At 71.1% G+C, this 56,094-nt stretch carries 54 protein-coding genes and 1 tRNA gene (1 of these 55 only partly in view); 26 read left to right on the forward strand and 29 right to left on the reverse strand.

All coding sequences use genetic code 11. From position 1 onward, the window contains the following. Positions 1–233: 233 nt before the first annotated feature. From ACWDY5_RS15665 to ACWDY5_RS15675, 3 genes are read right to left on the reverse strand one after another with little or no spacing between them, the layout of a single operon-like run. Positions 234–1,022 (reverse strand): transporter substrate-binding domain-containing protein, encoded by a 789-nt coding sequence (locus ACWDY5_RS15665; protein ID WP_449722906.1) that lies wholly within the window; start codon positions 1,020–1,022, stop codon positions 234–236. Positions 1,023–1,061: 39 nt separating this feature from the next. Beyond that, positions 1,062–1,679: a DUF4232 domain-containing protein gene (locus ACWDY5_RS15670; RefSeq protein WP_449722907.1), complete on the reverse strand. Its 618-nt coding sequence runs from the start codon at positions 1,677–1,679 to the stop codon at positions 1,062–1,064. Positions 1,680–1,725: 46 nt separating this feature from the next. Further along, entirely contained in the window at positions 1,726–2,769 is a 1,044-nt protein-coding gene (locus ACWDY5_RS15675; RefSeq protein WP_449722908.1) for a gamma-glutamylcyclotransferase family protein, read from the reverse strand. A gap of 360 nt (positions 2,770–3,129) precedes the next feature. On the opposite strand from ACWDY5_RS15675, the gene ACWDY5_RS15680 reads away from it, so the two are divergent. From ACWDY5_RS15680 to ACWDY5_RS15690, 3 genes are all read left to right on the forward strand, one after another. Then, positions 3,130–4,749, forward strand: a complete 1,620-nt coding sequence (locus ACWDY5_RS15680) for a glycosyl hydrolase family 8 (protein ID WP_449722909.1) — start codon at positions 3,130–3,132, stop codon at positions 4,747–4,749. A 226-nt stretch (positions 4,750–4,975) separates the two neighbouring features. Continuing rightward, positions 4,976–6,160: a cytochrome P450 gene (locus tag ACWDY5_RS15685; RefSeq protein WP_449722910.1), complete on the forward strand. Its 1,185-nt coding sequence runs from the start codon at positions 4,976–4,978 to the stop codon at positions 6,158–6,160. Positions 6,161–6,176: 16 nt separating this feature from the next. Continuing rightward, positions 6,177–6,605 (forward strand): hypothetical protein, encoded by a 429-nt coding sequence (locus tag ACWDY5_RS15690; RefSeq protein ID WP_449722911.1) that lies wholly within the window; start codon positions 6,177–6,179, stop codon positions 6,603–6,605. A 14-nt stretch (positions 6,606–6,619) separates the two neighbouring features. On the opposite strand, the gene ACWDY5_RS15695 is transcribed toward ACWDY5_RS15690, so the two are convergent. Continuing rightward, positions 6,620–6,952: a hypothetical protein gene (locus tag ACWDY5_RS15695; RefSeq protein ID WP_449722912.1), complete on the reverse strand. Its 333-nt coding sequence runs from the start codon at positions 6,950–6,952 to the stop codon at positions 6,620–6,622. Between the two features lie 281 nt (positions 6,953–7,233). Between ACWDY5_RS15695 and ACWDY5_RS15700 the strand changes: the two genes are divergently transcribed. The 4 genes from ACWDY5_RS15700 (at position 7,234) to ACWDY5_RS15715 (ending at position 11,059) form a co-directional block, all read left to right on the forward strand. Continuing rightward, complete coding sequence (locus tag ACWDY5_RS15700) at positions 7,234–8,085, forward strand: helix-turn-helix domain-containing protein (RefSeq protein WP_449722913.1); 852 nt, start codon at positions 7,234–7,236, stop codon at positions 8,083–8,085. A 12-nt stretch (positions 8,086–8,097) separates the two neighbouring features. Then, positions 8,098–8,307, forward strand: coding sequence for a DUF397 domain-containing protein (locus ACWDY5_RS15705; RefSeq protein ID WP_252482430.1), 210 nt, complete (start codon positions 8,098–8,100; stop codon positions 8,305–8,307). 141 nt (positions 8,308–8,448) lie between these two features. Continuing rightward, positions 8,449–10,326 carry a glycoside hydrolase family 97 catalytic domain-containing protein gene (locus ACWDY5_RS15710; RefSeq protein ID WP_449722914.1) on the forward strand — a complete coding sequence of 626 codons (1,878 nt, stop codon included), beginning with the start codon at positions 8,449–8,451 and terminating at the stop codon, positions 10,324–10,326. Positions 10,327–10,468: 142 nt separating this feature from the next. Further along, positions 10,469–11,059 carry an HAD family acid phosphatase gene (locus ACWDY5_RS15715; protein ID WP_449722915.1) on the forward strand — a complete coding sequence of 197 codons (591 nt, stop codon included), beginning with the start codon at positions 10,469–10,471 and terminating at the stop codon, positions 11,057–11,059. Positions 11,060–11,144: 85 nt separating this feature from the next. On the opposite strand, the gene ACWDY5_RS15720 is transcribed toward ACWDY5_RS15715, so the two are convergent. Together ACWDY5_RS15720 and ACWDY5_RS15725 are read right to left on the reverse strand one after the other, a co-directional pair. Next, positions 11,145–12,251: a LacI family DNA-binding transcriptional regulator gene (locus ACWDY5_RS15720; protein WP_449722916.1), complete on the reverse strand. Its 1,107-nt coding sequence runs from the start codon at positions 12,249–12,251 to the stop codon at positions 11,145–11,147. Positions 12,252–12,569: 318 nt separating this feature from the next. Then, a complete protein-coding gene (locus ACWDY5_RS15725; RefSeq protein WP_449722917.1) occupies positions 12,570–13,964 on the reverse strand; it encodes an LVIVD repeat-containing protein in 1,395 nt (464 codons plus the stop codon). Positions 13,965–14,141: 177 nt separating this feature from the next. Between ACWDY5_RS15725 and ACWDY5_RS15730 the strand changes: the two genes are divergently transcribed. From ACWDY5_RS15730 to ACWDY5_RS15740, 3 genes are all read left to right on the forward strand, one after another. Continuing rightward, complete coding sequence (locus ACWDY5_RS15730; protein WP_449722918.1) at positions 14,142–14,783, forward strand: DUF305 domain-containing protein; 642 nt, start codon at positions 14,142–14,144, stop codon at positions 14,781–14,783. 159 nt (positions 14,784–14,942) lie between these two features. Beyond that, positions 14,943–18,191: a S8 family serine peptidase gene (locus ACWDY5_RS15735; protein ID WP_449722919.1), complete on the forward strand. Its 3,249-nt coding sequence runs from the start codon at positions 14,943–14,945 to the stop codon at positions 18,189–18,191. 98 nt (positions 18,192–18,289) lie between these two features. Further along, positions 18,290–21,484, forward strand: a complete 3,195-nt coding sequence (locus ACWDY5_RS15740; protein WP_449722920.1) for a S8 family serine peptidase — start codon at positions 18,290–18,292, stop codon at positions 21,482–21,484. A gap of 9 nt (positions 21,485–21,493) precedes the next feature. On the opposite strand, the gene ACWDY5_RS15745 is transcribed toward ACWDY5_RS15740, so the two are convergent. Next, entirely contained in the window at positions 21,494–21,799 is a 306-nt protein-coding gene (locus tag ACWDY5_RS15745; protein ID WP_252482437.1) for a hypothetical protein, read from the reverse strand. Between the two features lie 243 nt (positions 21,800–22,042). Between ACWDY5_RS15745 and ACWDY5_RS15750 the strand changes: the two genes are divergently transcribed. Further along, a complete protein-coding gene (locus ACWDY5_RS15750; protein WP_449722921.1) occupies positions 22,043–22,783 on the forward strand; it encodes a GNAT family N-acetyltransferase in 741 nt (246 codons plus the stop codon). On the opposite strand, the gene ACWDY5_RS15755 is transcribed toward ACWDY5_RS15750, so the two are convergent. Both ACWDY5_RS15755 and ACWDY5_RS15760 read right to left on the reverse strand, forming a co-directional pair. Further along, positions 22,780–24,579 carry a glycosyl hydrolase family 18 protein gene (locus tag ACWDY5_RS15755; RefSeq protein WP_449722922.1) on the reverse strand — a complete coding sequence of 600 codons (1,800 nt, stop codon included), beginning with the start codon at positions 24,577–24,579 and terminating at the stop codon, positions 22,780–22,782. The genes ACWDY5_RS15750 and ACWDY5_RS15755 overlap by 4 nt on opposite strands. Before the next feature lie 421 nt (positions 24,580–25,000). Further along, positions 25,001–25,894 carry a sigma-70 family RNA polymerase sigma factor gene (locus ACWDY5_RS15760; protein WP_449722923.1) on the reverse strand — a complete coding sequence of 298 codons (894 nt, stop codon included), beginning with the start codon at positions 25,892–25,894 and terminating at the stop codon, positions 25,001–25,003. 77 nt (positions 25,895–25,971) lie between these two features. On the opposite strand from ACWDY5_RS15760, the gene ACWDY5_RS15765 reads away from it, so the two are divergent. The 3 genes from ACWDY5_RS15765 to ACWDY5_RS15775 all read left to right on the forward strand — a co-directional run bounded on the left by ACWDY5_RS15765 (position 25,972) and on the right by ACWDY5_RS15775 (position 29,777). Next, positions 25,972–26,430 carry a carboxymuconolactone decarboxylase family protein gene (locus tag ACWDY5_RS15765; protein ID WP_449722924.1) on the forward strand — a complete coding sequence of 153 codons (459 nt, stop codon included), beginning with the start codon at positions 25,972–25,974 and terminating at the stop codon, positions 26,428–26,430. A gap of 84 nt (positions 26,431–26,514) precedes the next feature. Then, positions 26,515–28,854 (forward strand): prolyl oligopeptidase family serine peptidase, encoded by a 2,340-nt coding sequence (locus tag ACWDY5_RS15770; protein WP_449722925.1) that lies wholly within the window; start codon positions 26,515–26,517, stop codon positions 28,852–28,854. Between the two features lie 35 nt (positions 28,855–28,889). Then, positions 28,890–29,777, forward strand: a complete 888-nt coding sequence (locus ACWDY5_RS15775) for an alpha/beta fold hydrolase (RefSeq protein WP_449722926.1) — start codon at positions 28,890–28,892, stop codon at positions 29,775–29,777. Between the two features lie 15 nt (positions 29,778–29,792). On the opposite strand, the gene ACWDY5_RS15780 is transcribed toward ACWDY5_RS15775, so the two are convergent. The 5 genes from ACWDY5_RS15780 to ACWDY5_RS15800 form a co-directional block, all read right to left on the reverse strand. Beyond that, positions 29,793–31,307 carry a DEAD/DEAH box helicase gene (locus ACWDY5_RS15780; protein WP_449722927.1) on the reverse strand — a complete coding sequence of 505 codons (1,515 nt, stop codon included), beginning with the start codon at positions 31,305–31,307 and terminating at the stop codon, positions 29,793–29,795. 136 nt (positions 31,308–31,443) lie between these two features. Next, positions 31,444–32,412, reverse strand: a complete 969-nt coding sequence (locus tag ACWDY5_RS15785; RefSeq protein ID WP_449722928.1) for an NAD(P)-dependent alcohol dehydrogenase — start codon at positions 32,410–32,412, stop codon at positions 31,444–31,446. Further along, positions 32,409–32,642 (reverse strand): helix-turn-helix transcriptional regulator, encoded by a 234-nt coding sequence (locus ACWDY5_RS15790; protein ID WP_252482446.1) that lies wholly within the window; start codon positions 32,640–32,642, stop codon positions 32,409–32,411. Before ACWDY5_RS15790 ends, ACWDY5_RS15785 begins: the two co-directional genes overlap by 4 nt. Beyond that, the gene (locus ACWDY5_RS15795; protein WP_449722929.1) at positions 32,636–33,043 is read right to left on the reverse strand and encodes a hypothetical protein; all 408 of its coding nucleotides are present in this window, start codon (positions 33,041–33,043) and stop codon (positions 32,636–32,638) included. Before ACWDY5_RS15795 ends, ACWDY5_RS15790 begins: the two co-directional genes overlap by 7 nt. A gap of 485 nt (positions 33,044–33,528) precedes the next feature. Beyond that, positions 33,529–33,870 carry a hypothetical protein gene (locus ACWDY5_RS15800; RefSeq protein WP_449722930.1) on the reverse strand — a complete coding sequence of 114 codons (342 nt, stop codon included), beginning with the start codon at positions 33,868–33,870 and terminating at the stop codon, positions 33,529–33,531. Between the two features lie 160 nt (positions 33,871–34,030). On the opposite strand from ACWDY5_RS15800, the gene ACWDY5_RS15805 reads away from it, so the two are divergent. Continuing rightward, entirely contained in the window at positions 34,031–34,963 is a 933-nt protein-coding gene (locus tag ACWDY5_RS15805; RefSeq protein WP_449722931.1) for a helix-turn-helix transcriptional regulator, read from the forward strand. Positions 34,964–35,125: 162 nt separating this feature from the next. Here ACWDY5_RS15805 and ACWDY5_RS15810 read toward each other — a convergent pair. The 5 genes from ACWDY5_RS15810 to ACWDY5_RS15830 form a co-directional block, all read right to left on the reverse strand. Continuing rightward, positions 35,126–35,201: transfer RNA gene (locus ACWDY5_RS15810), tRNA-Arg, on the reverse strand. A 114-nt stretch (positions 35,202–35,315) separates the two neighbouring features. Next, a complete protein-coding gene (locus ACWDY5_RS15815) occupies positions 35,316–35,780 on the reverse strand; it encodes a thioredoxin family protein (RefSeq protein WP_449722932.1) in 465 nt (154 codons plus the stop codon). 29 nt (positions 35,781–35,809) lie between these two features. Continuing rightward, on the reverse strand, positions 35,810–37,192 hold the full coding sequence (locus ACWDY5_RS15820) for a M1 family metallopeptidase (RefSeq protein WP_449722933.1): 1,383 nt from the start codon (positions 37,190–37,192) through the stop codon (positions 35,810–35,812). Continuing rightward, positions 37,192–37,545, reverse strand: a complete 354-nt coding sequence (locus tag ACWDY5_RS15825) for a rhodanese-like domain-containing protein (RefSeq protein WP_283662862.1) — start codon at positions 37,543–37,545, stop codon at positions 37,192–37,194. Before ACWDY5_RS15825 ends, ACWDY5_RS15820 begins: the two co-directional genes overlap by 1 nt. Continuing rightward, positions 37,520–38,890, reverse strand: a complete 1,371-nt coding sequence (locus ACWDY5_RS15830; protein ID WP_449722934.1) for a purine-cytosine permease family protein — start codon at positions 38,888–38,890, stop codon at positions 37,520–37,522. Before ACWDY5_RS15830 ends, ACWDY5_RS15825 begins: the two co-directional genes overlap by 26 nt. A gap of 170 nt (positions 38,891–39,060) precedes the next feature. Here ACWDY5_RS15830 and ACWDY5_RS15835 point away from each other — a divergent pair, with 170 nt between their 5' ends. After that, positions 39,061–39,756 (forward strand): tRNA-dependent cyclodipeptide synthase, encoded by a 696-nt coding sequence (locus tag ACWDY5_RS15835; protein ID WP_449722935.1) that lies wholly within the window; start codon positions 39,061–39,063, stop codon positions 39,754–39,756. Here ACWDY5_RS15835 and ACWDY5_RS15840 read toward each other — a convergent pair. The 3 genes from ACWDY5_RS15840 to ACWDY5_RS15850 form a co-directional block, all read right to left on the reverse strand. Next, the gene (locus ACWDY5_RS15840) at positions 39,737–40,654 is read right to left on the reverse strand and encodes a hypothetical protein (RefSeq protein ID WP_449722936.1); all 918 of its coding nucleotides are present in this window, start codon (positions 40,652–40,654) and stop codon (positions 39,737–39,739) included. The two genes, ACWDY5_RS15835 and ACWDY5_RS15840, sit on opposite strands and share 20 nt — an antisense overlap. Before the next feature lie 153 nt (positions 40,655–40,807). Beyond that, on the reverse strand, positions 40,808–41,728 hold the full coding sequence (locus ACWDY5_RS15845) for a hypothetical protein (protein ID WP_449722937.1): 921 nt from the start codon (positions 41,726–41,728) through the stop codon (positions 40,808–40,810). Positions 41,729–41,773: 45 nt separating this feature from the next. Continuing rightward, positions 41,774–44,902 carry a penicillin acylase family protein gene (locus tag ACWDY5_RS15850; protein WP_449722938.1) on the reverse strand — a complete coding sequence of 1,043 codons (3,129 nt, stop codon included), beginning with the start codon at positions 44,900–44,902 and terminating at the stop codon, positions 41,774–41,776. Between the two features lie 270 nt (positions 44,903–45,172). On the opposite strand from ACWDY5_RS15850, the gene ACWDY5_RS15855 reads away from it, so the two are divergent. Continuing rightward, positions 45,173–45,820 carry a response regulator gene (locus ACWDY5_RS15855; RefSeq protein WP_086780697.1) on the forward strand — a complete coding sequence of 216 codons (648 nt, stop codon included), beginning with the start codon at positions 45,173–45,175 and terminating at the stop codon, positions 45,818–45,820. A 29-nt stretch (positions 45,821–45,849) separates the two neighbouring features. Here the strand turns inward: ACWDY5_RS15855 and ACWDY5_RS15860 are convergent, their stop codons facing one another. Both ACWDY5_RS15860 and bluB read right to left on the reverse strand, forming a co-directional pair. Continuing rightward, positions 45,850–47,343: a diguanylate cyclase gene (locus ACWDY5_RS15860; RefSeq protein WP_449722939.1), complete on the reverse strand. Its 1,494-nt coding sequence runs from the start codon at positions 47,341–47,343 to the stop codon at positions 45,850–45,852. Positions 47,344–47,409: 66 nt separating this feature from the next. After that, positions 47,410–48,042 (reverse strand): 5,6-dimethylbenzimidazole synthase, encoded by a 633-nt coding sequence (bluB, locus tag ACWDY5_RS15865; protein ID WP_449722940.1) that lies wholly within the window; start codon positions 48,040–48,042, stop codon positions 47,410–47,412. Positions 48,043–48,179: 137 nt separating this feature from the next. Here bluB and ACWDY5_RS15870 point away from each other — a divergent pair, with 137 nt between their 5' ends. Next, positions 48,180–48,611, forward strand: coding sequence for a hypothetical protein (locus tag ACWDY5_RS15870; RefSeq protein ID WP_449722941.1), 432 nt, complete (start codon positions 48,180–48,182; stop codon positions 48,609–48,611). Here ACWDY5_RS15870 and rpsR read toward each other — a convergent pair. From rpsR to rpmB, 4 genes are read right to left on the reverse strand one after another with little or no spacing between them, the layout of a single operon-like run. Beyond that, the gene (gene rpsR, locus ACWDY5_RS15875) at positions 48,550–48,798 is read right to left on the reverse strand and encodes a 30S ribosomal protein S18 (protein ID WP_252482459.1); all 249 of its coding nucleotides are present in this window, start codon (positions 48,796–48,798) and stop codon (positions 48,550–48,552) included. The two genes, ACWDY5_RS15870 and rpsR, sit on opposite strands and share 62 nt — an antisense overlap. 12 nt (positions 48,799–48,810) lie before the next feature. Continuing rightward, on the reverse strand, positions 48,811–49,116 hold the full coding sequence (gene rpsN, locus ACWDY5_RS15880; RefSeq protein ID WP_449722942.1) for a 30S ribosomal protein S14: 306 nt from the start codon (positions 49,114–49,116) through the stop codon (positions 48,811–48,813). Continuing rightward, the gene (gene rpmG / locus ACWDY5_RS15885; RefSeq protein ID WP_252482461.1) at positions 49,116–49,280 is read right to left on the reverse strand and encodes a 50S ribosomal protein L33; all 165 of its coding nucleotides are present in this window, start codon (positions 49,278–49,280) and stop codon (positions 49,116–49,118) included. Before rpmG ends, rpsN begins: the two co-directional genes overlap by 1 nt. Further along, a complete protein-coding gene (gene rpmB / locus ACWDY5_RS15890; protein ID WP_252482462.1) occupies positions 49,280–49,516 on the reverse strand; it encodes a 50S ribosomal protein L28 in 237 nt (78 codons plus the stop codon). The genes rpmG and rpmB overlap by 1 nt, the downstream gene beginning before the upstream one ends. Before the next feature lie 123 nt (positions 49,517–49,639). Here rpmB and mrf point away from each other — a divergent pair, with 123 nt between their 5' ends. Genes mrf through rpmF form a run of 3 tightly spaced genes read left to right on the forward strand, consistent with a single transcriptional unit; the run spans position 49,640 to position 51,290 of the window. Then, the gene (mrf, locus tag ACWDY5_RS15895) at positions 49,640–50,869 is read left to right on the forward strand and encodes a ribosome hibernation factor-recruiting GTPase MRF (RefSeq protein WP_449722943.1); all 1,230 of its coding nucleotides are present in this window, start codon (positions 49,640–49,642) and stop codon (positions 50,867–50,869) included. Further along, the gene (locus ACWDY5_RS15900; protein WP_449722944.1) at positions 50,866–51,132 is read left to right on the forward strand and encodes a type B 50S ribosomal protein L31; all 267 of its coding nucleotides are present in this window, start codon (positions 50,866–50,868) and stop codon (positions 51,130–51,132) included. The genes mrf and ACWDY5_RS15900 overlap by 4 nt, the downstream gene beginning before the upstream one ends. Beyond that, positions 51,132–51,290 (forward strand): 50S ribosomal protein L32, encoded by a 159-nt coding sequence (gene rpmF / locus ACWDY5_RS15905; protein WP_449722945.1) that lies wholly within the window; start codon positions 51,132–51,134, stop codon positions 51,288–51,290. Before ACWDY5_RS15900 ends, rpmF begins: the two co-directional genes overlap by 1 nt. An 18-nt stretch (positions 51,291–51,308) precedes the next feature. Here the strand turns inward: rpmF and ACWDY5_RS15910 are convergent, their stop codons facing one another. Continuing rightward, on the reverse strand, positions 51,309–51,989 hold the full coding sequence (locus ACWDY5_RS15910; protein ID WP_283662872.1) for a phosphoglycerate mutase family protein: 681 nt from the start codon (positions 51,987–51,989) through the stop codon (positions 51,309–51,311). 145 nt (positions 51,990–52,134) lie between these two features. On the opposite strand from ACWDY5_RS15910, the gene ACWDY5_RS15915 reads away from it, so the two are divergent. From ACWDY5_RS15915 to ACWDY5_RS15935, 5 genes are all read left to right on the forward strand, one after another. Continuing rightward, positions 52,135–52,998: a 3-hydroxyacyl-CoA dehydrogenase family protein gene (locus ACWDY5_RS15915; RefSeq protein ID WP_449722946.1), complete on the forward strand. Its 864-nt coding sequence runs from the start codon at positions 52,135–52,137 to the stop codon at positions 52,996–52,998. 10 nt (positions 52,999–53,008) lie between these two features. Beyond that, complete coding sequence (locus tag ACWDY5_RS15920; protein ID WP_449722947.1) at positions 53,009–54,160, forward strand: GNAT family N-acetyltransferase; 1,152 nt, start codon at positions 53,009–53,011, stop codon at positions 54,158–54,160. 25 nt (positions 54,161–54,185) lie between these two features. After that, on the forward strand, positions 54,186–54,791 hold the full coding sequence (locus tag ACWDY5_RS15925; RefSeq protein WP_449723085.1) for a trimeric intracellular cation channel family protein: 606 nt from the start codon (positions 54,186–54,188) through the stop codon (positions 54,789–54,791). Between the two features lie 65 nt (positions 54,792–54,856). Continuing rightward, on the forward strand, positions 54,857–55,552 hold the full coding sequence (locus ACWDY5_RS15930; protein WP_449722948.1) for a response regulator transcription factor: 696 nt from the start codon (positions 54,857–54,859) through the stop codon (positions 55,550–55,552). Continuing rightward, on the forward strand, positions 55,549–56,094 hold the beginning of the coding sequence (locus tag ACWDY5_RS15935; RefSeq protein WP_449722949.1) for an ATP-binding protein. Its footprint extends 933 nt past the window's final position; 546 of the gene's 1,479 nt are visible here — the first part of the coding sequence; it begins with the start codon at positions 55,549–55,551; the stop codon falls past the right edge of the window. The genes ACWDY5_RS15930 and ACWDY5_RS15935 overlap by 4 nt, the downstream gene beginning before the upstream one ends.

Genomic DNA, 56,094 nt, shown 5'->3' on the forward strand with positions numbered 1-56,094 from the left:
CCGCCGCGGGCGGCGGGGTCCGCGGCCAGGCGAAGGCCACCAGCAGGGCCGCGCCGCCGAGTGCGGGCACCGCCCGCACCAGCGAGGGGGCCGACCACCACCACAGCCGGATCCGCCCGGGTTCCAGGTCCGGCACGCCGGTCCCCTTTCGTTCCAGAGCCCGGAAAACCCGGGACAGGAACGAGTTCGCCGGTCCCCGCGCCGCCGTTACCTTGATCGGCCGTTCGGGTGGCTCAGCCCAGCCAGGGCTTGCTGATCCGGGCCCAGGTCCCGTCGTGCAAGGCCAGGTTGAGCCACTGGTCCACCCACTGCTGGAACACCACGTCGCCCAGCGGCACCAGGTAGGCCTTCTCACTGAAGGTGAACGGCGTCTCCGGGTGCACCGCGCACAGCTCCGGGCGCTGCTTGGCCTGCCACTTGGTCTCGGTGGCGTCGGTCATCATCAGGTCTGCGCGCCCGGCGATGATCTCGTCGAAGATGGTGTTGTTGTCCGGGTGCACCACGATGGTGGCCCGCTTGAGGCTGGCGCGGGCGAACTGCTCGTTGGTGCCGCCGGGGTTGACCACCGCGCGCACCCCGGGCTGGTCGATCTGCTCCAGCGTCTGGAAGCGATCCTTGTTCTCGCAGCGGGTGATCGGGGTCTTGCCGTCGCGGACGTAGGCCTTGCTGTAGAAGGCCTGCCGGGCGCGGTCCAGGGTGATCGAGATGCCGCCGACGGCCAGGTCGCAGTGCCTGCGGAAGTCGGGCAGCAGCGTTTTCCAGGTGGTCGGCACGATCTTCAGCCGGACCCCCAGCTTGGTGGCCAGGTCGCCGGCCAGGTCGATGTCGATGCCGGTCCAGGTGCCGTCGGCGGCGCGGTAGGTGAACGGGCGGTAGTCGCCGGTGCTGCACACCCGCAGCTCACCGCGCGCGGTCACCACGTCGAGACGGCTGCGGGCCCCGGCCTCCCCGGCGGGGGCGGCCGAGGACACGCCGCCCACCAGCAGCAGGGCGAGCACCAGCGGCAGGATTCTGTGCTTCATCCGGCCACCCAACCCGCCGGTGCTCACCAGGTCAACGGGTCACAGCGGGTGGTAGGCCGAGCCTTCGATCTTGCCCTGCTGGCAGACCGGGCCCAGGGACCAGGCCAGCTCGAACGGGGTGCGCTCGTCCGGCGGGATCACCCTGATCTTGGCGGGGGAGGGCTGGCACTGTCCGGTGGCCGGCTCGCCCTCACCGGGCACCGCGCCCCAGTGCAGGTCCTTGCCCGCCTTGCCGCCCGGTCGCAGCGTGACCAGCTTCGGGCCGGGGTTGGCCTTGCGCTCCAGCTTGGTGCGCAGCGCGTTGCCCGAGCCGTCCAGCAGGGCGAGGCCGCCGTAGCCGTAGAGCGTGCAGTTGGTCTTGCCGGTGTTGGTCACCACCAGGGTGGCGTAGCGCTGGCCGGCACCGGAGTCACCCGGCTTGAGCTCGCCGCGCAGGTGCTCCGCGGTGCACCGCCCGACCTGCGCCTCGGCGGTGACCTCCGGCGGCTGTTCCTTGGCCGCGGGACTGGTGTCGGGGCTGGTCGGCTCGGTGCTGGCGGTGGTGCTCAGGCCACTCGGCGGGGCGCTGCCGGGGGACTGGGCGGTGGGCTGCCCGCAGGCGGCCGTCAACAGGGCCAGCGCGGACAGGGCCAGTAGAGGTCGAAAACGCACGGTCATGTCTCCTCCCGAGTCAGCCCCCTCGGGTTTCCCGCTGTGACGATCTTCACACGTGCCCGGCCGGCCAGCCCGGCACCACGCGCAAGCCCGCGGTGGCCGCGGCGTAGACGTAGGTCCAGCACACCGTGCCATCGGCCAGCGCGATCCGGATCCTCCGGTACTCCTCGCCTTCGTACTCATCCAGCACCGGCAGCGCGGCCACCGGGTCGGCCAGCGGCAGCAGCCAGCCGGGCACCTCCTCCCCGGTACCCGGCAGCAGGCCGGGATAACCCTCGCCGGTGTCGTAAAGCGTGCCGGGCAGGGTGGCCCGCACCGGCCGGCCGCCGACCAGCGGGGCAGCCAGTGACCAGGCCGAACAGCCCGGTTGCAGGGTGCCGTAGACGAACACCCGCTCCGGCCACAACGCCGGGTCGGGCTCGCCGGTGACCTCGGTGACGGCCAGTCCGCAGGACCCCGGTTCGCCGTCCAGGTCGCGGGCCGCGTGCTGCGGCAGGTCCTGGCAGCGCACCGGCAGGCCGTCCACCAGCAGCGGCTCGCGCTCCGGGGCGCGGGCCACGTAGGAGAGCACGCCGTCCAGGTGCGCGCCGGTGCCCAGCGTCACCCGTCCGGTGTGCACCCTGGCCAGCTGGTAGCGCACGCCCCTGCCCTCCACCACGTCCAGCACCCGCAGCTGCGCCGGCGTGGCCAGCCAGACCGCGTGCGTCTCGGTGACCCCGGGGGCGGAGGCCAGGGTGGCCGGGCGGGCGCCGTCGCGGGCCCGGAAACCGAAGGCCCACACCGCGGCCAGGTCCTGGCAGCGCACCCGCAGCACCACCACCGCGCCGTCCAGCCCCAGGTTCTGCCGCAGCCAGGTGATCTTGGCCGGGTTGCGGTTGGAGCCGTAGGTCAGCACCGGCAGCCTGGCCGCCAGCGGCGGCTCACCGCGCCGGGCCAGCCACTCGTCCAGGTCAAGGCCGTCCACCTCGGCCCCGGCCCCGGTCTCGCGCAGCGGGTGGGCCAGGCCGTCGGCGTGCACGTAGGAGGTGGGCGGCACCGCGCCCGGGTACGGGTCGGCGGGGAAGTCCTCGTCGCGGTACACCAGCCCAGCCAACCATCGACTTTCGTCAGCGCCCCGCTCGACCTCCGGACATACTCCGCGCCCCCTCGCCGCGGCTAGCGTTCGAGGTGTTCAGCCCCCACTGCGCTACACCGGCGAAGTGGCCCCACCCGGACGCCGGTCCCCGGGGGCGCGGACCTGGGGCGCCCATCGTCATGGGGGAGATGGGCGCCCCGCTCCATTCCTGGACTCCACCCGGCTGGTCCGGTCGGCACAAACGATTGTGCCGACCGGACCAGTTTTCGCGGCAATGGAGAGGAAAGTTCCCTAACTACCTTGACGCTCAACGTGGCCTGGGTCACCCTCGGGTCCCCTGCTGTCGCTCTCCCGATCCCGCTAGTCGGAGGACGCGAAATGACCCGTTCACCTCGGCTGCTCGTCGGAGTCATGATCACTACCCTGGTCGCGGGCCTGTGCGCCGGCGCGGGCACCGCGTCCGCCGCGACCAACCTCGCGCTCGGCGCGGCCGTCACCACCTCCAGCACCGAGGACGCCACCCTGGCCGGCGGCAAGGCGGTGGACGGCGACGCGGCGACCAGATGGGCCAGCGCGGAGGGCGCCGATCCACAGTGGATCCAGCTGGACCTGCGCGGTGCCAAGGACATCCGGCGGATCCGGCTCAACTGGGAGGCCGCATACGGCAAGGCCTACCGGATCGAGGCCTCCGACGACGGCAGCGCCTGGCGCTCGCTGCACACCACCAGCACCGGCGACGGCGGCATCGACGACATCAGCGTCAGCACCACCGCCCGGTACCTGAAGCTGACCGGCACCCAGCGCGGCACCACCTACGGCTACTCGCTGTGGGAGTTCGAGGCCTACGGCGCGGACGGCCAGGAACCGCCGCCCGCCAACGGTTATCTGCCGGGCACCCTGCGGCCCTCGGTCTCCCAGGCCGAGCAGGACCAGGTGCTGCTGCGCTACTACCGGCAGTGGAAGACCAACTTCCTGACCGACCGCTGCGGTGGTGGCCAGTGGGCGGTGCACTCGGTGGACGCCGACCACCCGTTCGTCGGCGAGGGCCAGGGCTACGGCATGACCATCACCGCGCTGATGGCCGAGGCCGACCCGCAGGCGCGCACCTACTTCGACGGCATCCTGCGCTACGTCAAGAACCACCCCTCGGTCATCGACCGCGACCTGCACGCCGCCGAGCAGAACGAGAGCTGCGTCAGCGTCAACGGCAGCGACTCGGCCACCGACGCCGACCTGGAGATCGCCTACGCGCTGCTGATCGCCGACCGCAAGTGGGGCAGCGGCGGGACCTACGACTACAAGCGGGAGGCGCTCCGGATCATCGGCGCGATCAAGCGCAGCGAGATCCACCAGGGCACCAAGCTGCCGCTGCTGGCCGACTGGGGCTCCTCCGGGCACTGGGCGAACGGCTCGCGCACCTCGGACTGGATGCCCGGCCACTTCCGCGCCTTCGCCCGCGCCACCGGCGACACCTTCTGGCACCAGGTGCGGGCCGCCACCGAGAACGCGACGACCCGGTTGCAGCAGCAGTTCTCCCCGAACGCCGGTCTGCTGCCCGACTTCGTGGTGGACACCCAGTCCTCGCCGCGGCCGCCCCAGGGCAAGTTCCTGGAGAACGAGGTGACCGACAGCAAGTACAGCTGGAACGCCTGCCGGGACCCGTGGCGGCTGGGCGCGGACGCGATCACCGCCGGCGGCAGCGCCGCGCAGGGCCAGGCACGCAAGATGAACGCCTGGATCAAGCAGGCCACCGGCGGCGACCCGAACCGGATCGCCAAGGGTTACAACCTCAACGGCTCGGTGCACGAGAGCGGCAGCTCAGCGGCCTTCTTCGCGCCGTTCGCGGTGGCCGCGATGACCGACCCGGGCAGCCAGGCCTGGCTGGACCGGTTGTGGGCCAAGCTCGCCAGCACCTCGCTGAGCACCGGCGACTACTACGCGAGCAGCATCCAGGTGCAGGTGTTGATCATCCTGTCCGGGCGGTTCGTCGCACCGTGACCGATTTCCGACAAAAGAGACGATCGGGGGTTGTCCGGAGGCGGGCCGCAGACCACTCTTTCGGGTTGTTGAGAGCGGTCTCACGGAACTCAGGTGAACCGGCCCGGCACCGCGATCCGTACCAGGTACAGCAGGTCGCACCATGAACGTGAGGGGTTGTCCGTCTGGCGGCGGGGGCAACCCCTCACCCCTTTCGAAGTCCGGGGGCGCCGGGTTTGATGGACCGGTGCCCCCGGACTACCCGCCGAGCCGGGTGAACCCGCTCGACCCGCCACCGCGGTTCGCGCAGCTGCGCGCGAGCGAGCCGGTCTCGCTGGTGCGCACCCCGCACGGCGAGTCGGTCTACCTGATCACCCGGCACGCCGACGCCCGGTTCGTGCTGGGCGATCCGCGCTTCTCCAGTGATCCGGCCAGCCCCGGCTTCCCGCAGCTCCGGCCCGCGCCGGAGGGGCCGCCCGCACCGGGCATATTCCTGTCGATGGACCCGCCGGAACACGGCCGGTACCGGCGGATGCTCACCGGCGAGTTCACCGTGCGCCGGATGGCCGCGCTGCGCCCGGCGATCCAGGCCCGGGCGCGGGAGTGCCTGGCCGGGCTGCTGGCCGGGGGACCACCCGCCGACCTGGTGGCCGGGTTCGCCAAACCGCTGCCGGTGCTGGTGATCTGCGACCTGCTCGGCGTGCCACTGGCCGACCGGGAGTTCTTCAGCAGCCGCAGCGAGGTCCAGCTGGACCGCTCCCGGCCGGGGGCCGAGGTCACCGCGGCCATGGCTGAGCTGTGGGACTACCTGGACGGCCTGGTCGCGGCCAAGATCGCCCAGCCGGGCGAGGACCTGCTCGGCAGGCTGGTGCGGCGGCGGGTGCGCACCGGCGAGCTGAGCCGGGCCGAGCTGGTCGGCATGAGCAGGCTGTTGCTGGTCGCCGGGCACGAGACCACCGCCAACATGATCGGCATCGGCATGTTGCTGCTGCTCCGGCAGCCCGGGCTGTGGGCGGCGCTGCTGGCCGACCCCGGCCTGGTGCCCGCCGCGGTGGAGGAGCTGCTGCGGCACGCCAGCGTGGTGCAGCAGGGCGTGGTGCGGGCGGTGGTGGGCGCGGCCGAGGTCGGCGGCGTCCGGCTGGCGCCCGGTGACGGGGTCATCGTCTCGCTGTCCTCGGCCAACCGGGACGAGGCGGTCTACGCCGAGCCGGACCGGCTCGACCCGAACCGCCGCGGTGCGCCGCACCTGGCCTTCGGGCACGGGGTGCACCAGTGCCTCGGCCAGCTGCTGGCCAGGACCGAACTGACCGAGGCCGTGCGCGCTCTGTTGCCGGTTACCGGTCTGCGCCTGGCTATTGCCCCCGAACAGGTGACATTCCGGCACGAGATGGCGGTTTACGGCGTGCGGACCCTGCCGGTTGAGTGGGACTGATTTCCGGGAGGACGAGATGACGACGCCTCAACGCGCCCACCGGCGCTTGGTGCAGCGCACCTACGGCACCCTCGCCGATCCCGCGGACGCCGCGCGGACCTGGGCCGACCTGGCCGGACTGGTGCGCGGGGCCGGGTCCTTCGACCCGGGCTGCACCACCTTCGTGGCCGCCTTCGACGCCGAGGTCCCGGCCGGGGGCGAGGCCGCCTACCGGCACCTGCTGCTGATGGCCGCGGAGGACGAGCGCAGGAACGCCTCCGAGGACCCGGCGCCGCCGCGGCGCACCGGGGTGGACTTCGTGATCACCGTGGCCGGGCAGCGGTTCTTCGTCAGCCTGCTGCTGCTGGCCGCGCCCGCGCTCTCGTTCACGCCGTGCGCGCAGTTCACCAGGGGCACGGCGATACCGGCGCCGCGCTGCTCGGAAGTCCCGGTGCTCTGGGACTAGACAGTGCTCTGGGACTAGTCCGGCTCGGCCGCTCGCGGCTCGGGCAGCGGGCCGGGTCCGCGCTCCAGGTCCGCGCTGTGCGCGGCCACCGCGGCCCACAGCAGCGCCTCCCGGCGGCGGGTGATGCCGACCAGCACGATCACCAGCATGAGCAGCGCGCCGACCGCGCAGCCGCTGGCCAGGAAGCGCGGCACGTGAAAACTGTGCAGCGTCACCGAGACGGCGACCAGCGTGAATCCCACCAGCGCGGTGTAGACCAGCAGCGAGGAGCGGCGGTCGAAGGCGCGGAATTCGACGCTGCGTTCGCGCAATGAGGCCAGCAGCAGTCGTTGGTCACGTAGCGACATGTGCATGTATTCGGCAATGCGTTCCTCAATCGGATCCAGCCCGTCGGCTCGAAGCCGGGGGGTGCTGGCCGAATGCGAGGTGGGCGACGGAAAGGTCGCCGGCGTGGCCATGGGTGCGTCCTTTCCGCGGTGGATCGCCGGGGGGTCACTCGAATGAGTGAGACGGGGTGGCCTGTACCGTGTGGCCATCCAGACTTGTCGCACAGTAAAACAGAATGTTCCATTTTCCACATCCCTCGATGGTGTAACTGTGCGTGCCGGAGGTTGACTAGGAGGGCCGCGTGGCCGAGAGCCCCACGGTGCGCCGGCGGCACGTCGGCGCGGAGCTGCGCAGGCTGCGCGAGTCGGCGGGACAGGACAGGGAGAGCGCGGCCGAGCTGCTGGACTGCTCGCTGTCCAAGATCACCAAGATCGAGCTGGGCAACGTCGCGGTGAAGAGGGCCGAGCTGGAGAAGCTGCTCGACTTCTACGCCGCGCCCGCCGACCTCTCGGCGTCCTTGCTGGTCATCGCGGCCGAGGCGAAGAAACGCGGCTGGTGGTCCAAGTACGGCAAGGCGGTGCCGGACTGGTTCCGCACCTTCGTCGGGCTGGAGTCGGCCGCCTGCGAGATGCGGGTCTACGAGGCCGAGCTGATCACCGGCGTGCTGCAGACCGAGGCCTACACCAGGGCGGTGATCGCCGCGGTCAGTCCGGAGCTGGACGCCGACCGGGTGGCCCGGCTGGTCCGGGTGCGCGCCGAGCGGCAGGCGCGGCTGCTCGGTGGTGACCCTCAGCGACTGAACCTGATCATGAGCGAGGCCGCGGTCCGGCGAATGGTGGGTGGTCCGGCGGTGATGCGAGAACAACTCACATTTCTGGCCGAGGTGCAGCGGCGGCCCAACGTGACCATCCAGGTGTTGCCTTTGCGGTCCGGGGCGCATGCCGCCATCGGATTCACCTTCACCATGCTCCGTTTTCCGGATGAACCCGCGCCGACGTTGGTTTATCTGGAAGACCTGACCTCGGCCGCCTATCTCGATGAAGCCACGGATTTGGACGTGTATAAACTCGCCTTCGACCGCTTGCAAGCGCTGGCACTCGGCCCGGCCGAGTCCGTCGCGCTCATGGAGCGGGCAGTGAGTGAATTCGAGTAAATAGGGGTCAATATGTTGTCCTCCGGCCTTTCCTACGCCACCTGGCGCACGTCCAGCCGCAGCAGCGGCAATGGCGGCCAGTGCGTGGAGGTCGCCATCGTCCCGGACGTCGTCGGCGTCCGGGACTCCAAGAACGCCAGTGGTCCCGCCCTGGTGTTCACCCCGGACGCGTGGGGCACGTTCCAGTCCACGCTGCGGGCGGGGTCCTTCGACCTGGTCTAGCTCAGGGGTAGCGCGACGGGCGGTCGGCACGGTCGGCCGCCCTTTTTTCATGCGAAGTCTGCAAACGTATACAGGAGTACCTGATCCGACCCGGTTGACTCGGACCTGCCGCCCGCCAGGTAACCCCGGGAGGAACGCACGATGAGACGACGAATGCCGCGGCCGCGCGGCGGCCGGATCGCGCTGGTCTGTGTGCTGGCCACGAGCGCGGTCGCGCTCAGCCTGCCAGCGGTCGGCAGCGCGAGCACTCCGACGAACTGGCAGCTCACCGCCCCTGGCCCGCGCGCCGTGCCGGGTGCGGCCGCCAGCCCGTCGGCCGAGGTGGACCTGGGTCCGGACGGGCGGCTGAAGCTGACCGTGCGCCGGGGCGGGACCACCCTGCTGGAGCCGTCCGCGCTGGGCGTGCAGACCGCGTACGCCGAGTTCACCAGCGGCCTGCGGTTCAGCGGGATCAGCCAGCGCGCGATCCAGGAGAAGTACACCACCAGCGTGGGCAAGCGCCGCGAGCACAGCACCGAGGCGGCCGAGACCACCCTGCGCTTCACCAAGGACGGCCACCGGATCGACCTGGTGGTCCGGGTCGCCGCGGACGGCGTGGCCTACCGCTACCTGCTCTCCGGGCCGAAGTGGGTGACCGTGGTCGGCGAGGCGTCGGAGTTCGCCGTCCCGGGCACCGCGCACTCGGTGCTGCTGCCCTTCGACAACGGGCGCGGGGACTACGAGTCGGCACACAAGCACGGCACGGTGGCCCAGGCCGAGGCCGCCGAGTACGGCTATCCCGCGCTGTTCCGGGTCGAGGACAGCTGGCTGCTGCTGGCTGAGTCCGATGTGGACGGTCGCTACGGCGGCTCGCGGGTGCGGCTGGACCCGGCTGACAAGAAGTTCAAGCTGGTGCTGCCGGATCCGGCGGAGGTGAGCACCGGTCCGCTGGCCACGCCCTGGCGCACCATGGTCATCGGCGACCTGGCCACGGTGACCGAGAGCGACCTGATCACCGATCTGGCGCCGCCGTCCAAGATCGCCGACACCTCGTGGATCAAGCCGGGGGTCGCCGCCTGGTCCTGGTGGGCGCTGGGCACCGGGGATCTGGCCCTGCAGAAGCGCTACGTGGACTACGCGAGCAAGCAGGGCTGGGAGTACAACCTGGTCGACTCGGGCTGGGCGGACTCCTGGATCCCCGAACTGGTCGCCTACTCCAAGGCGCGCAACGTGGACACCTGGCTGTGGTTGCGCTGGCAGACCATCGACACCCCCAGCGAGCTGGAGCGGCTGTTCAAGCGGTACCAGGACTGGGGCGTGGTCGGCCTGAAGATCGACTTCGTGGAGTCCGACGGCCAGGACCGGATGCGCTGGTACGACCTGGTGTTCGCGGCCGCGGCCAAGTACAAGCTGATGCTCAACTTCCACGGCGCGCCGATCCCGCGCGGCACCGAGCGCACCTGGCCGCACGTGATGACGGTGGAGGCGGTCAAGGGCGCGGAGGGCACCAGGCCGAGGCCGGGCCGGGAGCCGTTCCCGATCGAGCACTACCTGACCCTGCCGTTCACCAGGAACCTGACCGGCTCGATGGACTTCACCCCGGTGACCTTCAGTGGGGTGCGGCCCAACTCCGACAGCGGTGAGCTGGCGCTGTCGGTGCTCTACGAGTCCGGGGTGCAGCACTTCGCGGACAGCCCGGAGAGCTATGCCAAGCAGCCGCTGGCCGAGGAGCTGCTGCGCGCGGTGCCCCCGGTCTGGGACGAGACCAAGCTGCTCGCCGGCGACCCCGGCAAGCACGCGGTGATCGCCCGGCGCGGCGGCGGCGAGTGGTACGTGGGCGCGGCACTGGCCGGGGAGGGACGGAACCTGGACGCCGCGCTGTCCTTCCTGCCCGCCGGTGAGTGGACCGCCGACATCTACGCCGACGGTCCCGAGGGCAAGATCGTTCGCACCAGCCAGCGGGTGAACCGGGACAGCACGCTCTCCGTGCCGGTGGCCAAGAACGGCGGCTACACCGTGCGCCTTCGGCCGAATGGCTGATCGAAAAATTTTACGAAGATTGTTCGCGTTTCCGCCGTTCGGTGCTACCGGCCGGTAAACCTCGCGGTCACGCTGTCGTCACGCGCCTTCGGTGCACTTCACGGGCGCGTGACGACAGCGCGCGGACTGCCGAGGAGGCGACATGCGGTTGCGGAGTGCCCTGGTCGGAGCGATCACGGTGGCGGCACTGGGATTGGGCGCGCCCGCGGCGCTGGCCGCGCCCGCCGCCCCCGCGAAGGTGGCGGCGGCCAAGCCCCCGTACGAGACCTGGATCCGCGATGTGACCGTGGTGACCGGCCAGCTCACCGGCTACCTGGACGGCAGGCTGCCCGGCGGCGGCAAGAAGGCCGTGGTCTTCGACATCGACAACACCACGCTGGAGACCGCCTACAACTTCGGCGTGCCCACCCCGGCGATCCCGCCGGTGCTCAAGGCGGCCAAGCGGGCCAAGGAACAGGGCGCGGCGATCTTCTTCGTGACCAACCGCCCGTACGTGCTCGGCCTGCCCACCGAGGACAACCTCAAGCGGGTCGGCTATCCGGTGGACGGCCTCTACCTGCGCCCCTGGTTCAACGTCGACCCGACCGAGAAGGTCAAGACCGAGGCCAGGATCGCCATCGAGAAGCTCGGCTACACCATCGTGGCCAACGTCGGCAACAACACCTGGGACCTGGTCGGCGGCCACGCCGAGCGCACCTTCAAGCTGCCGGACTACGACGGCGCCCTGGACTGACGGGCTGACGACACAAACGTGGGCGCCACCCTGACCCGGTGGCGCCCACGAATGTTCGCGCTTGCTTGGTCCTGCTTGGCCTTGCTTACGCCGAGGGCGCCGGTGCGGTCGAGGCCCGCACCACCAGCTCCGGCGGTGTCGGGAGCACCAGCTTGCTCGGCCGGTGTCCCTGGAGCACCTGCAGCAGCATGTGGGCCGAGGCTCGGCCCAGCTCGCGCTGCGGTGTCTTCACCGCGGTCAGCGGAGGATCGGTGTGCGCGGCGACGATGTGCTCGTCGATGGCGATCACGCTGAGGTCGTGCGGGACCGAAAGACCCAGCTCGCGGGCCGCGCTGAGAGTGCCCAGCGCGCTCAGCAGGTTCGCCACCACCAACGCGGTCGGCCGTTGCGCGGCCGGCGCGTCCAGGATGTGCAGGGCCGCCTGGTGACCGCCCCGCCAGTGGAAGTTGCCGTCGCAGATCCATTCCGGGCGCACGGTGAGCCCGTGCGACCGCATGGCCGCGGCGAAACCCTGGCGCCGCCGCAGACCCGTGTCGGTGCGCAACGGTCCGCTCACGTGACCGATCCGCCGGTGCCCCAGTTCCACCAGGTGATCGACCATGATCGAGACGTTGTGCACCTCGTCCATCACCACCGCGGCCGGATAGCCGGGGGTGCCGCGCTGCACGAGCACCATGGGCAGGTGCTCGCGGGAGGCCCACTCCTGGATGTTCGGGTCGTCGACGCTGGCGAAGGCCACCAGCACGCCGTCCACCTTGCCTTCGAGCCCGAGCTTGTCGTAGCAGTTGCCCGCACCCTCGCCACTGCCCGCCTCGACGACCATCAGGGTGTAGTCCTGCTCGGTCGCCACCTCCTGGACGCCACGCATTATCTGCGTGAAACCGAAGTTGTCCAGGTCCGGCACGAGCAGCCCGATGGCCTGTTGTCGTTGCAGGCGCAGGGCGCGCGCCTGCGCGTTCGGCCGGTAGCCGAGCGCTTCGGCGGCGTCGAGCACCCGCTGCCGTGTCTCCGCCCGATAGGCGGTGTCCTGACCCCGCAACAGCCGGGAGGCTGTCGACACATCCACCCCGGCCGCCGCCGCCACCTCGCGCAAGGTCGGCCGATCACGCCGCCGACTTCGAGTGAGGGACAAGGACGCGCCGGGCGAAACTGCCACTGGCCGCCAGCCAGCGGCCTCTGGCCGAGTTACCACTCCAACCCCCTTGAACCCCCTCCGGTACAGCCGTCACTCTAGGGGGTTTGACGGCAGCTGAGCGTGGGCTGTCCAGGTGTCTCGGTGATCCCCACCCGAACGGCCGCAGCACACGACCGGAAGCCCGGCGCGGCTGGAACTCCTGGATGCCGGACGCTACGCCGAACAGGCTCCTGGGACGACATTCGGCAACAGTGATGGTTTAGAGAAGCTGTGGCAGGCAATCGGTTTCTGTTCCTGGACGTGAAAACGGGGGTGCCGCCTGCTCGCCGACTGGCAAGAAAGCGACACCCCCGCCGGGTGTGTCGAGTTAGGACATCAGCCGAAGTAACGACCCTGGGTCTGCACGTTCAGCTCGTCGAAGTGCTGGAGCTTGGCCCAGTCGGTGCGCCGGTCGTCGAGCCGGAGCACGTCGAAGCCCTTCTGGATGTCCGAGGAGTAGATGTAACCGTTGTACCAGTAGGCCGACCAGGAGCCGCCGGTCTTCAGCTCGGTGTCCGAGAGCGGGCCGCGCTCCCAGAAACCGATCTCCTTGGGCTTGCTGGAGTCGGTGAAGTCGAACACCGACACGCCGCCCTGGTACCAGGCCTGGACCATGATGTCCTTGCCGGGGACCGGGATCAGCGAGCCGTTGTGCGCGACGCAGTTCTCGGTGTCCTTCTGCGGACGCGGGATCTTGAAGTAGCTGCGGAAGACCAGCTTGCGCTTGTCGCCCTTGCCCACGATGTCGTAGATGCCGTTCGCACCGCGCTTGTCGCCGATCTTGGCGTTGCAGGTCGCGCCGCCGCCACCGCCGAGCTCGTCGGTGAAGATGACCTTGTCACCGCGGTTGTTGAAGGTCGCGGAGTGCCAGAACGCGAAGTTCACGTCATCGCGCACCCGCTCGATCACCCTCGGCTTCTCCCGGTTGGAGATGTCGAAGAGGATGCCGTCACCCATGCACGCGCCCGCCGCCAGGTCGAGCTTGGGGTAGACGGTGATGTCGTGGCAGCCCGAGGTCGCGGACAGGTCCGGGTTGGTCGGGTTCTGCCCGGGGTTGCCGCCGTCCGGGAACAGCACCGGCGCGGAGATGACCTTGGCCGAGGCCGGGTCGCGCAGCGGCACCTTCACGATGGAGATCTTGTCGTGCGGCGGCTGGCAGTCCGGGAAGGACGCCGACGGGGCGTACGAGGAGCTGTACAGGTACACGTTCTTGTTGCCCTTTTCGGGCACCAGGGTGTGCGTGTGCGACCCGCAGTCGTTCTCCACCGAGGCGACGTACTTCGGGTTGCGCACGTCACTGATGTCGAAGATCTTCACGCCCTCCCAGGACTCCTTGACCGTGGCCGGCTGGCTCACGTTCTCGCAGGAGTCGTTGCTGCGGGAGGAGTCGGTGGACAGGAACAGCAGGTTCCCGTGCACCGAGACGTCGTTCTGCCCACCGGGGCAGAGCACCTGGGCGACGCGCTTCGGCTTCGCCGGATGGCGGATGTCGAAGATGTCGAAGCCGTTGTAGTTGCCCACGAAGGCGTAGTCGCCCTGGAAGGCCATGTCCGTGCCGAGCGCGCTCTCCGGCGCGAACGGGCCGGACTTGGGCAGGTTCGCGACCTGCCGCAGGTTCTTGCTGCTGACGATCTGGTCGACGCCGGGAATGCCGTCGGTCGGCTCGGCGGCCACGGCAGGCGCGGCGGCGAACGTGGAGGCGGCGACAAGCGCGGCCCCGGACAGCACCATCAAAACTCGGCGCGTTGTGCGTTGGGTAGACGCCACCCTCAAAGCTCCCATCGCGTGACGGCTGGATCTGTGCAGTATCTCTGTCAGGTTTGGGTAAGGAAACAGCCTTTTGCCGTCGGCTGCACACAGTTTTTCCAGGTTCCTACCAGGCGGACATCCCAGGTAGCGTCGCCGCTCGTGAGCCGTCTGCCGCTGAAATCCGGGGTCCTCGCCGTCTTCGCCGCCCTGGCGCTCACTGCCTGTACCGGCAACGGCACGCAGGGTGCGCCGCCGGAGGCCACCGAGCAGGTGCCGGTGATCGCGCCGGGCAAGCCGGGCGAGTCCGCGAAGACCCTCTCCAGCATGCCGCCGATCGCCGAGCGGCCGCCCGGTGATGCTGATTTCACCTACGTGTCCATGATGATTCCGCATCACCGGCAGGCGCTGGAGATGACCGCGCTGGTCGCCGACCGCGCCAAGCATCAGGACGTGCGCGGGCTGGCCGGCCGGATCGAGGGCGCGCAGGCCCCGGAGATCCAGGCCATGGAGGGTTACCTGAAGCGGCACAACAAGCCGGTGCCCAGCGCGCACGGCGGGCACGCCAGCAGCACCATGCCGGGTATGGCCTCCTTCGCGGACATGGTGCGGCTCAAGGACGCCAGGGGCGAGGAGTTCGACCGGATGTTCGTGCGGCTGATGATCGCCCACCACGAGGGCGCGGTGAAGATGGCCAACGACGTGCTGGCCACCGGGCACGACATCTTCGTGGAGGAGATGGCCCAGGACGTCATCGCCACCCAGACCGACGAGATCAAGCGGATGCGCGAAATCAAGTTCTGAACCGTTTCCGGCGGAAGTCTTGACGCACAACCGTTATCCGGCGCCGGTAACGTCCACAGTGGATTGTATTGAACAGTATTGACTGAGCCATTTGCGGCATTGAACTTCGCTGGTCGGCAGGTTCTGCTCTTGGGCATCGTTCCCAGGAAGGGACCAGCCGTGACCAACCCGAACACCCGCCGCTGGCGTGCGCCTGCCGCGGCCGTACTGGCCGCAGCGCTGGGCACCGCCGCGTTCGGCCTGGCCGCACCGGCCGCCGCGGCGCCGCAGCAGCCGCCCCAGGCGGACAAGCAACTGGACAAGCGTGACCGTGAGCTGCTGGCCGAGGCCGCGCGCGAAGGCAAGCAGCGCGTGACCCTGCTGGTGGCCGCGGCCAAGGGCCGCACCGACAAGGCCGTCGAGGAGCTCCGCTCGCTCGGCGGCGAGGTGGAGTCGACCGAGAAGTCGGTGGACTACGTCAAGGTGTCGGTGCCGAGGGAGAAAGCCGAGCAGGCCGCGAAGCTGAAGTCGGTGGACGCCATCGACATCGACGCGGTCATCCCGGTCGACGACCCGCGCCCGCAGCCCAACGGCGCCGTGCAGCCGTTGCCGCAGAAGGCCCCCGACGCCAAGACCCCTCGCGTCAACCCCTACCTGCCGACCGGTGACATCGGCGCCGCGCAGTTCGGGCAGACGCTGCCGTTCTGGGACGGCCGCGGCACCACCGTGGCGATCCTGGACTCCGGCGTGGACCTGGACCACCCGGCGCTGGCCACCACCAGCACCGGCGAGCGCAAGATCGTGGACTGGTACACCGCGAACTCGCCCACCTCCGGCGATGGCACCTGGGTCTCGATGACCAAGACCGGCCGCACCGGCAAGTTCACCGAGGGCGGCCGCGAGTGGACCGCGCCTGCCACCGGTGGCCCGTACTCCTTCGGCCTGTTCAAGGAGACCGCGCAGGACCTGGGCGCGGCGGGCAGCGAGATCGGCGGCGACGTCAACCGGGACGGCGACCGCGCCGACTCCTGGGGCGTGCTGCAGGACATCGCCACCAAGGAGGTCCGGGTCGACCTCAACGGCGACGGTGACTTCACCAACGACAAGTCGATGATCGACTACAAGGTCAAGCAGGACGTCCAGCACTTCGGCGCGGACAAGCCGGCGACCAAGGACGTGGTCGAGCGGATGGCCTTCGTGGTGCAGACCGACCGCTCCATCTACGACAACGGCGGCACCCCGTACGTCAACCTGGGCATGGCCTCGGGCTCGCACGGTTCGCACGTGGCCGGTATCGCGGCCGGCCACAAGCTCTTCGGCGGCAACATCGCCGGTGGCGCGCCGGGCGCGAAGCTGATCTCGATCAAGGCCTGCCTGTCCAGCCCCGGCTGCACCTCCAGCGGGCTGATCGACGGCGTGCTCTACGCCGCGCGCAACGGCGCGGACGTCATCAACATCTCCATCGGCGGGCTGCCCGGTCTCAACGACGGCAACAACGCGCGGGCCGCGCTCTACAACCGCACCATCGCCGAGTACAAGATGCAGATCTTCATCTCGGCCGGCAACAGCGGCGCAGGCGCGAACACCGTCGGCGACCCCTCGGTGGCCACCGACGCGGTGAGCGTGGGCTCCTCGATCACCGCCGAGACCTGGCTGAGCAACTACGGCTCGGAGGCCGCGGCCAAGGAGGGCCTGCACCCGTTCTCCTCGCGCGGACCGGCCGAGGACGGCGGCTTCAAGCCGAACATCATCGCCCCCGGTTCGGCGATCTCCACCACGCTGCTCTGGCAGCCGCCCGGCCCGACCGCGGGCACCTTCACCCTGCCCGCCGGGTACTCGATGTTCAACGGCACCTCGATGGCCGCCCCGCAGGCGACCGGTGCGGCCGCGCTGCTGCTCAGCGCGTACAAGGCCACCCACGGCGGCCAGCGCCCCACCCCGGCGCAACTGCGCACCGCGATCTACTCCAGCGCCAAGTTCCTGCCGAACCTGGGCGCCTACGAGCAGGGCGCGGGCAAGTTCGACGTGTGGGGCGCGTTCTTCGCCCTGCAGCGCGGACCGGCCACCGACACCGTGCGCACCGAGGTCGAGGTGGACACCTCGCTGGAGGGCCAGCTGGCCAAGCCCGGGTTCGGCGTCGGCATCCACGACCGCGAGGGCGTGACCGTCGGCAAGGCCTACACCAGGACCTACACCCTGACCCGGACCTCCGGTGCGGCGGGCGACCGCCGGTACTCGGTGGACTGGGTGGGCAACGACGGCACCTTCTCCTCGGCCCGCTCGGTGCAGCTGCCGCTGAACACGCCGGTGAAGTTCGAGGTCAAGGTCAACCCGAAGACCGCGGGCGCGCACTCGGCGCTGCTGCGGCTGGACAACCCGGCCACGCCGGGCATCGACCACCAGGGCCTGGCCGCGGTCTTCGCCGCGCAGGAGTTCACCGCGGCCGCCGGTTACAAGGTGACCGCCTCCGGTGAGATCGGCCGCAACCAGGCCAAGTCGGTGTTCGTGCGGGTGCCGCAGGGCGCCAGCGCGCTCAAGATCGACCTGAACGCGGGCGGCCCGGCTGGCAAGGGCCAGGTGCGCTTCCTGCGCTTCGACCCGACCGGGGTGCCGAAGGACGTCACCTCGACCACCAACTGCTACAACCCGGACGCGGGCGCGGGCTGCTCCGGCGGCACGCCGGCCAGCCGCACCATCACCAACCCGCTGCCGGGCGTGTGGGAGATCATCATCGAGGCCCGCCGGACCTCGGATGTGAAGGTCGCCCCGTTCTCGGTCAGCGCCGAGGTGCTGGGCACCAAGATCACCCCGAACCCGGACGTGATCCCGGCCGCGGCGGTGGGCACCCCGGTGCAGCGCCAGTACACGGTGGCCAACTCGCTGGCCGGGTTCACCGGCAAGCTGGTCGGCGGCACCCTGTCCAGCGCCAAGACCGACCGGCCGAGCATCGCCAACGGGGCCATGCAGCAGTACGACGTCACCGTGCCCGCCGGCGCGAGCAGCTTCACCGCGACCATCGGCAGCACCGCGGACGCCGCGGCCGACCTGGACCTGGTGGTGCAGAACTGCACCAGCGGCAGCTGCGTGGACGCCGGTTCCAGCGCGGACGGTGACTCCGAGGAGTCGGTGACCATCGCCAACCCGGCCGCCGGCAAGTGGCGCGTGGTGGTCGACGGCTACTCGGTGCCCGCAGGCACCACCGCCTACGACTACCTGGACTCCTTCGTCTCGGCGGCGCTGGGCGGCATCGCGGTGACCGACACCGACGCCACCCGCGCCGCGGGGGCCACCTGGACCGCTCCGGCGACCATCACCGTCGCCGGGCAGCCGGGGGAGGGCAGGCATCTGCGGGGCGACCTGCTGGTGCAGACCGCGGACAAGGTGACCGTCGGCCGTGGCGCCGTGCGGATCCAGGCCGTGACCGGCTGACCAACTGAATGATCGGACGACCCCGCCTGGGCTGCACTCCCGGGCGGGGTCGTTCGTCTCGAAGCGCCGGAGGTGTCCATTGTGGATACCGTGCCGGCGTGACCACACCGCCTCGCCTGGTGCTCCTGCTCGTCAGCGCGGTCCTGGCCGCGACCGGACTCGCCGCGCTGCCCGCGGCCGCCGAGCCGCCGGGCCCGGTCAAACAGCTGGACAAGGCCGACCGGGGCCGGATCGCCGAGGCGCGTGGCGCGGGGCAGTCCACGGTGACCCTGGTGGTCGCCGCCGAGCAGGACCGAGCCGCGGCCGCCGAGACCGAGCTGCGCGAGCTCGGCGGGGTGGTGCGCGCGGCCGAGCCCGCGGTGGGCTACCTCAAGGTCGAGCTGCCTGCCGAGCAGGCGGAGCGGGCCGCGGCACTGGCCTCGGTGAAGGCTGTGGACGTGGAGCACCTGGTGCACCGGGAGGACCCGAGGCCGGCGGGCGCGGAGCAGCCGCTGCCGCAGCCGCCGCCCGGCCCGCTGACCCCGCGCGCCAACCCGTACCTGCCCACCAGGGACATCGGCGCGGCGGACTTCCCTGCCGACGGCCGGGGCGTGCTGGTCGCGATCCTGGACTCCGGCGTGGACCTGGACCACCCGGCGCTGGCCACCACCAGCACCGGCGAGCGCAAGATCGTGGACTGGCACAACGCGAACGCCCCCGGATCGGGTGATGGCGGCTGGGTCGAGATGACCACGAAGTTCCACAATGGACGGTTCCGCGAACAGGACCGGGACTGGGTGGCGCCCGCCGGGGGCGGCCCGTTCTCCTTCGGCCTGCTCACCGAGGTCGCGGGTGACCTCGGCGCCAAGAACAGCGAGGTCGGCGGCGACCTCAACCGGGACGGCGACCGCGTCGACTCCTGGGGCGTGCTGCAGGACACCGCGAGCAAACAGGTTCGGGTGGACCTCAACGGCGACCGCGACTTCACCAACGACCGGCCGATGACCGACTACAAGGCCGGCTACGACGTCGGCCACTTCGGCGTGGACCGCCCGGACACCCCGGTGCTGGACCGGATCGCCTTCGTGGTGCAGACCGACCGCTCCACCTACGACGGCAAGGCGACGCCGCATGTGAACATCGGGGTGGCAGGCGGTCTGCACGGTTCGCACGTGGCGGGCATCGCGGCCGGGCACAAGCTCTTCGGCGGGGCGATGGCCGGTGCCGCGCCGGGTGCGCAGCTGATGTCGGTCAAGGCCTGCCTGGCCAGTCCCGGCTGCACCAACAGCGGCCTGCTGGACGGAGTGCTCTACGCCGCGCGCAACGGCGCGGACATCGTCAACATCTCCATCGGCGGGCTGCCCGCGCTCAACGACGGTGACGACGCCGCGGCCGCGCTCTACAACCGCACCATCGCCGAGTACAAGATGCAGCTCGTCATCGCGGCGGGCAACGACGGCGCGGGCGCGAACACCGTCGGCGAGCCAGGGGCGACCGTGGACGCGGTGACCGTCGGCTCCTCGATCACCGCCGAGACCTGGCTGAGCAACTACGGTTCGGTGACGCCGGTCCGGCAGGGCCTGCACTCCTACTCCTCGCGCGGTCCGGCCGAGGACGGCGGCTTCAAGCCGAACATCATCGCCCCCGGCGCGGCGATATCCACGGTGCCGCAATGGCAAGAGGCCTCGTCGATCCCCGGCACCTATCCGCTGCCCGCCGGGTACGCGATGCTCAACGGCACCTCGATGGCCGCCCCGCAGGCCACCGGTGGCGCGGCCCTGCTGATCGGCGCGCACAAGGCGCGGCACGGCTCCCGGCCCGATCCGGCGGCGCTGCGCAACGCGATCTACTCCACCGCGAAGTTCCTGCCGAACCTGGGCGCGTACGAACAGGGTGCCGGTCTGCTCAACGTGCCGGCCGCTTTCCTTGCCCTGCAACGAGGCCCGGCCCCGGAGACGATCAAGGCCGAGGTGCCGGTGCGGACCGTCCTCTCCGGCGAGCTGGCCAAACCCCATGTGGGCGCCGGCATCCACGACCGCGAGGGCGTCTCCGTCGGCACGGCCTACACCCGCACCTACACGCTGACCCGCACCACCGGCACGGCCAACCGCGCTTGGCACCGGGTGGAATGGGTCGGTGACGACGGCACCTTCAGCTCGGCCAGTGGCGTCCGGTTGCCGCTGAACGAGCCGGTGAAGCTGGACGTGACGATCAATCCGCGCACCGCGGGCGCGCATTCGGCCTTGCTGCGCATCGACAACCCGGCCACCCCCGGCGTCGACCTGGTCACCCTCAACACGGTGTTCGCGCCGCTGGAACTGAGCGCTGCCAACGGTTTCACCGCGAGCGGCAGCGGCGAGGTCGGCCGCAACGGCTCCCGCTCCACATTCGTCAGGGTGCCCGAGGGCGCCACCGGGCTGAAGATCGACCTGGCCGGTGGCGGCGCGCCCGGCCAGGGACAGTTGCGCTTCCAGCCGTTCACCCCCTCCGGCCTGCCGTACGAGAAGACCGGTTCCGTGCTCTGCTACCAGCCCGACGCCGGTGGCGGCTGCCCCACCGGCGCACCGGCCAGCCGCACCGTGCTCTCGCCGATGCCAGGGGTCTGGGAGATCGTGGTGGACGCCCGGCGCACCTCCGACGCGCTGACCGCGCCGTTCACCGTGACCGCGGCCGCGTTGTCGATCAAGGTCCAGCCGGATCCGGACGTGCTGACCTCGGTGACCCGCGGCGAACCGCAGGCCAGAGAGTACCGGCTGCACAGCACGATGGCGCCGTTCACCGGTCGGCTGACCGGCGGGCCGATGGGCAGCGCCCGCCCGCTGCGCCCCACCATCGCCACCGGAGCCCAGCAGAGCCACGAGCTCACCGTGCCCGAGGGCGCCACCTCGCTGACCGTGCGCACCGGCAATCCGGCGGATCCCGGCGCGGACCTGGACCTGGTGGTCTTCGACTGCTCCAGCGGCGACTGCGTGCAGGCCGGGGCCAGCGCCGGATCCAGCGCGGCGGAGGAGGTGACCATCGACAACCCCAGGGCCGGGCGCTGGCGGGCCGTGGTGGACGGCTACGCGATTCCCAGCGGCAGCACGGAGTACGACTACCTGGACCGGTACGCCGCGCCCTCGCTGGGTGTGGTCGAGGTGACCGACGAGGACCGGCTGCGGGAGACCGGCAGCCAGTGGACGGTGTCGGGACAGGTGATCGCGCGCAGCGGCCTCACCGAGGGGCGCGAGCTGCGCGGGGAGCTGCGGGTGCGCACCACCGCCGAGGGCGTGGCCGCGGTCGGCGGCGTGGAGGTGCGCGCCGTCAGCGGGTGAACCGGCTGATCACGACGGCCCCACACCGGGCTGCACTCCCGGTGTGGGGTCGTCTCGCGGGATCAGCCGATCCAGTTCCACTGAGGTGACGGAGGGCAGCGCGGCGGCTCGTTCCACGGCGTCGAGGGGCACATCGACCCGCAGATATCCGACCGCACCGTCACTGACCTCCACAGTCGCTCCGAGTTCGCGTAGCCCCTTGGTGACCTTGTCGGTCGCCCCGGGTTCGGTGAACACCATGAGCAGCATGGTCTTCCGGCCCTCCTGACGGGCCTTGGCCACCTGCTGGCGTTGCGCCTCATCGAGCTTGCGCACTGGCGACTCGCTACTGACCTGCGTACTGGGTGAACCACTTGGCGTGGCCGAGGGCGGGGAGCCGGCCTGGGGCCGCGCGCCGCATGAGCCGAGAACCAGGGCGGCCGTGACCGCGAACACCCCGGCGCCGACTCGGCAGAGCGAACCCATCCGAACTCCTCTTCTCCTCGTCCCAACCGCAAGGACGGAAGGCCGGGGAAAGTCGGTTGCATCCGAGTTGTCAATGAATAAAGATACGTCACTATGCATACTCAGTCGATCTCATTCGGGCAGCTCGCTTCGGCAGCCTGGCCGGGCCTGCACGTCCGTGAGGTGGACGGCTGGCTGCTGCGCAGCGCGGGCGGGGTGACCAACCGGGCCAACTCGGTGCTGGCCGAGAGCGAACCGGCCGATGTCGAGGCCGCGCTGACCGAGGTCGAACGGCACTACGCCCGGCTCGGCCAGCCCAGCGTGTTCCAGGTCGGCCCGGACAGCAGGCCCACCAACCTGGACGAGCTGCTCGCCGCCCGCGGCTACCGGGTGGTCACGCCGGTCTACGGCCAGACCGCGGCCATCCCCGAGGCGCTGGCCGCCCTCGGCGAGCAGGCCCGCCGCCCGGTGGTCACCGAGCAGCCCACCGAGACCTGGCTGGACCTGTACTGGGCGCAGGACGGCCGGAGGGACCCGGCGAGCCGGTTCATCACCCAGCAGATCCTGGCCGCGGTGCCGGGCGGGTACGCCGAGCTGGACGGCCAGGCCCTGGTCAGGGGCGCGCTGGTGCGGGACTGGGTGGGCATCTTCGGCATGTGGGTCGATCCGGCCGCCCGCGGCAAGGGCCTGGCCCGCGCGGTGCTCGCCGGCCTGCTGCACTGGGCAGCGGACCGGGGAGCGACCCACGCGTTCCTCCAGGTGATGGTGGACAACACCATCGCCCAGCGGCTCTACGCCGGCGCCGGGTTCAGCACGGTCAGCAGCTACCACTACCGCGTGCTGGACCGGCCCTAGCCGAGAAAAGGACCGGCCATCGCGTTGAGCAGGCTGTGCTGGGCGTCGTCGTCGGAGAGCTCCCACATGAACGTGCCGCGCAGCCCGGTCTGCTTGGCGTAGGCCGCCTTCACCGCGATGGAGGCCGGGTCCTCGTAGCTGATGAAGGTGTTGGTGGCGGTGTTGTACAGGTAGGGCACCTGCGCGGTGGCGTGCCGGAGCTGTTGCCAGGCCGGGTTGTTCAGGTACTCGGCCTTGATCGTCTTCCACTGCGGCGCGTTGATGGTGCCGGTGTAGGGCACGAACAGCCCCTTCTTGGCATCGGCCTGCGGGTCGCTGCTGGTGAAGCCGCGCGAGTAGAACGGCGTGCCCAGCACCATCTTGTCCTTGGGCACCCCGTGCCGCAGGTAGTGCTCGATGCCGCCGACGACGTTGTTGCCGCCCTTCATCGGCTGCGCGGTCGGGTCCTCGGTGGCGGCCCGCATCGGCGCGTTGAACATCGAGATCGGCGAGTAGCCGGTGCCCATGTCGTAGGTCATCACGTTGTAGAAGTCGAGTGCGGAGGCCACCTCGGCCAGCTCGAAGCTCTCCGCGACGTCGTAGGGCCCGTCGTCCTGGAACCGCCCGACCGGCGTGGCCGCGATCAGCTGGAGCCTGCGGCCCTGCGCGGTCCCGGTGGCGTCGATCTGCCCGCGGAACTCCTGGAACAGCAGGGTGGCGTTGCGCTTGTCCGCCGGCCGCTTGGTGATGATGCCGCCGGAGACCGGGAACTCCCAGTCGATGTCGATGCCGTCGAAGACGTCCTTGTGCTGCTTGAGGTAGAGCTCGACGCAGGAGCTGACGAACGCGACGCGGGAGGCCGCGGTCAGCGCCCCGTCGGAGAACCCGTCCGCGCCCCAGCCACCCAGCGAGATGATCACGTTGAGGTGCGGGTGCCGCTGCCGCAACGCGCGCAGTTCGGCGAAGTGGTTCAGCGCCGCCGCGCTGGGCGCCTGGCACCGCCCGCCCTGCACCGAACCGAAGGCGTAGTAGAGGTGGGTCAGCTTCTGCGCCGGGATCCGCGCCACCGGGAACCCGGTCCAGCCCGCGTAGTAGGCGCCGATGATGCCGCCCTTGGGCGCACTGCCGGCGGCCTGCGTGCTGCCGGTGACCGCCTGGCTGCGCGCGGACTCATTGCCTGCGGCGTCCACCGCGGTCACCGCGTAGGTGTGCGTGCTTTCCGGTGCCAGCCCCGAAATCACGGCCTCCGCGCTGCTGCTGGTCGCGACCACGACCGAGCCCTCGTACACCCGGTACCCGGTCACCCCCACGTTGTCCGTGGCTGCCGCCCAGGCCAGCGTCAGACTGCTCGCACTGCTAGACGCCACCCGCACCCCACCCGGCACACTCGGCGCCTGGGTGTCCACCGCCCCACCGGCGCAGGGCGCGCCGTTGATGGTGCAGCCGACCGGCCCGCCGAACGCGCCGGTAAAGCTGCCATTGAAGCCCACGGTCACACTCTGGCCCGCCCCGATGGCGCCGTTCCAGGACAGCGCCCGCACGGTGTTCCGGTTGCCGGACACCGAATGCTGCCCGTTCCACAGACTGGTCACCCGGACGTTGGCGGGCAGGTCGAACACCAGCTCCCAGCCACTGGCGGCGGCGTCACCGGTGTTGCGGATGGTGTACTGCGCGCCGAACCCGGAGTCCCAGGTCCCGGTGGTGGCGAAGCTCGCGGACAGCTGCGCCGCCGCGCTCGCCGAGGGAGGTATCAGGAGGCCGGAGAGCATGAGCAGTCCGGACGACATGGCCAGCAGACGGGTACGCGGATGGGACACCGGAAAGTCCTCCAGCAGCTCGTGCGGTGGCGGCGGCGAGCGCCCCGAGCTTGTGGTCTAGACCTATTCGCTGTCAAGCACGGGCAGCCATCCGGACCCCCGCGGACCCGGCCGCCCAGCCTTGCCGGTCAGCGGTGAGCGGGGGTCGTTGCCGCAGGTAGCGAGCCCGGATCGGCGTTAGTGGCGGTATTGGCGCGCGAACTAGCGTTGACTCCGCTGCCCCGGGCGCCCGGAACCCCTCACCAGGGAGTCGCCCGGACCGCGCGCGACCGGCCCCCGATTTCCCTCGGCCCCGAGACCCGGGGGCCGGTCAGCTCCGCCCAGCGCACCCCCAGCCGCCCGGCCCGCCCCGCGCACCCCAGCCAGGACCTCCCCGTCCCAGGGACGAACAGGTCCCCCTTGGCGGCCTCCCGCACCCCCATCACCCGAGTAGCGTCACTTCCAGCCGCCCGAGTCGCTCCGGGTCGGCCACGACGTCGATGCCGACGATCCGTTCGTCGACAACGGTGAACGCGAACGCCACCAGGGCCTGATCGCCCCTGGGCAGCACCGCGCCCACCACGCCGTCGAGCAGTGCCGGCCGGACCACGGTGGCCCGTCCGGCGAAGGTCCGCGCGATCACCTCGGCGCCCCGCAGCTCGGCTGCCAGTGGCGGTGCGCCGATGCCCGCGTTGGCCGCGGCCCCGGCGACGGCCAGCTGGTCGGCGCGGAGCTCGACGTCGGGATCGAGCACCGCGAGCAGTGCCGCCAGGTCGCCGCCACGGGAGGCGGCCAGGAACGCCTCCACCACGGCGCGCTGCCGGTGCTGGTCCGGTTCCGGCTCGGCCGGCGCGCCCCGCACCCGGCGGCGGGCGCGGCTGGCCAGCTGCCGGGTGGCCGCGACCGAGCGACCGACGATGGGCGCGATCTCGTCGAAGGCGACACCGAAGAGGTCGTGCAACACGAAGGCGAGCCGCTCGGCAGGTGCGAGCGTCTCCAACACGACAAGGAGGGCAACACCGACAGAGTCCGCGAGCACCGCTTCCTGCTCCGGCCCATCGGTCCCGTCGGGCTGCTCGGGCGCGTACGACCCGTGCAGCTCCTCGCGCCGGGACCGCTTGGACCGCAGCATGTCCAGGCACACTCGGCCCACCACGGTGGTCAGCCAGCCGGTGAGGTTGTCCACCTGCCCGGCATCGGCCCGGTTGAGCCGGAACCAGGTCTCCTGCACCGCGTCCTCGGCTTCGGCGCCCGAGCCGAGCACGCGGAAGGCCACCGCGAGCAGGTGGCCCCGGTTCTCCTCGAACCGGGCCGCGAGCAGATCGTGTTCGTCCATCGGTCACATTCCTTCGCCGGGGTCCGTCATACCGCTGACGGAGCAGCACCCCTGGATGTGACAACAAGGAGAACACCATGTCCGCTCGCATGGCCCACCCGGTCTACCTGCTGCCCGAGGTGATGAAGGGCCTGCAGGCCCTGGGCAAGGCGACCGAGCACGACGGAGTGCCCAGCAAGACCCACCAGCTGGTGCAGCTGCGCGCCAGCCAGATCAACGGCTGCGGGGTGTGCGTGGACATGCACTCCCGCATGATGAAGAAGGAAGGAGAGACCGACGAACGCCTCTTCGCGGTAGCCGCCTGGCGCGACACCCCGTACTTCACCGACGCCGAACGCGCCGCCCTGGACCTGGCCGAGTGCATGACCCGCTTCAGCGACCGCGCCGACCAGGTCCCGGACGAGGTCTGGCACGAGGCCGCCAAGCACTACGACGAACCCGCCCTGGCCGCGCTGATCACCTCGATCGCCCTGATCAACGTCTGGAACCGCCTCAACGGCACCATCCGCCAGCCCGCGGGCCAGACCTGGAACTGACACCAGCCCCGCTAGCCGTGGTTGAACCCGGTCTCGGCGTATGCGTATAGTCATACGTACAACGCCACGACTGGGGGATCGCACATGGCTGACCGGCTTCCTGTCACCGTGTACGCGGCGGCGGAGAACCTGTTGTGGCACACCAGATCCGCGCTGATGGGCGAGGCCAGGATCCGGCCGCGCTGGCTCGATGGCGGGGCCCGGTTCTGGTACCGGGTCGACGGGCGGTTCGTGCTCGTCGACCCGGTGGCCGGCACCAGCGAACCGGCCTTCGACCACGCCCGGCTGGCGGCGGCGCTCGCCGAGGCGGCCGGGCGGCGGGTTGACGCCGGGGAGCTGCCGTTCCGGGCGATCGAGCCGGGCGCGGGCACGGTGGCGTTCGCGGCCTTCGGCCAGCGCTGGCGCTGCGACCTGGGGGACTACACCTGCCTGCCCGAACCCGCCCCGGCGCTCGGGGCGGCGGCCGAACCCGCGACCGCCGCCGACACCGGGGCCGCTACCGACACCGAGGCCGCCGCCGAGCCCGGAGCCGCCGCCGAGCCCGCGGTGCCGTCGCCGGACGGCAAGCTCGCCGTGTTCCGGCGTGGGCACGACCTGTGGGCCCGGTCAGTGGCCGACGGCCGGGAGTGGCCGCTGACCACCGACGGGATGGCCGACTACGACTACGGCAGCGCCGGGTTCGGGCCCGGCACGCTGCTGGCCAGGTTCGGGGTGACCCCGCCGCCCACGGTGGCCTGGTCGCCGGACTCGGCCAGGGTGCTGACCAACCGGGTCGACGTGCGCGAGGTCCGGCAGACCCACCTGGTCCAGGCGATGCCTGCCGACGGCGGCGCGCCGCGGCTGTTCAGCCAGCGTTCCGCCTACCCGGGGGACGAGCACATCCCGATGGCCGAGCTGGTGGTGCTGGAGGTGGCCACCGGCGAGGTGATGCGGGGGCGGGGCGAGCCGCTGCCGATGCCGTTGATCTCGCCGGTGGCCTCCGGGGCGGCCTGGTGGGCGGCGGACGGGGCGGTCTACTACCTCAGCCAGCCGAGGGACCTGCGGGCCTTGGCACTGCACCGGCTCGACCCGGCGACCGGGGCGGTGCAGACCGTGGTCAGCGAGACGGGGGAGACCCGGGTGCAGGTCGCGCCGCTGCCCTTCGACCCGCCGCTGGTCCGGCTGGTCCGGGACGGAGCGGAGCTGCTCTGGTACTCCGAGCGGGATGGCAGGGGACACCTGTACCGCTACGACCGGGCCGGCCGGTTGCTGGGCCGGGTGACCTCGGGGGACTGGGAGGTGCGGCGGATCCTGCACGTCGACGAGGACGCCGCGGTGGTGTACTTCTTCGCCGCGGGGCTCATCGAGGCCGATCCGTACCGGCGGTCGGTGTGCCGGGCCGGGCTGGACGGGACCGGGTTCGCCCTGGTCACCGAGGACGAGCTGGACCACGTGGTCACCGTGCCCGAGCACGGCGGCTACTTCCTCGACTCGGCCTCCACGGTGGAGCTGCCGCCGGTGGCCACCGTGCGGGACTGGTCCGGGCGGGTGCTCGTCGAGCTGGAGCGGGGCGACACCGCCTCGTCCTGGGCGGCCGGGTGGACGCCGCCGGAGCGGTTCCGGACCACGGCCGCGGACGGGCACACCCCGATCTACGGCGTGCTGTACCGGCCGCGTGACTTCGATCCGGCCAAGCGGTACCCGGTGATCGACAGCGTGTACCCGGGGCCGCAGGTCACCAGGGTCGAGCCGTCCTTCGGGCCGATGGGCCTGGACATGCACGTGGCCTCGCTGACCGCGCTCGGCTTTGTGGTGGTCGCGGTGGACGGGCGGGGCACCCCGGGCCGGGGCCGGGCTTTCCACGACCACTCCTACGGCAGGCTCGGCGACGCGGGCGGGCTGGCCGACCACCTGGCCGCGATCCGCGAGCTGGCGGCGACCCGGCCGTGGCTGGACCTGGACCGGGTCGGGGTCTGCGGCATCTCCGGCGGCGGGTACGCCACGGTCCGGGCGATGTGCGCGCACCCCGAGTTCTACCGGGCCGGGGTGGCGATCAACGGCATGCAGGACAACCGCTACTACACGCAGGTCTGGGGCGAGACCTTCGACGGGCCCTACGACGAGCAGACCTACGCCCGCAGCTCAAACGTGGAGCTCGCCGGCCGGCTGACCGGCGAGCTGCTGCTGATCCACGGCGGTTCCGACGACAACGTGCACCCGCACCACACCCTGCGCCTGGTCGACCGGCTGATCGCCGAGGACAAGGACTTCGAGCTGGTGATCGTGCCGGGCGCCGAGCACATGTTCCTCGGCTACGAGCACTACCTGGCCCGGCGGCTGTGGGACCACTTCGTCCGGCACCTGCTCGGCCGCCGGCCACCGGCCGGTTACCGCCTGAAGCCGGCGCCGCTGGACCTGGAGACGCTGGCCGAGCAGTTCAGCTGACCAAGCGCATCAAGCACACGGGAGAGGGGATCGAGATGACCCAGGCAGTCGCGCCGCCGCTGGGCGAGCACGTGCGGGTGGGCGAGCGGACGCTGTACACGCACCGGTCCGGCCAAGGCGGTCCGCCGGTGGTGTTCCTGCCCGGCGCGAGCATGGTCGGCCTGCACTACCTCAACATCCACGACCGGATCGCCGAGCACACCACCAGCGTGCTCTACGACCGGGCGGGCACCGGCTACAGCGAGCGGATCCCGTTGCCGCGCAGCGCGGCCGAGGTCGCCGACGAGCTGCGCGGGCTGTTGTGGGCCACCGACGTGCGCGGGCCGTACGTGCTGGTCGCGCACTCCCTCGGCGGGGTCTACGCCCGCCGGTTCGCCCAGCGCTACCCGGACCAGGTGGCCGCGCTGGTGTCGCTGGAGGGCGCGCACGAGGACTGGGACGACTACATGCCGCCCGAGCTGCGTATCCAGCACGGGGCCGCGGACGCGCCCATGCCCGAGTTGCCCGCGGGGACCGTTCAGCGGTTCCGCGAGCTGATCACCGCGAAGCTGGCCGGCTGGCCCGAGGCGGTCCGCGAGCCGATGATCGAAGCGCAGCTGAGCCTGGACTGGATGCGGATCGGCGCGGCCGAGCGGTCCAACCTGGCAGCGGTGTTCGCCGAGCTGCGCCGCGGCGGGCCCATCCCGGACGTGCCGTACCTGCTGTTCACCGCCAACGGCATCGACCCCGGTCAGCGGCTGTTCCTGTCCGAGGAGCTGCTGCGGGTGCAGGGCGAGCGCAAACTGGCGATGTACCAGGCGCTGGCCGCCGCCGCACCGCGCGGCGAGCACCGCGTCCTGGCCAAGGCCGGCCACAGCTGGCTGACCATGGACCAGCCGGAGGAGGTCGTCCAGGGCATCCTGGACGTCCTCAACCGGATCTAGCTGTCCACAAAGGACTCAGCGGCCACCGCGGCGGCTGCCTGCCCTGCTGCGCGAGGAGAACGTCGCCGCGCTCCCAGTAGGTGCGGGCGGCCGCGCGGCGGTGTCGGCTTCCTTGCCGGCTCGCGTGCGCGGTTTGGCCGCCGCACCGGAGCGCTGGCCGGAACCACCGCGCCGGGAACCGCCACGCTCGGCACCGGTGCGCTCACCGGAAACCCCGCGCTCACCGGAACCGGCGCGCGAACCCGAGCCACCGCGGCCGGCGCCGGCACGCTGGCCGGAACCGTTGCGGCGCCCGGGGTTCCGCGCCGTGTCGGCGACCGCGGACGGCACCGGTGGCGTGACGTAGCTGCGCTCGCCGACGGCCAGCTCAGCCAGCAGCGAATGCTCCGGCGTCACGTGGGTCAGCCGCGGCTTGATGCCGGCCTTGCGGGTCAGGTCGCGCACGTCGGCGGCCTGGTCGGCGGTCATCAGCGTGACCACCGTGCCCGCGGCGCCCGCGCGGGCGGTGCGGCCCGAGCGGTGCAGGTATGCCTTGTGCTCCATGGGCGGATCGGCGTGCACGACCAGCGTGACGTCGTCCACGTGGATGCCGCGGGCGGCGATGTCGGTGGCCACCAGCGTGCGCACCCGGCCCTCGGCGAAAGCGCCCAGGTTGCGGGTGCGGGCGGACTGACCCAGGTTGCCGTGCAGCTCGACCGCGGGCACGCCCGAGGCGATGAGCTGCTTGGTCAGCTTGGTCGCCCCGCGCTTGGTGCGGGTGAACACCACGGTGCGGCCGGGAGCCGCGGTCAGGTCGGCCAGCACCGGCAGCCGGTGCTCGGCGCGGACCTGCAGCACGTGGTGGGTCATCGCGTCCACCGGCGACTGCGCCGAGTCGACGCTGTGCGTGACCGGGTTGCTGAGGTAGCGGCGGACCAGGGTGTCCACCCCGCTGTCCAGCGTGGCCGAGAACAGCAGCCGCTGGCCGCCCTTGGGCGTGGTGTCCAGCAGCTTGCGCACCACCGGCAGGAAGCCGAGGTCGGCCATGTGGTCGGCCTCGTCCAGCACGGTGACCTCCACCGCGTCCAGGTTGGCGTGGCCCTCGCCCATGTGGTCGGCGAGCCTGCCGGGGCAGGCCACCAGGATGTCCACGCCGGTGCGCAGCGCGTTGATCTGCGGGCGCGCGGCCACCCCGCCGAAGACGGTCAGCGTGCGCAGCCGCAACGCCTTGGCCAGCGGGGCGAGGGACTCGGTGATCTGACCCGCGAGCTCGCGGGTCGGCGCGAGGATGAGCGCGCGCGGCCTGCCCGGCCGCCGGGGCGTGCCGCTGGCGGCCAGCCTGGACAGCACCGGCAGCAGGAAGGCGTAGGTCTTGCCGGAGCCGGTGCGGCCACGGCCGAGCACGTCCCGCCCGGCCAGCGAGTCCGGCAGGGTCGCCGTCTGGATGGGGAACGGGGTGCTGATGCCCTGGTCCGCGAGCACCGCGGTGAGGGCCTGGGGAACGCCGAGCTCGGCGAAGGAAAGCGTGGTGTTGGGGCGGCGGGCCGCCATGCAGTCTCCGAACGTCTGAGGGGTCGTCCTGCCCGGCGCGGATGATCCGCAGCGCAAAGGTGGATCGACCTAGAGGGCAGCCCGAGGCAGAACTGAGCGGGCCGCGTCTCCAGTGTAGCTGAGTCCACTGATCTGGTCAGATGGAAATGACCACCTTTCCGAGCGGATGGCCCTCGTGCACGTGCCGGATCGCCTTCGCCGCCTCGGCCAGCGGAAACACCCGGTCGAGCACTGGTGTGAGCTTCCCCTCCCCGGCCAGTCCGCCCAGGAACGCGAAGTCCGCCCCGCGCTCGCTGCTGAACAGCCCGCGCAGGCGCTGGCCGATCAGCGGCGACAGCAGCGCCGCCCGCAGCACCCGGTCAGTGCCCCCGAACCAGCGCCCGGCCCCCTCCCCGCCGACGATCACCAGCGTGCCGCCCGGCGTCAGCGCCCGCCGCAGCTGGGCCAGCGGCCGACGGCCCGCGGTGTCCAGGACCAGGTCGTACCGGGTGCCGTCCACGAAATCGGCCTTGCTCCGGTCCACCACCCGATCCGCGCCGAGCGAGCGCACCAGCTCCGTCCGGCTCGGCCCGCACACCCCGGTCACCCGCGCGCCGAACTCCTTGGCCAGCTGCACCGCGAAGCTGCCCACACCCCCGCCGGCCCCGGTGACCAACACCTGCTGCCCCGCCCGCACCTGCCCGAGGTCCCGCAACCCCTGCAACGCGGTCCCACCGGAGATGGGCATCGCCGCCGCCTGCTCGAAGCTGAGGTTCGCCGGTTTGACCGCCAGCTGATCTGCCCTGGCACACGTGTACTCGGCGAAGGACCCGGCGCCGGTCCCGAACACCGCGTCCCCGGCCCGGAACCCGGTCACCCCGGCCCCGACCGACTCCACCACCCCCGCCACATCCCGCCCGCGCACCGCCACCTTCGGCCTGCGCAGGCCGAACCCGGCCAGCCGCACCAGGTACGGCAACCCGGTCATCAGGTGCCACACATCCGGCCCCACCCCGGCCGCGCGCACCCGCAGCAACACCTCGCCCGCACCCGGCTCCGGAGTGGGAATGTCCTTGAGCGCCAACACATCCGTCGAGCCGTACCGGTCCTGAGTGATCGCCTTCACGGCCGCTCCTCCGCATCTCCCGGGTACTGGAAAACCTGCTCGAGCGGCACGTTGAACACCCGTGCGATCTGGAACGCCATCTCCAACGATGGCGAGTACCGCCCAGCCTCGATGGCGATGACCGTCTGCCGCGTCACCCCGATCCGCTCGGCCAGCTCCGCCTGCGTCAGCTGCCCGTGCTCGAACCGCAGCGCCCGGATCGAGTTGGTCACCCTGGTCGGCTTCACCACGGCTGGAACCCCCGCCGGTACGCGACCACCTTGGCCGTCGAGCCGAGCACCGCGGAGAGCACGAACGCCAGGTAGATCGCGTTGGCGATCCAGAAGTGCGCCGCCCCCGCCAGCGCCAGCCCCAGCGCGCCCACCCCGCCGAGAACCACGAACGACTGCCCGACGTGCTCCCCGAACCGCCCGATCTCCCGGTCCCGCTGGTCCACCCGGCCGTCCGCCCCCGGCGTCAGGACCGAGGCCACGATGTGCAGCACCATCCCCGCCACGATCCCGCCGCCGATCGTCCACAACATCGTGGGCACGTAGGGCGCCGCCCTGCCGAACACGAGCACGAGATAGGTGCCGTAGCCGCAGATCGCGACCACCAGCAAGATCCACGCCCGCTTCTCTTCAATCGCCATGCCAGCCCCCATGTAAAGAAAACTTGACATGGGCCAATGTAAAGAAGACTCGACACGATGTCAAACATTCTTGACCTAGGCTGGTTGACCGGAACCGGTGCCGGGCGGCTCGACGGCCGAGTACGGTGCACCGATGGCCGAGGACCAGGCGACCGGCCAGTGCCCGTGCTCCGGCTGGCCGGCGAACTGGCCGCGCCACCAAGGACATAACCGCCCTCGACGACGTCCCGGTCACCGAGCTGGTGGCCAGGCTGACGTCGTTCGCGGACTTCCGGCAGCTGTGCGCCGCCACCAACCTGGGGACCTCGCCCGAGCTGAGCCACCCGGTGCACATCGCCAGGGCCGAAGCCGAGCACGCGGAGCTGACCGCGCTGCCGCCCAGCCCTTCAACGCGCCTATCTCGTCATCGGAGAGTGACGGTGCGGACAGCTTGGGGTCCGGCATACCGAACCCCAAGCCACCGCGCGAACCAACGGCTCAGGGCACTAGCCCACGTAGTGCAGGCAGAACGGCACCGGCCGCGGCCACATGATGTTGACCCGGGTGAGGATCGCGTTGTTGACGACGGTCACGTTCTCCACCATCATCCGCGCCTCGCCGAGTCCTTCGGCGTTGAGGTAGCCCTCACTGATGGACACCGCGACCGGCTGGCTGGCCGACACCGGTGCGCCGTGCCAGGTGATCGGGCGCACGCCGTTCGCCGCGTCGTAGCAGATGGTCCGGGTGAACCGCTCCGCCTGCGGCCCGGCAGTGGCCACCGCCGTCAGGGCCGCGCTGCCGAGGCCGACCACCAGCAACGCGGTGACGGCTCGTTTCGAGATGCTCACGGGAATCCCCTTTCATTCGGGTCCGGCTGACCCGGATCCACGGTGTCCTGCCGCCGGCGAGGCTGGTATCCCGGAACTTGGGTGCGTAACACCGGGACTCGAGGGCGGACGAACGGGCAGCCCGGTGCCACGGCGGTCGATGTCGGCGACACTCGAGGTCATGACACCGTGGGGGGAGCGGCTGCGGGCGGAGCTTGTGGCTGTGGCCGGGCAATGCCTGGACGTGCGCGAGCTGGGCGCGCTCGTCTCGGCCGCCCTCGCGCCCTGGTTGCCGCACAACGGGGTGCGGCTGGTCGCCGGGGCCCCGGCGTGCGGGCCGACGCTGGGCTCGTTCAGCTTCTGGCACGGCTATCCGCCGCCGTTCATGCAGGCGCTGTGGGCGCAGGCGCTGTGGCACCACGCGGACGAGAGGTTGCTGGCCCGGCACGGGATGGCCGAGGCGCGGGTACGGCTGCGGGACGCCCGCGGGGTGTGGGGTGTGCTGGGGTTGTTGCGCGGCTGGCCGTTCACGACGGCGGAGCTGCGGTGGCTGGCCGGTCTGGGCGAGGAGCTGCCGGAGGTGCTGCGCGCCTACGTGCGCGCGGGCCCCCTGGTGGCAGAGGTGCCCGCACCCGCGGCGGGCGTGCTGGTGCTGGGCGAGAACCACCGGGTACGCGCGGCGACCGGGCAGGCGCTGCTCTGGCGGGAACAGCTGCGCGCCAGCTGGCCGACCACCTCACCGGTCGCGGAGTCCTTCCTCGCGGACATGTCCCGCCTTGCACACCGCAGCGCGTCGACGGTGGTGGCCCACGCGCCCTCGGCCAGCCACGGGCGGTGGGTGGTGTTCGAGGGGCAGCGGCTGGGGCCAGGTGAGGTGGCGGTGACGGTGCGGGCCGCGTCGGGCACCCAGCTACTACCGGTGTTCTGCGACTGGTACGGGATCACGGCCCGGGAACGCGAAGTGCTGGCCGACCTCTACGACGGGGCCATGCCCAAGCACATCGCCCGGTGGCGCGGGCTGTCCGTGCACACGGTGTACGACCACGTGAAAGCGTTGTGCCGCAAGACCGGGGCCGACGGGCGCGCCGAGCTGGTCAAGGCGATCGCGGGCTAGCCTGAGTTTCCGCGGACCACCTCCGCAGCTGGCGCGAACCTGGTCACACTCGTCCAAGCCGCGGCCGGCGCCGAAGGCCACGATACGAGCGGCTCGTGTCACAGGCCGTGTCACGCAGACCGGACTGTGATCTTGCTGGCCAGCGTTTCCGCTGGTGAGAGATGGTGGCCCCGGCAGGATTCGAACCTGCGACACCCGCTTTAGGAGAGCGGTGCTCTATCCCCTGAGCTACGAGGCCGGGACAAGCACCGTCAGCCTAGCGGGTGCGCGGCTGCTTGTCCTCGGCGGCACGGGCCTTGCCCGGAGGGGGTGGTGGAGATCGCACCCACGTTCCCCTCCGGGCGGCCTGGGCTCAGCCCTTGGCGAGCTGGGCGTTGATCCAGTTCTTCAGGTCGCGCTCGGCGTTGGCGCCGCCGTAGCCGATCCTGCGGGAGTCGGGCAGGTCCGCGGCGTTGCGGATGCCCTGGAGGGTGGGCAGGTACTTGACGTTGTGCTTGGTCAGGATCGCCTTGGACTCATCCGCGTCGACCTCGGCCAGCAGCCACTTGCCACCGCTCTCCCTGGCCATCTTCTCGATGACCGGCTTCATCTTCTGGCACGGCGGACACCAGGTGGCGCCGAAGTCCATGATGACCAGCTTCTGCTTGGAGGTCTCCATGACCTGGTTGTAGTTGGCGTCGGTGACGTGGACGATGTTCTCCTCCGCGCGGACGCTGGAGGATTCCAGGCTGCTGGGCGCGGCGGAGGCGGTGCCGGCGAGGGCGGCCGTGGCCAGGGCGGCCGCGGCCAGCGCGGCGGCGAAACGGGTCTTGCGCATGGTGTTTCCTTTCGATCAATGGTGGGACATCAGGCGGGGAAGAGGTGCTTGTCCGCGGGGATGGTGGTGCTGTGGCTCCAGGCGTCCAGGAACTCCTTGAGGTCCATCTGCGCCTCGGCCTCCAGGTACAGCTCCAGGTCGTGCCAGCCCTGGTTCCAGCCCTGGTTTATGGTCGGGAAGTTCGACAGGACGGTGTTGAACGCGCGTTCGCCGATCTTGCGGCGCAGGGCGTGCGTGAACAGCGCGCCCTTGTCGTAGATCGCGCTGAACTCCTTGCCCTTGCCCGGATCGGCCAGCTTGCGGGCCCAGAAGGCGGCGTTGCCGCGCACCGCGTCCACGGCCTTGCGGTACTCGGCGTCGAGGTCCTTGCCCTCCTTGGCCTCGGCCCACATCCAGCCCAGGTAGTTGGCGAAGCACTCGTGTGTGCAGGTGTCCGACCAGTTCTCCACCGACATCGACGCGCCCCACCACTGCGCGGCCAAAGTGCGCACCAGCGCCTTCAGGTCGGCGTTGCGGCCCAGCACCGGTCGGGTCTGCGCGCCGACCTGGTAGGGCTGGCTGTCGGCCAGGTGAATGGTGCCGACGGTGCCGAAGTGGTAGTCGCCGAGCTTGGAGTTCAGGAACCTCAGCACCTCGGGCAGCTTGTCCGCCAACGGTTTCCCGTTGCTGCCGGGGGCGAACGCGGAGAGCACCGACGTGCTGTCCACAGTGGACTCCTGGAAGGTGTACCTGTCGATGCCCAGCGCGATCAGGTGCGGGGCCACCGGGTCGGCGGTCCAGGTGGTGGTGGTCCGGCCGTTGTGGGTGACCGGCTTGGACCTGGTGCCATTGGCCACGCTCTGCCAGCCCTCGGGCACCGAGGTGGTGATGCTGAGCTCGGCCTTGTCCATCGGGGTGTCGTTGACCGGGAACCAGGTGCTCGCCGAGTGCGGGGCGCCCGCGGCGATCACGCCGCCGGAAGGGGTGCCGCGCCAGCCGCCGAGGCCGGTGACCGGGTGCCGGACCGGCCCTGGGCGGCCGCAGTAGCTGACCTCTACGGTGATCTCGGCGTCCTTGGCCAGCGGCGCGGCCGGGGTGATCACCAGCTCGTGCTCGCCGGTGCGGGTGAACTTGGCCGCCTGGCCGTTGACCTTCACCGAGCGGACGGTCAGGCCGCGCAGGTCCAGGTTGAACTGGCTGAGCTCCTGGGTGGTCTTCGCGGTGATCTTCGCGGTGGCGTCCAGCAGCTTGCTGCCCGGGTTGTAGGACAGGTTCAGGTCGTACTTGCTGACGTCGTAGCCGCCGTTGCCGTCGGTGGGGTAGTACGGGTCGCCGACGCCGTCCTTGCCGGGTTCCGGCGCGGCCAGCGCGGTGCCCGCGCCCAGGGCCAGGGTGGTGGCCACCGCGCCGAGCGCGAGTCCGATCTTGCGCATCAGGCCACCGCCTTCTCAGTCGCCAGGCCGGCTCCGGCCCAGTCCTCGATGCCCTCGCGGTACTTGCGCACGTTGGTGTAGCCGAGCTGGCGCAGGCGCTGGCCGACGAACTCGCTGTTGCGGCAGGGCACGTTCGCGCAGTAGACGACCACCGCGACGTCCTTGTCCGGCAACACCTTCGGCGCGTACTCGTCGGTGAAGTCGGCGGCCTGCTCGTACGGGAAGCCGGGGATGTTCACCGCGCCGGGCAGGTGCTCCCGCTCGTAGTAGGCGACCGGCATGGTGTCGACCACGACGACCTTGCCCTGCGCCAACTCCGCTTCCAGCTCAGTGCGGGTGATGAGAGGCAACACGGTGCTCTTCCTCCTTTGTGGACGGTGCGGTGGGTGCGGCGGTCGGCGTGCTGCCGATCCCGCGGGTGAGACCGAAGCGGCCCAGCAGCAGGTAGCCGAGGAAAGCCGCCAGCACCGAGGTCAGAGTGGGAATGCCGAAGGGCAGGAAGGCGCCCGCCACCGCGCCGAACACCCAGCAGGCCACTGCGGCCGGCACCCAGGTGGGCGCGGTGGCGGGCAGTTCACCCCTGGCGCGGGACTCCTCCAGGACCGGACGCCAGGAGCGGACCAGGAAGTACTCGGCGATGATGATTCCGGCGATCGGCGGGCTGATCACCCCGATCCAGGTCAGGAACCCCTGGAACTGCCCGAGAATCCCCAGTGCGGAGAGCACCGAGCCGAGCAGGCCGAGACCCAGGGTGGCCGCGATCCGGTTGGTGCGCTTGCCCAGCAGCACGTCGATGGTGTTCACCAGGCCGAGCGAGGCGCAGTACAGGTTCCAGTCGTTGACCTTGAGGATGGCCGCGACCAGGATCAGCGTGCCGAGGAAGCCGGAGGACGAGGTGATGATGTTGACCACGTCCGAGGTCTTGGCCGCGTGCGCCAGCAGCACCCCGATCAGCCCGATCACGAACTCGCCCAGGGTCACGCTGAGCACGGTCTGCTTGACCACGTCACCGGTGCTGCGGTTGAACCTGGTCAGGTCCGGGGTCATGATCGCGCCCATGATGAACGCGCCGGAGACCAGCGTGGTCCCCGCGGCCAGCGACAGCGCCGGTCCGGGCGGCGCCGAGCTCATCAGCTCGCTCAGCGAGTGCATCCGCAGCCCGTCCCAGATCGCGTAGCCGCTGAGCAGCAGGAACGCCGGCACGGTCAGGTAGGCGGTCCAGGCCATGCCGTGGATGCCGAAGACCACGATGCCGGTCACCAGCATGCCGCCGATCAGCGACCAGGCCCACAGCGGCGGCCCGCCGAGCAGGTTGCTCAGGCCCTGCGCGAACGCGCCGTTCTGCACGCCGAACCAGCCAGCCAGGCTGATCGTCATCAGCAGCCCGACCAGTGCCGAGCCGCGGTGACCGAAGCCGGACCAGCGGGTCAGCACCGAGGTGGACAGGCCCTCCCGCATGCCGGCCACGCCGAGCAGGACGGTGATCACCTCCATGATCGCCGCACCCAGGGTGATCGCCAGCACCGCGTTCCAGAACGTCATGCCGAAACCGAGCACGGCACCCAGTAGGAACTGGTGGAAAGAGGCAATCTGGCCAAATCGCTGCACCGCGATGGAAAACCACGGGCGGCGGGCTGACTCCGGGACCCGGGAGAGGGAGAAGTCATCGCGGCCCACCGCGTTCGCTGTTCCGCTCATAACCGAAGTCTGTGCACTGGCCCATTCGATTGCACCCCCTCTTCTGGGGGGTGGTTTTCGAGGTGACTTGAACTGAATTTCAGCCGTTCACAACGCGTTGACGTGCGGGTTTGCCTAGACGTACGAAGAGGTTGAGCACGTCGGTGAAACTCAAACGAGCGGAGTCTGTGATGTACGCTGTGCGCCCACTGGTGGAAAGCTGTCCGGCTTCGGTGATCGAGGCCGAGCACGCCTGTATCGGTATCAGTCCGTTTAACGGATATTTCACTCCGGAACGTATCAGCGAACTTGCCGCATGGGCAGTGCGCACTTTCCCCAGTTGTCACTTTTTCGTGCCCGACGGGCCATCGGTGTACACCCTGGAAGCCCTCGGCTACTCCCCGAGCAAGGCGCGCTCCAAGGCGCGGCGGCAGGGCTGCTACGTCTACAACAAGATCCACCGGGCGCTGGCCGAGCTCGGCGTGCCGGACCCCGGCGCGCTGATCCTGGACTCGGCCGCCCTCGACCACAACCCGGACTACCAGCAGCTCTTAGCCCACGGCGAGCAGCTCTACCGGACCGACGAGGGCTTCCGCGCGGACTGCCTCTCGGCCAGCCACTGGGTGCTCGACCGCAAGTTGCCGGACGGCGTGCGGCCGAACCCCGAGCAGCTGGCCAAGGCGGTGCGCTACTTCCTCGCCGAGCTACCGCTGTTCGCCTCGACCACCAGCATCGTCGGCCGCCGCGGCTCGGTGTTCGTCTACCACCAGCGGGTGGCCTTCCTGGAACGCTTCTACCGGCGTGAGCTGAGCTGGAAACCCGCTGCGGGACAAGGGTTCCTGGTGGTCACCCCGGCCGACGAGCTGGTCAGCGCCACATCCAGCTGATGCCGTGACCACCGGGACCCAGATCGAAGCCGACCAGCTGCGCCTCGTTGCGAGCGCTCAGGCGCAGCTCGGTCGCCTCCCGCTGCCCGTCCCGCCCCGCCGGGTGCGCGGCGGCGCGGTGCACCCGCCACACCTTGGCCGGGGTGGCCCGCGGGTCGAAGGCCACGGTCAGCCGGTACTCCCGGCAGCCCAGCAGGAACCGCCGCTCGCAGCTGGTCACCAGCGCCTCCTCCGGCCGGTAGCCCAGCTCGTAGTCGGCCAGCACGGTCTCGGTCTGCCGCAGCGGGCGGTCGAAGCGCAGCTCGGCGAGCACCCCGCCGCCGTCCGGATCGGTGTGCATCCGGCCCAGCCGGCAGGACTCGCTCTGCCATCGATTGGGCAGCGCGCCCGCCGGTGCGGCCAGCCGGACCAGGTGCCGGTCCACCCCGTCCACCATGGCCTGCAGCACCGCGCGCACCCGCATCGCGCGCACCGCCCGGTCCGGCCCGATGGTCCAGTGCTCGTGCACGCTCAGCGGCACGATCGCGTCGGCGGGGTGCGGCAGCCGCCGGGGGGCGATCGGCGCGCCGCGACGGCCGCGCAGCACCAGCGGGTGCGCGGGCGCGGGCGGTTCTTCCGCCGGGCGGTCGAGCAGGGCCAGCAGCGACCGGGGTGGCAGCTCCAGCACCTCCTCCAGCTCGCGCACCACGCGCAGCGAGGCGTGCCGGTGCGGGCGGCTCTGCCCGCGCTGCCAGTAGCTCAGGCTGGCCAGGCTCACCCGGTGGCCCCGGTCGGCCAGCCGGACCTGGATCCGTTGCAGGGTCAGGCCGCTGGCCTGGATGCCCAGGTACAGCGCGTGGTGGAACGGGCCGGAGCGCAGTGCCGCACCCAGCTCGTCGGGCACTGTCGCCGCTGTCATGCCTACCCCCGTTCGCTGCCTGCACGATGTGGGCCATTGTTGAAAACTGGTGTCGAGACCAGCACCCCACCATGGGTGTGTCGATTTCACAATATTTTCAGTTTCAGTCTCTATTCAGTTGGCCCTGTTGGGCTTTTGTGCTCGCACTGGCGGTCACTTCCAGCACCAGCGCATCCCGTAATAGCCAGGTGGCAGGTCGAAGTCGATGAAATGGGCAACAAAGTTGCCGTCAACCTGAATGTCGCCGACGTCGATGGTCGGCGAACTGTTGTCCGGCCGGAACACCCGCCACACCCTGGCCGGCGGGTCGCCTGCGGGGAAGCGCACGGTCAGGCAGTAGGTCTGGCACCCGGCCCGGAACCCGCCGCCCCAGGCCAGGCAGGTCTGGCCGCTGCCGGTGAACTCGAACACCGTGTCCACCAGCAGGTTCTCCCCGCGCCGCAGCGGGTGCGGGAAGCGCGCCTCCACCGCCATCACGCCGGAGTCGTGGTCGGTGGCCACCCGGCCCAGCCTGGTGCCCTCGCTGCGCCAGCGCACCGGCAGCTCGCCCGGCTCGCAGGCCGCGATCACCGTGTCCCGGTCCACCCCGTCGATGCGGGCCTGCCGCAGGATCTGCAAGTCCAGCCGCTCGATGCCCCGTCGCGGGGCCAGCACCAGGTGCTCGTGCACGCTCTGCGCGGTCAGTTGGCCGTCGAACGGGTTGTTCAGCTCCACCAACAGCTTCTGCACCGCCTCGGCGTTCGCGCACACCTGCCGGGGCGTCACCGAGTACCAGGCCCGCTCCGGCGCCGGTTCCCGCCTGGCCGGGCTGAGCAGGTCGCGCAGCGCGCCGCGGGGCAGCTCCAGCACCTCTTCCAGCGCCAGCACCAGCTCGGCTGACCTGGGGCGGCTGCGGCCGCGCTGCCAGTAGCTCAGCGTGGCCAGGCCCACCGCCACCCCGCGCTCGGCCATCCTGGCCCTGATCCGGGCCAGGGTCAGGCCGCTGGCCTGGATGGCCAGGCGCAGCGCGTGCTCGAACGGACCGGTGCGCAGTGCCTCATGCAGACCGCCGGCCACCATCTCGGATTTCCGCACACCACCGATAGTGGCAGACGCCGGCTTTCCGGAACATTTCTGTTTTCAGTGTGCGTAAACTTCAATTTCGAATAAAGAGTAGCCGTAGCGGGTGGCCCGGCTGATCCCGGTGAGCCGGACGAAACGGGCCTGGGTGGCGGCGAACGGGATGTTGTCCTCGCCGCCGTCCCCGTCGGCCACCGCGGCCGCCTGCCGCCACCGCTGCCCGTCGGTGGAGACCTCGATCCGGTAGGCCTTGCCGTAGGCGGACTCCCAGCGCAGCACGGTCCGGCCGACCTGGCGCACCGAGCCGAGGTCCACAGTGAGCGACTGCTCGTCGGACCAGTCACTGGCCCAGCGGGTGCGCCGGTCGCCGTCCACCGCCTTGCCGGGCGGCGAGGGGTACGCGCCGGTCTCCTGGCTGGACGCGCTGGCCGCCTTGGCCAGCGCCAGGTTGGTCACGTCCTCGCCCCTGCGCGCCGGGAACTCGACCACCTGCTGGTAGGTCGGCCGGTTCTGCCACTGCGTCTTGTCCTGGGTGATGCCGCCGGTGGGCCGGTGGATGATCTGGTCCCGGCAGAACTGGTCGCCCGGCTTGCAGTCGGCGTCGCCGGGGTAGGTGGTGGTGGCCGGGGTGTTCACCGCGGCGCGCAGCGAGTCCAGCAGCGCGGTGCGGCAGTCCGCGGCGTTGCCGTTGCCGCAGAAGGCGGTCGGCACCCAGGCCTGCACCGGATCGCCGAGCACCTTGCGCAGGTCCTTGTGCACGTAGCCGTACCAGCCGTACTGGAAGGCCGACCCGGTGTGGCCGGGCTGCTCGTCCACCCGCAGCGCGGCCAGAAAAGCCTTGTGCAGCGCGGGTTGCAGCCCCGGCTCGAACATGGCCTTGGCCAGCAGCGGGAACCAGGCGTCCAGCACCCTGATCGCCTCGCTGTGCAGGTAGACGAACTTGCCGCTGGCGCTGGGATCGCCGTCGGTGGTGCGATGCCCGCCCGCGCGCTGCCAGGCGCGCAGCTGCTCGATCGCGGTGGCCAGCGCGGGCTCGGTGACCGGGGCCCGGTCCAGCACCCGCAACAGCAGCGGCAGCACCTTGTCCGCGCGCAGGTCCACTGTGGACGCGTCGGCCATCGCCTTGGTCAGCTTGGCCCTGGTGAACTTCTCGCCGCGCTGCAACAGCGGCTTGATCCGGTCGTCCAGCGGCTGGGAGCGGTGCACCGGGCCGAAGCTGAAGTTGCCGTCCGCGGCCGAGTAGCCGGGAGCCTGCTTGTTGTTCCAGCTGGTCAGGTAGTCCTGGTTGACCACCTGCGGGTGCTGCTCGAACGGGGTGTAGCGGGCCAGGTTGTCGCCGGGCCGCCAGTCCTGCCACTCGTAGGCGGCGTCACCGCGCACCGGCAGGTTCGGGTCGTGGCCGGACTTGCGCACCGGGTTGAAGCCAGAGTTGAAGTAGGCGATGTCCTTGCTGTCGGCGTAGAACCAGTTGAAGCCGTAGCCGATCTGGTTGGCCGCGCGCTGGAAGTCCGCCGCCGAGCGGATCGCCTCCGGGTCGTTGAACAGCTGGAAGCCCAGGGTGGACTCCACCTCGCGCAGGTAGGTCGAGCGCAGCTTGGTGAAGGCCACCGGCTTGCCTGCCACCGTGCCGCGGTGGGAGATCAGGCCGAGCTTGGTGCGCTGGGCGACCAGGGTGTACGAGCCCGCCGGCGTGGCGTCGGCCAGGCTGGGCTTCCAGGCGTTCTTCTTGGTCAGCTCCTCGATCGGCAGGCACTCGCCGCGGAATCGGTAGTGCGCCGACTTCAGCGTGGGCGCGCCGCCGCCGGGCTCGCACAGCTCCACCGCGTAGGAGTCGGTGATGTCCTGGGCCGCGGTGGTCGCGCTCCACGCGTAGTCCTGGCCGCGGCCGAGCAGCACGTACAGGCCGAGCCCGGCGAAGGAGGCGCCCCTGGAGCTGATGCCCGGCGCCTGGATCTCCTGCACGGTCAGCAGCTGCGGGGCGAAGTAGCCGGTCTGCGGGCCGAACACGGCGACCGGGTGCCCGCTCTCGGTGTGCGCGCCGGAGACCAGCAGCGCGTTGGACATCCCGCGCTGGGCCGGGGGCACCGGGGCAAGCGCGTCCTTGCTGGCCGGTCCGACGGCATCGCGCACGATCGGCTGCGGCACCACCGAGCCGCGGTCCGGCAGGGTCACCCCGGCGGCGTCCGGATTGTCTGTGCCGTAAGGGAAAGAGGTGCCGTTGTGCACGGTCACCGGGGCTTCCGGGTCGTTCTGCGCGCGGAAGGCCCGCCACAACGCGTCGCCCTGTGCCTTGCCGTAACGCGCCCTCGCCTCCACCAGCGCGACCGCGGAGACCACTTCCTGGCCGCCACCCGCGCCGAAGATGCCGCCGACCAGCGAGGCGATCGCGCCGATGTCGGTGGGCTTCCAGGGTTCCGGCCCGCCCTCGTTGGTGATCGCGTCCGCCTTGCCGATGGCCACGTACTCGCCGGGGAAGTACCGGCCCGCCTTGCTCTGCGCGATGTAGAGGTTGATCCCGGCCACGTAGTCGAGCACGTCCTGCTTCATCTGCTTGCCGCGCGGCCCGAGCTGCTCCAGCCGGTCGAACTGGGCCTGCAGGTCGGCCTCGGTGTAGGGCGCGATGGACCACTGCTGCTGCTCGAACTCGCGGTTGCCGATCGCGCCACCGGCGAAGGAGGAGACCTCGCCGCGGCCGACGTGCCGGAGCACGTCCATCAGGAACAGCCGGTCCTGCGCGGAGGCGAAGCCGGAGCCGAACATCGCGCCGGCCCTGGTGCTGCCGGTGATGTGCGGGGTGCCGGTGGCCTTGTCCCGCACGATGGTCACGTCGGGGCGCGGTGAGCTGGTGCTGGCCACCTGGTCGGCGGGCACGCCGAAGGAGGCGTCGTTGAAGTAGGTGTTGAGCTGCTCGTCGGTCAGCCCGCTGTAGCCCCAGACCAGCTTCTCGTAGCGCGACTTCTGGTCGCTGGAATGCGGCGGCCGGATGCCGAGGGACTTGAACAGCAGCAGTTCGGCGAAGGTGGCGTTGCCGTTCTGGCCGGGTGGCAGGATGTCGTCGCACTGACTGATGCAATAGTCAGGAATTGGCGCGACAGCCCTGGTTTCCGTGGGCTGGGCAACGGCAGGGGGACTGCCTAGGAGTGCGGCGGTAGTCGCGGCAGTGAGCAGCAGAGTCAGCGGTCGTCGCATCGCCATCACTCCTCATGGGTTGTGATGGACGTTACGGGCGAGTAGCTTCTTGCGAAAGTGTTTCACGTTCGTGCGTTCGGATGATCCGGAATCGCGTGCGAGAGCGCTCTACTCACCGGTTCGGTGACTCTGCGTAGACGTCCGGTTCCCTAACTGGATGCTGCGCAAACGTCCCGAACGTGATGGGATAACCACAAAGTGACATGGATAGGCAATACTGCACGCCCACGCTTACTCGTGACCACGTCACGCCCAATCGGGGAGGCGTCCGTGATCAAGGTGCTTCTGGTCGATGACGAAGACCTGGTGCGCTCCGGACTTCGCATGATTCTGTCCCGGGCCGGCGACATTGAAGTCGTCGGTGAATGTGACGACGGCTCGCTCGTCGTCGACCGGGTTCGCCAACTGCGGCCGCACGTCGTGCTGCTCGACATCCGCATGCGCACGACCGACGGCCTGTCCGCGCTGCGCAGGCTCCGCTCGCTGCCCGAGCCGCCCAAGGTGGCCATGCTGACCACGTTCGACATGGACGAGTACGTCAGCGAGGCGCTCCGGCTGGGCGCCAGCGGGTTCTTACTGAAGGACACCGAGCCGACCCAGCTGGTCAAGGCGGTGCGCGATGTGGCCCGCGGCGGCGCGGTGCTGGACCCCGGCGTCGCCGCCAGGGTGCTGGCCGCGGTCGCGCACGGTGAGCGGGCCGCCGAACCGGCCCGCAGCCTGCTCGGCAACCTGTCCGAACGCGAGCGCGAGGTGCTCGCGCTGATCGGCCAGGGCATGTCGAACGCGGAGATCGGCAGCGCGCTGCACCTGTCCGAGGCCACCGTGAAGGGCTATGTGTCCTCGGTGCTCGGCAAGATCGGCGCGGTGAACCGGGTGCAGGCGGCGCTGGTCGCCTACCGCGGTGGCCTGATCGCCTGAGGTGAGGAGGGTGGCGGGTCTCGCCACCCTCACTTCGACGGCAGCAGCGGCGGGTGGACCTCCACCCGGTTCCGCCCGTGCCGCTTGGCCCGGTACAGGGCCTCGTCCGCGGCGTCGAACAACTCGTCCAGGTTGGCCGGTCCGGCCGCCACGCCGATGCTCACGGTCGGCCGCTTGGTGCTGCCCAACACCATCGACCAGTCGTGCCCGTCCACCGCGGAGCGGATCCGCTCGGCCACCGCGGGACCGGCGTCCTGCCACTCGTCGGTGGCGTCCACCAGCAGCACCACGAACTCATCACCCGCCCAGCGGGCGACCACGTCGTCGGCCCGGCACTCCGCGCGCAGCAGCTGGGCGATCTCGCGCAGCGCGACATCGCCCGCGGCGTGCCCGGCGTCGTCGTTGAGGCCCTTGAACCAGTCCACGTCCACCAGCACCAGCCAGGGCACCCTGCCCTTGGCCGCGGTGCTCTCCAGCAGCAGCGGCGCGGCGCGCTCCAGGCCGAGCCGGTTGGACAGGCCGGTCAGCGGGTCGCGGGCGGCGGCCTCCTGCGCGGCCATCGCCAGCCGCTGGGCCTCCACCGCCAGCCGCCGCTGCTGCAACGCCTGGCCGAGGCCCTCCTGCAGGGTCTCCACCGCCTTGCGGCCGGAGGCCACGCTGCGGCGCAGCGCCTCGGACTCGCCCACGTAGTCGCCCAGCTCGGCGCAGATGTTGGCCAGGTCGAGGGAGAACCGCAGCAGCAGCGTGGTGTCGTTGATCTTCTCCGCCTCGGCCACCGCGCGGCTGGCCATGGTGCGGGCGTCGGTGAGCCGGTTCTGCGCGCGGCGCACGGTGGCCAGCACCCAGTTGCACATGGCCAGGCCCCAGCGGTCCTCGTGCGCGGCGGCCAGCCGCTCGGCCGCGCGGGCGGTGCGCTCCGCCGCGGCGATCTCGTTGATCCCGGCCAGCGCGCGGGCGTAGGAACCCAGCAGCGCCCGGTGCACGTACCCGGAGCCGGCCAGCTGCAAGCCCTCCCGCAGCAGCTCGCTGGCCTCGGCGAAGATCCGGCCGGATGCCTCCGGCGGGGCGTCCACCGCGCGGAAGTTCAGCGCCGCGCCCAGCCGTTGCAGGCAGTGCGCCAGGGTGTGCGGCTCGTCGGCCTCCCTGGCCACCTGGACGGACAGCCGCATCATGTCCAGGCTTGCCCTGCGGTGGCCGATGCCTTCGAGCAGGTAGGCCAGCATGCCGATGGTCTGCGCGGCGGCCGGGCCCTTGGGCGTCTCGGCGTCCAGCTCGGTCCAGCCGTCCGCGGCCAGCTCCAGCGCCAGCGGCAACCGGCCCAGCCGCCAGGCCACCACGGCCCGGTAGACCAGCACGGTCGCCCGGCGCCAGCGGTCACCGTCCTCAGCGGGCGGGGTGCGCACCACCACGTCGTCGAAGAGGGTGTTGGCTTCCACGACCCGGCCTGAGTCCAGCAGTATCCGCACCTCGCGGTCCTGCCGCGGGATGTCGCTTTCCTGCCGCGGGAGATCGACCCCCGTCACCGGATCGTCCTGCCTCACCGTGCCCTCGGCCTCCACCAGCTGGCCCGACTTCTCGACAGGCTACCGTCATCGTCGCTGCCCGTACCGCTCATGGTGCACAACGTCATCAAGCGGAAGCCTCTTGCGCCAGCCGTGCCGCTCCAGGTCCGGCGTCTCGGCGAGTCCTTGCACGGGACCCAGGCACAGCCAGGCCACCGGCCGCACCCGGCTGGGAATGCTGAGCAGCCTGCGCAGGAAGTCCTCCCGGTAGAAGCTGACCCAGCCCACGCCCCAGCCCTCGGCGGTGGCCGCCAGCCAGAGGTTCTGGATGGCCAGACATACCGAGTACAAGCCGGCGTCGGCGATCGCGTGCCGTCCGAGCACCGCCGGTGAGCCGCGGTCGGGGTCGTAGGCGACCACCACGCCGAGGCTGGACTCCAGCACGCCCTCCACCTTGATCCGGGCGAAGGTCTCCGCGCGCTCGCCCGAAAGGTCGGCCGCGAAGACCTGGCGTTCGGCCTGCACGTGCTCCTGGAAGGACCGGCGCAGCGCCCGATCGCGCACCACCACGAAGTCCCATGGCTGGCTCAGGCCGACGCTGGGCGCGGCGTGCGCGGCGGCGAGGATCCGGCGCAGGGTCGGTTCGTCGACCAGCTCGCCGGTGAACTCCGCGCGCACATCGCGGCGCCGGTGCAGGACCTCGTAAAAGGGGGTGTCCATCCGGCCGATCCTGCCTGACCGCCCTGCTGGGACCCCGGGCGGTCTCGGTGTTAATGGTGCGTAAATGAGCGGCTACTCACCGTCAAGATCGTGTTGGCGGTGGTCGTGGCGGGGCCGGGGACGCGGTGAGCTGGGGCGTGCTGTTCGTTCCGGCTTCCCAGCGCGCCGCGCGGCTGCCCCGGCTGGCCTGTGGTCAGGGCTCGGGGCTGGGGTTCGGCGCGGGTGTTGTGCTCACCGGGGTCGTGGTGCTCACCGCGGCCGATCCGGTGCTGTCCCTGGTCTTGGCGGTGCTGGTGGTCGCGGCGGTCTCCGCGGTGACCACGGTGCCGGGCGCGCTGCTGGTCGCGGCGCAGGGCTGGGGGCTGCACATCGGTTTCGTGACCGGTCATTTCGGCGAGCTCGCCTTCGACGAGCACGCCCAGTGGGCAGGCGCGCTGCTGCTCGCGGTGGCGGTGCTGGCCAGCGCGGCCGGGGCGGTGCTGCGGATGGCGCGCACCGCCCCTGGACTCAGCGCGCGGGCTTCGCCGGCCCCGGGTAGGGCAGCAGGGCCATCTCCCGCGCGTTCTTGATCGCGGTGGCCACCTCGCGCTGCTGGCTCGGGGTCAGGCCGGTCACCCGGCGGGAACGGATCTTGCCGCGGTCGGAGAGGAACTTGCGCAGCAGCGCGACGTCCTTCCAGTCCACGTGGAACACACCCTCGCGCAGCAGCAGGTTCGGCTTGCGCTTCAGGCCGGGGCGGCGCTCGAATCGGGCCATCGCTCTAGCTCCTCACCAGCTGGACTTGCGGACGCCGGGCAGTTCGCCGCGGTGTGCCATCTCGCGCAGCCGCAGCCGGGAGATGCCGAAGGCGCGGAAGAAGCCGCGCGGGCGGCCGTCGGCCACATCCCGGTTGCGCAGCCGGGTGGGGCTGGCGTTGCGCGGCAGCCGCTGCAACGCCGAGAGCGCGGCGGCCTGCTGTGCCGGCGTGGACTTCGGCGAGCGGATGGTCTCCTTGAGTTCGGCCCGCTGCTCGGCGTACCTGGCGACGATCTCGCGCCGCTGCAGGTCGCGGGCGATCTTGGACTTCTTGGCCATCAGCGCTCTTCCTTGAACTCGACGTGCCTGCGGATGACCGGGTCGAACTTGCGGATCACCAGGCGGTCCGGGTTGTTGCGGCGGTTCTTGCGGGTCACGTAGGTGTAGCCGGTGCCGGCGGTGGACCGGAGCTTGATGATCGGGCGGAGCTCGTTGCGGGCCATCAGACCTTCTCCCCTCGGCGGCGGATCTCGGCCACCACGGACTCGATGCCGCGCTTGTCGATCGTCTTGATCCCCTTCGCGGAGACCCGGAGGCTGACCCACCGGCCCTCGCTGGCCAGCCAGTAACGGCGGCGCTGGATGTTGGGCAGCCACCGGCGCGAGCTGCGCGCGTGCGAGTGCGAGACCTGTTTGCCGAAGCCCGGCTCTCGGCCGGTCACCTGGCAGCGGGCGGACATGCGCGACTCCTTCACGAAGCTGGGGGACGACGCAGTTGCTAACGACATCCATTTTCGTTTAACCGGATGCGAGAGTAGCCTGACGGAGACGACGATGGAAATCATTCCCAACTGGAGGCTGACGTGACGCCACCCCGCACCTCGTTGGTGCTGGTCGCGGGCCTGGCGGCCGAGCACGCCACGGCCGTGGCCGACCGATTCGCGGCCGAGCCAGGCACCGTGGTGCTGCACCACGACCTGCGTGAGGTGAGCCACGGCGTGGTGGTCCGGCGGCTGCGGCACGGCGCCCTGGACGCCACCGAGACCCTGGAGCTGGCCCACGGCTGCGTGTCCTGCACGCTGCGCGAGGACCTGCTGCCGCTGGTGCTCCGCCTCACGCAGGCCCCGGACGTGCGCCGGATCGTGCTGCACTGCGACCGCGCGCTGGAGCCGGAGGCGGTCTGCTGGGCGCTCCAGCACGTGGTCATCGACGGCCGCACCGTGGACGAGGTGGTCTACCTCGACGCCGTGCTCACCGTGGTGGACGCGGAGACCTGGTTCGCCGACGCCACCGGCGACCTGGAGCTGAGCGAGCGCGGCCTCGGCGCCAGCGCCGACGACGAGCGCACCATCGCCCAGGTCGCGGTGAGCCAGGTCGAGTTCGCCGACCTGCTGGTGCTCGCGGGCAGCGCCCCGGACGCCTGGACCGCGGCCCGCACCGACGCGGTGCTGGACCGGCTGGCCCCGCTGGCGCCCCGGATCCGGCTCGGCGACCTGGACCCGGTCCGCTGCCTGAACCTGGTGCCGGCCAACGCCCGGCGTGGCGAGATCGACGACGCGCACGCCCCGCTGCTGCGCGGCCAGCCGCCGCTGTCGGCCGAGTCGGGCGTGCAGGTCACCGTGTTCAGCCAGCGCAGGCCGTTCCACCCGGAGCGCCTGCACGAGGCGCTGGACTTCCTGCTCGACGGCGTGGTCAGGGCCCGCGGCCGGGTCTGGGTGGCCAGCCAGCCCGATGTCGCGCTGTGGCTGGAGACCGCGGGCGGCGGCCTGCGGATCGGCCACGCCGGTCCGTGGCTGGCCGCGATCGAGGACTGGTCCGGCATCGACCCGGACCGCCGCGCCATGGCCGACCTGAGCTGGGACCCCTACTACGGCGACCGCAGCCAGGACCTGTTCGTGCTCTCGCACACCGCGGTCCCCGGCGAGATCGTCGAGGCCCTGGAGTCCGCGCTGCTCACCGACGAGGAGCTGGCCGAGGGCCAGGAGGCCTGGCTGGCCTATGAGGACCCGTTCGGCTCCTGGCACGAGGACCCGTGCGACGACGACCGCGCGCCCACCGATGTGATCATCAGCAACCAGAAGGACGAAGCGTGAAAAAGGGCATCCACCCCGACTACCACCCGGTGGTCTTCCAGGACTCCTCGACCGGGATGACCTTCCTGACCCGGTCCACGGCCACCTCGACCAAGACCATCGAGTGGACCGACGGCAACACCTACCCGCTGTTGCTCGTCGACGTCACCTCCGACTCGCACCCGTTCTGGACCGGCGCCAGCCGGGTGATGGACACCCAGGGCCGGGTGGAGAAGTTCCGCCGCCGCTACGGCGACCGCGCGGACCGGAAGGCGGGCAACTGATGGCAGTCCCGAAGCGGCGGATGTCCCGCAGCAACACCCGCAGCCGCCGGGCGCAGTGGAAGGCCGAGGCGCCCGATCTGGTGCCGGTGGTGGTGAAGGGCAAGAAGATCCTGGTGCCGCGGCGGCTGGTCCGCTGGGCGCACCAGCAGAACGACTGAGCGGCTCGCCCGCCTCGCTCACGCGGGGCGGGCGACCTCGCCGTTGCCGTCCACCTGGACCGCGCCGTCGGGGGAGTCCCGCCACTGCTCGAACGGCTGGTCCAGGGTCCACCGGCCGTCCGGGCCCTTGTGCATGGTGCGGTGCTCGCAGTGCCGGGGGTTGGACAGCGACTCGAACAGCTCGATGCTCCACATGCACAGCCGCCGCACCAGCAGCCGCAGGGTCAGCCCGTGCGAGACGATCAGCACCGTGCGCGGGTGCGAGGGCTCGGTCTCCATCCGGCGTTCCAGGTCGGACATGAACCCGGCCACCCGGTCGTCCACGTCCGCGCCGGACTCGCCGTGCGCCAGCCGGAAGAAGAAATGCCCGAAGGCGTGCCGCGCCTGTTTCTGGCGCTCCTGCTCGATCGGGTCCTGCAGGTTGCCCCAGTCCTGCTCGCGCAGCCGCGGCTCGTGCACCACCCGCTCGAACAGCTCGTCCAGGTCCAGGTTGCGCAGCGTCTGCTGGGTACGCAGGTACGGGCTGACGTACACCGCGACCGGGCCGGGGCCCAGCGCGGCGCGCACGGCGGCCCGCGCGGCCCGCGCCTGCTCCTGGCCGCGCTTGGTCAGCGGGAGGGCATGGTCGGGCACCCGGCAGTACGCCATCTCGTCGACGTTGCCGAGGCTCTCGCCGTGCCGCAACAGAATGATCCGCACAACACCATCGTGCCCGGTCCGCACTACTCCAACCGGTCGAATATCAGGAATCTTGGCTGTTGATCCGGCTAAGCACCCGATCGGCCCGCACCCCAACGGATGCCCGCTGTTACAGTCCGATCGATATCTCGGACGGGAGTGTCACATGAGTTTCAGCGCGCCCGCTCGCGCGGCGGTGGTCGGCGGCGGCACCATGGGCGCGGGCATCGCGCACGTGCTGCTGGCCGCGGGCGCCAAGGTCACCGTGGTCGAGGCCGACGCCGACCGGTGCGCCGCCGCCCGCAACACCGTGACCACCTCGCTGCTCAAGGCCGAGGAACGCGGCAAGCTGCCGGCCGGCGTGGACGCCGAGGCCTGTGCCCGGCTGCTGGACACCGCCGACGACCTCAGCCTGCTCTCCCCGGAGACCGAGCTGATCGTGGAGGCCGTGCCCGAGCGGGTGGACCTCAAGCGCCAGGTCTTCGCCGCCGCCGCGGCCGCCTGCCCGCGCGCCGTGCTGGCCTCCAACACCTCCTCGCTGTCCATCGCCGCGATCGCCGCCGGACCGGCCGCCGACCGCACCCTGGGCATGCACTTCTTCAACCCGGTGCCTGCCCAGCAGCTGGTCGAGCTGGTCACCCACGACGGGCTGGCCGAGCGGCACCTGGCGCAGGCCAAGGACTGGGCCGAGGCGCTGGGCAAGACGGTGATCGTGGTCAGGGACTCGCCCGGCTTCGCCACCTCCCGGCTCGGCGTCGCGGTCGGCCTGGAGGCCATCCGGATGCTCGAGGAGGGCGTGGCCAGCGCCGAGGACATCGACACCGGCATGACCCTGGGCTACCGCTGGCCGATGGGCCCGCTCAAGCTCACCGACCTGGTCGGCCTGGACGTCCGGCTGGCCATCGCCGAGCACCTGGCCGCCGAGCTCGGCCCCCGGTTCGAGCCGCCGCGGCTGCTGCGGGCCAAGGTGGCCAGGGGCGAGCTGGGCCGCAAGACCGGCCAGGGCTTTTTCACTTGGCCGCCCGCTTAGGCTCTGCCGTGTGGGAGACGTGACGGTTCGGGACTACCGGTCCAGCGACGCGGACGCAGCCTGGCGGCTGCGCGGGGTGCCCTTCGGCGGGCCCAAGGAGACACCCGAGCTGTGGCGCGGGGAGACCACCTGGCGCGGGTTCATCGCCGAGACCGGCGGCGAGCGCACCGGGTTCGCCATGGTCCGGCCCTACCGGCAGTTCTTCGGCGGGCGCGCGGTGCCGATGGGCGGCATCGCCAGCGTGGCGGTGGCCCCGCAGGCCCGCGGCCGGGGCGTGGGCAGCGCGCTGCTGGAGCGGATGCTGACCGAGATGCGCGCCGACGGGCAGCCGATCAGCGCGCTCTACCCGACCGTGCCCGCGCTCTACCGCGGCCGCGGCTGGGAACGCGGCGGCGTGCTGGAGTCCATCGACCTGCCCGTGCACGCCTTCCAGGGCCGCCGCTCGAAGATCGAGCTGCGCGCGGCCACCGAGGCGGACATCCCGGCCATGCGGGACTGCTACCACCGGATGGCGCAGACCGTGGACGGCATGCTGGACCGGCGCACCAAGTCCTACCGGACCGCGGAGCTGCTGGAGTGCGACGCCTCGCTGGTCACCGACGGCGGCTACCTGCTGGCCCAGCCGGACCGCAAGAACCGGGTGCTGGAGGTGCCCGAGCTTCTCGCGGACACCCCGGAGGTCGCGCTCGGCCTGCTCGACTCGATCGGCTCCTGGACCGGCCTGCTGGACCGGGTGAAGCTGCACATCCTGGACGAGACCCTGCTCGGCGTCCTGGAGTGGTCCGGTTTGGACGGTCGCAAGCGGACCCAGCCCTGGCTGCTCCGGATCGTGGACCTGGCCGCCGCGGTGGCCGCCCGCGGCTGGCCCGGCGCGAGCCACATCGCCGACGCGGTGACCGACCTGGAGATCGAGGACCGGCACGCGCCCTGGCAGGCCGGGCGGCACCGGCTGGTGGTCAAGGACGGCGAGGTCGTGCTGGAGCCCGGCGGCACCGGCGCGGTCCGGATCACCGCCCGCGGCCTCGGCGCCTGGTTCTCCGGCTCGAACACCACCGCCGGACTGCGCAGGGCCGGGCTGCTCACGGGCGATCCCGAACACACCCGGCTGCTGGACCTGCTGGTAGGCGCACCGGGAACGGCCCGGATGGCCGACTATTTCTGACCGACCTGCCTAAGATCCGCGGGTGTTGATGCTGACCGTCCTGGAACTCGTCGGCATCGCGGTGTTCGCGGCCTCCGGCGCGCTGGCCGCGGTGCGGGCCCGGCTGGACGTCTTCGGCGTGGTCGTGCTCGGCATGACCACCGCGCTGGGCGGCGGCATCATCCGCGACGTGCTGCTCGGCCTGCACCCGCCGACCTCCCTGCGCACCTGGCCCTACCTGCTGGTTTCCGCGCTCACCGGCCTGCTGGTGTTCTTCTTCCACCCGCAGGTGGCCAAGCTGCGCCGGGCCGTGCTGCTGGCCGACGCGGTCGGCCTCGGCCTGTTCACCACCGGCGGCACCACCACCGCGCTGGCCCTCGGCGCCCCGGTCTACACCGCCTGCCTGATCGGCATGACCACCGGCATCGGCGGCGGCGCCCTGCGCGACCTGCTGCTGCGCGAGATCCCCACCGTGCTGCGCCAGGAGATCTACGCGGTGGCCGCGCTGGCCGGCGCGGTCGTGGTGGCCATCGGCTACCGGCTGAACCTGCCCACCGGGCCGACCGCGATCATCGCCGCGGCCATGATCTGCGGGCTCCGGGTGATCGCGCTCTGGCGGCGCTGGGACGCCCCAAGGCCACGCGAACGATAGTTATTGCTGGTCGGGGTTCAGCGTGCTCTCAGGCGGCTCTTAGGGAAACCGGTCACACTACCGATATGCGCATCCTCGTTGTGGACGACGACCGAGCCGTTCGGGAGTCGTTGCGGCGGTCCCTGCAGTTCAACGGCTACCAGGTCGAGCTGGCCAACGACGGCCAGCAGGCGCTGGAGGTGCTGGGGCACAACCGGCCGGACGCGATGGTGCTGGACGTGATGATGCCCAGGGTGGACGGCCTCGAGGTGTGCAGACGGCTGCGCGGCACCGGCGACGACCTGCCGATCCTGGTGCTCACCGCGCGGGACGCGGTCTCCGACCGGGTGGCCGGGCTGGACGCCGGCGCCGATGACTACCTGCCCAAGCCGTTCGCGCTGGAGGAGCTGCTGGCCAGGCTGCGCGCGCTGCTGCGCAGGGTCGGCCCCGACCAGGACACCGCACCGGCCGCGATGGCCGCGCTGCGCTTCGCCGACCTCGAGCTCGACCCCGGCACCAGGGACGTGACCAGGGGCGGGCGGCCGATCAGCCTGACCCGCACCGAGTTCTCCCTGCTCGAGCTGCTCCTGCACCACCCGAGGCAGGTCCTGACCAGGGGCCGCATCCTCGAGGAGGTGTGGGGCTATGACTTCCCCACCTCGGGCAACGCGCTCGAGGTCTACGTCGGCTACCTGCGCCGCAAGACCGAGGCTAACGGCGAACCGCGCCTGCTGCACACGGTCCGCGGCGTGGGCTACGTGCTCAGGGAGACCCCTCCGTGACCGAGGTGCCCACCGTGCGGGTCGGCCGGGACCGCGACTCGCACCACCCCCGCATGCAGCGGGTCACCCTGCGGAACCGGCTCACCCTCTTCGCCGCGGTCGGCGTGGGCACCGCCGTCGCGCTGGTCTCCCTGGCCGCCTACTTCACCGTGCGCACCAGCCTGTACAACGAGCTGGACGAGCAGCTGCTCAACCGGGCCAAGGTGGCCGCGGAGAGCTCGCTGTCCCAGGTGATCGAGCTGCAACGGCAGTCCCCGGCCGTGTTCGAGGCCATCGACCTGCGGCTGGGCGTGGTCCAGCTGCTCTCCGACGGCCGGACCCAGCTGTTCATCCCGCCGAACGCGCCAGGGGTGCCCTACGGCCCGGCCGAGATCGACGTGGCGGCCGGGCTGAAGCCGGACAACACGCGCACTGACAACCGCACCGACCAGCGGGTGGTCGCGGTGCCCATCGACCCGGGGTTCGCCCTGGTGATCGCCCAGCCGCTGCACCCGACCAGGGACACCCTGGCCCGGCTGGCCTGGGTGCTCTTCGCCGTCGGC

The organism is Crossiella sp. NPDC003009, from assembly GCF_053591555.1.

Coding starts and splice junctions, on each gene's coding strand:
- ACWDY5_RS15775 (WP_449722926.1), top strand. CDS start 28,890: ATGACCCAGGCAGTCGCGCCGCCGCTGGGCGAGCACGTGCGGGTGGGC.
- ACWDY5_RS15765 (WP_449722924.1), top strand. CDS start 25,972: ATGTCCGCTCGCATGGCCCACCCGGTCTACCTGCTGCCCGAGGTGATG.
- rpmF (WP_449722945.1), top strand. CDS start 51,132: ATGGCAGTCCCGAAGCGGCGGATGTCCCGCAGCAACACCCGCAGCCGC.
- ACWDY5_RS15915 (WP_449722946.1), top strand. CDS start 52,135: ATGAGTTTCAGCGCGCCCGCTCGCGCGGCGGTGGTCGGCGGCGGCACC.
- ACWDY5_RS15710 (WP_449722914.1), top strand. CDS start 8,449: ATGAGACGACGAATGCCGCGGCCGCGCGGCGGCCGGATCGCGCTGGTC.
- ACWDY5_RS15820 (WP_449722933.1), bottom strand. CDS start 37,192: ATGCGCAAGATCGGACTCGCGCTCGGCGCGGTGGCCACCACCCTGGCC.
- bluB (WP_449722940.1), bottom strand. CDS start 48,042: ATGGACACCCCCTTTTACGAGGTCCTGCACCGGCGCCGCGATGTGCGC.
- ACWDY5_RS15680 (WP_449722909.1), top strand. CDS start 3,130: ATGACCCGTTCACCTCGGCTGCTCGTCGGAGTCATGATCACTACCCTG.
- ACWDY5_RS15795 (WP_449722929.1), bottom strand. CDS start 33,043: ATGGCGATTGAAGAGAAGCGGGCGTGGATCTTGCTGGTGGTCGCGATC.
- rpmG (WP_252482461.1), bottom strand. CDS start 49,280: ATGGCCCGCAACGAGCTCCGCCCGATCATCAAGCTCCGGTCCACCGCC.
- ACWDY5_RS15670 (WP_449722907.1), bottom strand. CDS start 1,679: ATGACCGTGCGTTTTCGACCTCTACTGGCCCTGTCCGCGCTGGCCCTG.
- rpsN (WP_449722942.1), bottom strand. CDS start 49,116: ATGGCCAAGAAGTCCAAGATCGCCCGCGACCTGCAGCGGCGCGAGATC.
- ACWDY5_RS15695 (WP_449722912.1), bottom strand. CDS start 6,952: ATGTCGCTACGTGACCAACGACTGCTGCTGGCCTCATTGCGCGAACGC.
- ACWDY5_RS15835 (WP_449722935.1), top strand. CDS start 39,061: ATGTACGCTGTGCGCCCACTGGTGGAAAGCTGTCCGGCTTCGGTGATC.
- ACWDY5_RS15850 (WP_449722938.1), bottom strand. CDS start 44,902: ATGCGACGACCGCTGACTCTGCTGCTCACTGCCGCGACTACCGCCGCA.
- ACWDY5_RS15840 (WP_449722936.1), bottom strand. CDS start 40,654: ATGACAGCGGCGACAGTGCCCGACGAGCTGGGTGCGGCACTGCGCTCC.
- ACWDY5_RS15815 (WP_449722932.1), bottom strand. CDS start 35,780: ATGCGCAAGACCCGTTTCGCCGCCGCGCTGGCCGCGGCCGCCCTGGCC.
- ACWDY5_RS15665 (WP_449722906.1), bottom strand. CDS start 1,022: ATGAAGCACAGAATCCTGCCGCTGGTGCTCGCCCTGCTGCTGGTGGGC.
- rpmB (WP_252482462.1), bottom strand. CDS start 49,516: ATGTCCGCCCGCTGCCAGGTGACCGGCCGAGAGCCGGGCTTCGGCAAA.
- ACWDY5_RS15750 (WP_449722921.1), top strand. CDS start 22,043: ATGCATACTCAGTCGATCTCATTCGGGCAGCTCGCTTCGGCAGCCTGG.
- ACWDY5_RS15725 (WP_449722917.1), bottom strand. CDS start 13,964: ATGGTGCTGTCCGGGGCCGCGCTTGTCGCCGCCTCCACGTTCGCCGCC.
- ACWDY5_RS15780 (WP_449722927.1), bottom strand. CDS start 31,307: ATGGCGGCCCGCCGCCCCAACACCACGCTTTCCTTCGCCGAGCTCGGC.
- ACWDY5_RS15690 (WP_449722911.1), top strand. CDS start 6,177: ATGACGACGCCTCAACGCGCCCACCGGCGCTTGGTGCAGCGCACCTAC.
- ACWDY5_RS15715 (WP_449722915.1), top strand. CDS start 10,469: ATGCGGTTGCGGAGTGCCCTGGTCGGAGCGATCACGGTGGCGGCACTG.
- ACWDY5_RS15830 (WP_449722934.1), bottom strand. CDS start 38,890: ATGAGCGGAACAGCGAACGCGGTGGGCCGCGATGACTTCTCCCTCTCC.
- ACWDY5_RS15930 (WP_449722948.1), top strand. CDS start 54,857: ATGCGCATCCTCGTTGTGGACGACGACCGAGCCGTTCGGGAGTCGTTG.
- ACWDY5_RS15770 (WP_449722925.1), top strand. CDS start 26,515: ATGGCTGACCGGCTTCCTGTCACCGTGTACGCGGCGGCGGAGAACCTG.
- ACWDY5_RS15760 (WP_449722923.1), bottom strand. CDS start 25,894: ATGGACGAACACGATCTGCTCGCGGCCCGGTTCGAGGAGAACCGGGGC.
- rpsR (WP_252482459.1), bottom strand. CDS start 48,798: ATGGCCCGATTCGAGCGCCGCCCCGGCCTGAAGCGCAAGCCGAACCTG.
- ACWDY5_RS15805 (WP_449722931.1), top strand. CDS start 34,031: ATGACACCGTGGGGGGAGCGGCTGCGGGCGGAGCTTGTGGCTGTGGCC.
- ACWDY5_RS15705 (WP_252482430.1), top strand. CDS start 8,098: ATGTTGTCCTCCGGCCTTTCCTACGCCACCTGGCGCACGTCCAGCCGC.